This window comes from Teredinibacter haidensis, from assembly GCF_014211975.1.
GTDB lineage: Bacteria > Pseudomonadota > Gammaproteobacteria > Pseudomonadales > Cellvibrionaceae > Teredinibacter > Teredinibacter haidensis.
Map to the genome: position 1 here is coordinate 3,595,412 of NZ_CP060084.1, position 57,671 is coordinate 3,653,082.

56 protein-coding genes (2 of these 56 running past the window's edge) are annotated in these 57,671 nt (G+C 47.6%); 20 read left to right on the forward strand and 36 right to left on the reverse strand.

From position 1 onward, the window contains the following. The 3 genes in view from gspE to gspC are tightly spaced (at most 16 nt apart) and all read right to left on the reverse strand, a layout consistent with a single transcriptional unit that may run on beyond the window. Positions 1-428 carry the 5' portion of a type II secretion system ATPase GspE gene (gene gspE / locus H5715_RS14390; RefSeq protein ID WP_083608148.1) on the reverse strand. Its footprint begins 1,042 nt before the window's first position, so only the first 428 of its 1,470 coding nucleotides appear in the window; it begins with the start codon at positions 426-428; the stop codon falls past the left edge of the window. Positions 429-440: 12 nt separating this feature from the next. After that, complete coding sequence (gspD, locus tag H5715_RS14395; RefSeq protein WP_075186986.1) at positions 441-2,408, reverse strand: type II secretion system secretin GspD; 1,968 nt, start codon at positions 2,406-2,408, stop codon at positions 441-443. Positions 2,409-2,424: 16 nt separating this feature from the next. Continuing rightward, complete coding sequence (gene gspC / locus H5715_RS14400; protein ID WP_246434563.1) at positions 2,425-3,402, reverse strand: type II secretion system protein GspC; 978 nt, start codon at positions 3,400-3,402, stop codon at positions 2,425-2,427. A 484-nt stretch (positions 3,403-3,886) separates the two neighbouring features. Here gspC and H5715_RS14405 point away from each other — a divergent pair, with 484 nt between their 5' ends. Both H5715_RS14405 and gshA read left to right on the forward strand, forming a co-directional pair. Beyond that, the gene (locus tag H5715_RS14405) at positions 3,887-4,201 is read left to right on the forward strand and encodes a hypothetical protein (RefSeq protein WP_075186987.1); all 315 of its coding nucleotides are present in this window, start codon (positions 3,887-3,889) and stop codon (positions 4,199-4,201) included. Further along, positions 4,201-5,808 carry a glutamate--cysteine ligase gene (gene gshA / locus H5715_RS14410; RefSeq protein ID WP_075186988.1) on the forward strand — a complete coding sequence of 536 codons (1,608 nt, stop codon included), beginning with the start codon at positions 4,201-4,203 and terminating at the stop codon, positions 5,806-5,808. Before H5715_RS14405 ends, gshA begins: the two co-directional genes overlap by 1 nt. 14 nt (positions 5,809-5,822) lie before the next feature. Here the strand turns inward: gshA and H5715_RS14415 are convergent, their stop codons facing one another. Then, positions 5,823-6,272, reverse strand: a complete 450-nt coding sequence (locus tag H5715_RS14415; protein ID WP_246434564.1) for a flagellar basal body-associated FliL family protein — start codon at positions 6,270-6,272, stop codon at positions 5,823-5,825. 261 nt (positions 6,273-6,533) lie between these two features. On the opposite strand from H5715_RS14415, the gene H5715_RS14420 reads away from it, so the two are divergent. Both H5715_RS14420 and H5715_RS14425 read left to right on the forward strand, forming a co-directional pair. Next, positions 6,534-6,995: an Rsd/AlgQ family anti-sigma factor gene (locus H5715_RS14420; protein ID WP_075186989.1), complete on the forward strand. Its 462-nt coding sequence runs from the start codon at positions 6,534-6,536 to the stop codon at positions 6,993-6,995. Positions 6,996-7,099: 104 nt separating this feature from the next. After that, positions 7,100-8,098, forward strand: a complete 999-nt coding sequence (locus H5715_RS14425; RefSeq protein WP_075186990.1) for a WD40 repeat domain-containing protein — start codon at positions 7,100-7,102, stop codon at positions 8,096-8,098. 49 nt (positions 8,099-8,147) lie between these two features. Here the strand turns inward: H5715_RS14425 and bamJ are convergent, their stop codons facing one another. Then, entirely contained in the window at positions 8,148-8,939 is a 792-nt protein-coding gene (gene bamJ, locus H5715_RS14430) for a BamJ family beta-barrel-assembly machinery protein (RefSeq protein ID WP_075186991.1), read from the reverse strand. A gap of 491 nt (positions 8,940-9,430) precedes the next feature. Here bamJ and H5715_RS20425 point away from each other — a divergent pair, with 491 nt between their 5' ends. Next, on the forward strand, positions 9,431-10,348 hold the full coding sequence (locus H5715_RS20425; RefSeq protein ID WP_075186992.1) for a hypothetical protein: 918 nt from the start codon (positions 9,431-9,433) through the stop codon (positions 10,346-10,348). Positions 10,349-10,456: 108 nt separating this feature from the next. Here H5715_RS20425 and H5715_RS14440 read toward each other — a convergent pair whose 3' ends face one another. From H5715_RS14440 to ftsY, 7 genes are all read right to left on the reverse strand, one after another. Continuing rightward, positions 10,457-10,981, reverse strand: a complete 525-nt coding sequence (locus H5715_RS14440) for a TIGR02444 family protein (RefSeq protein WP_075186993.1) — start codon at positions 10,979-10,981, stop codon at positions 10,457-10,459. A gap of 143 nt (positions 10,982-11,124) precedes the next feature. Further along, positions 11,125-11,820: a tRNA (guanosine(46)-N7)-methyltransferase TrmB gene (gene trmB / locus H5715_RS14445; protein WP_075186994.1), complete on the reverse strand. Its 696-nt coding sequence runs from the start codon at positions 11,818-11,820 to the stop codon at positions 11,125-11,127. Then, entirely contained in the window at positions 11,820-12,206 is a 387-nt protein-coding gene (locus H5715_RS14450; RefSeq protein ID WP_075186995.1) for a DUF423 domain-containing protein, read from the reverse strand. Before H5715_RS14450 ends, trmB begins: the two co-directional genes overlap by 1 nt. Positions 12,207-12,406: 200 nt before the next feature. Further along, positions 12,407-13,261 carry an RNA polymerase sigma factor RpoH gene (gene rpoH, locus H5715_RS14455; protein WP_075186996.1) on the reverse strand — a complete coding sequence of 285 codons (855 nt, stop codon included), beginning with the start codon at positions 13,259-13,261 and terminating at the stop codon, positions 12,407-12,409. 264 nt (positions 13,262-13,525) lie between these two features. Continuing rightward, complete coding sequence (gene ftsX / locus H5715_RS14460; protein ID WP_075186997.1) at positions 13,526-14,491, reverse strand: permease-like cell division protein FtsX; 966 nt, start codon at positions 14,489-14,491, stop codon at positions 13,526-13,528. Then, entirely contained in the window at positions 14,491-15,174 is a 684-nt protein-coding gene (gene ftsE, locus H5715_RS14465; RefSeq protein ID WP_075186998.1) for a cell division ATP-binding protein FtsE, read from the reverse strand. Before ftsE ends, ftsX begins: the two co-directional genes overlap by 1 nt. Positions 15,175-15,254: 80 nt before the next feature. Continuing rightward, the gene (gene ftsY, locus H5715_RS14470) at positions 15,255-16,274 is read right to left on the reverse strand and encodes a signal recognition particle-docking protein FtsY (RefSeq protein ID WP_075186999.1); all 1,020 of its coding nucleotides are present in this window, start codon (positions 16,272-16,274) and stop codon (positions 15,255-15,257) included. 67 nt (positions 16,275-16,341) lie between these two features. Between ftsY and rsmD the strand changes: the two genes are divergently transcribed. From rsmD to H5715_RS14505, 7 genes are all read left to right on the forward strand, one after another. Next, the gene (rsmD, locus tag H5715_RS14475) at positions 16,342-16,926 is read left to right on the forward strand and encodes a 16S rRNA (guanine(966)-N(2))-methyltransferase RsmD (protein WP_075187000.1); all 585 of its coding nucleotides are present in this window, start codon (positions 16,342-16,344) and stop codon (positions 16,924-16,926) included. A 51-nt stretch (positions 16,927-16,977) separates the two neighbouring features. Further along, positions 16,978-17,466, forward strand: coding sequence for a pantetheine-phosphate adenylyltransferase (gene coaD / locus H5715_RS14480; protein WP_075187001.1), 489 nt, complete (start codon positions 16,978-16,980; stop codon positions 17,464-17,466). Positions 17,467-17,606: 140 nt separating this feature from the next. Continuing rightward, positions 17,607-20,495 carry a class I adenylate cyclase gene (locus tag H5715_RS14485; protein WP_075187002.1) on the forward strand — a complete coding sequence of 963 codons (2,889 nt, stop codon included), beginning with the start codon at positions 17,607-17,609 and terminating at the stop codon, positions 20,493-20,495. 178 nt (positions 20,496-20,673) lie between these two features. Beyond that, a complete protein-coding gene (lptM, locus tag H5715_RS14490; protein WP_221892297.1) occupies positions 20,674-20,841 on the forward strand; it encodes an LPS translocon maturation chaperone LptM in 168 nt (55 codons plus the stop codon). 13 nt (positions 20,842-20,854) lie between these two features. Next, on the forward strand, positions 20,855-22,114 hold the full coding sequence (lysA, locus tag H5715_RS14495) for a diaminopimelate decarboxylase (RefSeq protein WP_075187003.1): 1,260 nt from the start codon (positions 20,855-20,857) through the stop codon (positions 22,112-22,114). Beyond that, on the forward strand, positions 22,114-22,944 hold the full coding sequence (gene dapF / locus H5715_RS14500; protein WP_075187004.1) for a diaminopimelate epimerase: 831 nt from the start codon (positions 22,114-22,116) through the stop codon (positions 22,942-22,944). Before lysA ends, dapF begins: the two co-directional genes overlap by 1 nt. Then, positions 22,941-23,627: a DUF484 family protein gene (locus H5715_RS14505; protein ID WP_075187005.1), complete on the forward strand. Its 687-nt coding sequence runs from the start codon at positions 22,941-22,943 to the stop codon at positions 23,625-23,627. The genes dapF and H5715_RS14505 overlap by 4 nt, the downstream gene beginning before the upstream one ends. Positions 23,628-23,727: 100 nt before the next feature. On the opposite strand, the gene H5715_RS14510 is transcribed toward H5715_RS14505, so the two are convergent. From H5715_RS14510 to H5715_RS14540, 7 genes are all read right to left on the reverse strand, one after another. Beyond that, positions 23,728-23,991, reverse strand: a complete 264-nt coding sequence (locus H5715_RS14510; protein ID WP_246434566.1) for a hypothetical protein — start codon at positions 23,989-23,991, stop codon at positions 23,728-23,730. A gap of 224 nt (positions 23,992-24,215) precedes the next feature. After that, a complete protein-coding gene (locus tag H5715_RS14515; protein WP_075187006.1) occupies positions 24,216-24,554 on the reverse strand; it encodes a P-II family nitrogen regulator in 339 nt (112 codons plus the stop codon). 343 nt (positions 24,555-24,897) lie between these two features. Next, on the reverse strand, positions 24,898-26,136 hold the full coding sequence (locus H5715_RS14520) for an ammonium transporter (RefSeq protein WP_075187008.1): 1,239 nt from the start codon (positions 26,134-26,136) through the stop codon (positions 24,898-24,900). 42 nt (positions 26,137-26,178) lie between these two features. Further along, positions 26,179-26,517 (reverse strand): P-II family nitrogen regulator, encoded by a 339-nt coding sequence (gene glnK, locus H5715_RS14525; RefSeq protein ID WP_075187009.1) that lies wholly within the window; start codon positions 26,515-26,517, stop codon positions 26,179-26,181. 96 nt (positions 26,518-26,613) lie between these two features. Next, positions 26,614-27,318: a TorF family putative porin gene (locus H5715_RS14530; RefSeq protein WP_075187010.1), complete on the reverse strand. Its 705-nt coding sequence runs from the start codon at positions 27,316-27,318 to the stop codon at positions 26,614-26,616. Positions 27,319-27,837: 519 nt separating this feature from the next. Continuing rightward, positions 27,838-29,445 (reverse strand): NAD-dependent malic enzyme, encoded by a 1,608-nt coding sequence (locus H5715_RS14535; protein WP_075187011.1) that lies wholly within the window; start codon positions 29,443-29,445, stop codon positions 27,838-27,840. 344 nt (positions 29,446-29,789) lie between these two features. Next, a complete protein-coding gene (locus tag H5715_RS14540; protein ID WP_075187012.1) occupies positions 29,790-31,076 on the reverse strand; it encodes a conjugal transfer protein TraF in 1,287 nt (428 codons plus the stop codon). A gap of 144 nt (positions 31,077-31,220) precedes the next feature. On the opposite strand from H5715_RS14540, the gene hemW reads away from it, so the two are divergent. The 6 genes from hemW (at position 31,221) to ubiD (ending at position 40,851) form a co-directional block, all read left to right on the forward strand. Next, entirely contained in the window at positions 31,221-32,399 is a 1,179-nt protein-coding gene (gene hemW, locus H5715_RS14545; protein WP_075187013.1) for a radical SAM family heme chaperone HemW, read from the forward strand. A gap of 94 nt (positions 32,400-32,493) precedes the next feature. Further along, positions 32,494-34,833 carry a hybrid sensor histidine kinase/response regulator gene (locus tag H5715_RS14550; RefSeq protein ID WP_075187014.1) on the forward strand — a complete coding sequence of 780 codons (2,340 nt, stop codon included), beginning with the start codon at positions 32,494-32,496 and terminating at the stop codon, positions 34,831-34,833. 99 nt (positions 34,834-34,932) lie between these two features. Further along, on the forward strand, positions 34,933-37,041 hold the full coding sequence (gene ppk1 / locus H5715_RS14555) for a polyphosphate kinase 1 (RefSeq protein WP_075187015.1): 2,109 nt from the start codon (positions 34,933-34,935) through the stop codon (positions 37,039-37,041). Between the two features lie 142 nt (positions 37,042-37,183). Further along, positions 37,184-37,510 carry a thioredoxin TrxA gene (trxA, locus tag H5715_RS14560; RefSeq protein WP_075187016.1) on the forward strand — a complete coding sequence of 109 codons (327 nt, stop codon included), beginning with the start codon at positions 37,184-37,186 and terminating at the stop codon, positions 37,508-37,510. A 423-nt stretch (positions 37,511-37,933) separates the two neighbouring features. Further along, the gene (gene rho, locus H5715_RS14565) at positions 37,934-39,193 is read left to right on the forward strand and encodes a transcription termination factor Rho (protein WP_075187017.1); all 1,260 of its coding nucleotides are present in this window, start codon (positions 37,934-37,936) and stop codon (positions 39,191-39,193) included. A 194-nt stretch (positions 39,194-39,387) separates the two neighbouring features. Then, positions 39,388-40,851: a 4-hydroxy-3-polyprenylbenzoate decarboxylase gene (ubiD, locus tag H5715_RS14570; protein WP_075187019.1), complete on the forward strand. Its 1,464-nt coding sequence runs from the start codon at positions 39,388-39,390 to the stop codon at positions 40,849-40,851. A gap of 93 nt (positions 40,852-40,944) precedes the next feature. On the opposite strand, the gene H5715_RS14575 is transcribed toward ubiD, so the two are convergent. From H5715_RS14575 to H5715_RS14610, 10 genes are all read right to left on the reverse strand, one after another. Beyond that, positions 40,945-41,199, reverse strand: coding sequence for a hypothetical protein (locus tag H5715_RS14575; protein WP_075187020.1), 255 nt, complete (start codon positions 41,197-41,199; stop codon positions 40,945-40,947). 282 nt (positions 41,200-41,481) lie between these two features. Next, entirely contained in the window at positions 41,482-42,273 is a 792-nt protein-coding gene (locus H5715_RS14580) for an FAD-dependent oxidoreductase (protein ID WP_075187021.1), read from the reverse strand. Between the two features lie 743 nt (positions 42,274-43,016). Beyond that, the gene (locus H5715_RS20070; protein WP_221892298.1) at positions 43,017-43,163 is read right to left on the reverse strand and encodes a hypothetical protein; all 147 of its coding nucleotides are present in this window, start codon (positions 43,161-43,163) and stop codon (positions 43,017-43,019) included. Between the two features lie 180 nt (positions 43,164-43,343). Then, positions 43,344-43,670, reverse strand: a complete 327-nt coding sequence (locus tag H5715_RS20075; RefSeq protein WP_221892299.1) for a type 1 glutamine amidotransferase family protein — start codon at positions 43,668-43,670, stop codon at positions 43,344-43,346. A gap of 485 nt (positions 43,671-44,155) precedes the next feature. Then, on the reverse strand, positions 44,156-45,397 hold the full coding sequence (locus H5715_RS14590) for an amidohydrolase family protein (RefSeq protein WP_281388159.1): 1,242 nt from the start codon (positions 45,395-45,397) through the stop codon (positions 44,156-44,158). A gap of 24 nt (positions 45,398-45,421) precedes the next feature. Then, positions 45,422-45,691 (reverse strand): hypothetical protein, encoded by a 270-nt coding sequence (locus H5715_RS20295; protein WP_246434570.1) that lies wholly within the window; start codon positions 45,689-45,691, stop codon positions 45,422-45,424. A gap of 895 nt (positions 45,692-46,586) precedes the next feature. Then, positions 46,587-47,252: a DUF2238 domain-containing protein gene (locus H5715_RS14595; RefSeq protein WP_484600453.1), complete on the reverse strand. Its 666-nt coding sequence runs from the start codon at positions 47,250-47,252 to the stop codon at positions 46,587-46,589. 417 nt (positions 47,253-47,669) lie between these two features. Beyond that, on the reverse strand, positions 47,670-47,828 hold the full coding sequence (locus H5715_RS14600) for a hypothetical protein (RefSeq protein WP_175574310.1): 159 nt from the start codon (positions 47,826-47,828) through the stop codon (positions 47,670-47,672). Between the two features lie 54 nt (positions 47,829-47,882). Further along, positions 47,883-49,670: a glycoside hydrolase family 2 protein gene (locus tag H5715_RS14605; RefSeq protein ID WP_075187024.1), complete on the reverse strand. Its 1,788-nt coding sequence runs from the start codon at positions 49,668-49,670 to the stop codon at positions 47,883-47,885. A gap of 244 nt (positions 49,671-49,914) precedes the next feature. Further along, complete coding sequence (locus tag H5715_RS14610; protein WP_246434573.1) at positions 49,915-50,322, reverse strand: tautomerase family protein; 408 nt, start codon at positions 50,320-50,322, stop codon at positions 49,915-49,917. Between the two features lie 510 nt (positions 50,323-50,832). Here H5715_RS14610 and H5715_RS14615 point away from each other — a divergent pair. Further along, on the forward strand, positions 50,833-52,233 hold the full coding sequence (locus tag H5715_RS14615; RefSeq protein WP_075187026.1) for a DEAD/DEAH box helicase: 1,401 nt from the start codon (positions 50,833-50,835) through the stop codon (positions 52,231-52,233). Between the two features lie 172 nt (positions 52,234-52,405). Here the strand turns inward: H5715_RS14615 and H5715_RS14620 are convergent, their stop codons facing one another. The 3 genes from H5715_RS14620 to H5715_RS14630 form a co-directional block, all read right to left on the reverse strand. Then, a complete protein-coding gene (locus H5715_RS14620; protein ID WP_075187027.1) occupies positions 52,406-52,681 on the reverse strand; it encodes a hypothetical protein in 276 nt (91 codons plus the stop codon). A gap of 566 nt (positions 52,682-53,247) precedes the next feature. Further along, entirely contained in the window at positions 53,248-54,414 is a 1,167-nt protein-coding gene (locus H5715_RS14625; protein ID WP_246434575.1) for a multidrug effflux MFS transporter, read from the reverse strand. 266 nt (positions 54,415-54,680) lie between these two features. Beyond that, positions 54,681-55,073 (reverse strand): siderophore-interacting protein, encoded by a 393-nt coding sequence (locus H5715_RS14630; RefSeq protein ID WP_083608149.1) that lies wholly within the window; start codon positions 55,071-55,073, stop codon positions 54,681-54,683. A 34-nt stretch (positions 55,074-55,107) separates the two neighbouring features. On the opposite strand from H5715_RS14630, the gene H5715_RS14635 reads away from it, so the two are divergent. Then, a complete protein-coding gene (locus H5715_RS14635) occupies positions 55,108-55,542 on the forward strand; it encodes a MarR family winged helix-turn-helix transcriptional regulator (protein ID WP_075187030.1) in 435 nt (144 codons plus the stop codon). Positions 55,543-55,617: 75 nt separating this feature from the next. Here H5715_RS14635 and H5715_RS14640 read toward each other — a convergent pair whose 3' ends face one another. From H5715_RS14640 to H5715_RS14655, 4 genes are all read right to left on the reverse strand, one after another. Further along, positions 55,618-56,244: a hypothetical protein gene (locus tag H5715_RS14640; protein ID WP_075187031.1), complete on the reverse strand. Its 627-nt coding sequence runs from the start codon at positions 56,242-56,244 to the stop codon at positions 55,618-55,620. Between the two features lie 194 nt (positions 56,245-56,438). Continuing rightward, entirely contained in the window at positions 56,439-56,849 is a 411-nt protein-coding gene (locus H5715_RS14645) for a hypothetical protein (RefSeq protein WP_075187032.1), read from the reverse strand. A 127-nt stretch (positions 56,850-56,976) separates the two neighbouring features. Next, positions 56,977-57,459: a DUF2846 domain-containing protein gene (locus tag H5715_RS14650; RefSeq protein WP_075187033.1), complete on the reverse strand. Its 483-nt coding sequence runs from the start codon at positions 57,457-57,459 to the stop codon at positions 56,977-56,979. Between the two features lie 86 nt (positions 57,460-57,545). Further along, on the reverse strand, positions 57,546-57,671 hold the 3' portion of the coding sequence (locus H5715_RS14655; RefSeq protein WP_075187034.1) for a DUF4279 domain-containing protein. Its footprint extends 300 nt past the window's final position; the window shows 126 of its 426 coding nt (coding positions 301-426); its start codon lies off the right edge, out of view; its stop codon occupies positions 57,546-57,548.

The following is a 57,671-nucleotide window of genomic DNA, read 5'->3' on the forward strand; positions in this document are numbered from 1 at the left end:
AAGCGAATGGATACGCGATCTTCGTAGGGTTCGACGTGAATATCCGAGGCTTTCTCCTGTACCGCCTGGGAGAGAACCGCGTTGATCAAACGAATAACTGGGGCGTCACCATCACCGGATAAGAGCTCGCTGTCTTCGGGAATGTCGTCAACCAAGGCGGTAAGATCAAACTCCGCGCCCATATCTTCAACCGCTTGTAGCGCCTCGCCATCGGTACTTTGATACACCCTAGCCAGACGAGCCTTGAACACCTCAATGTCCAACTCTTCCATTTCAAACGGGCGGTTCAGATGGCGACGCACCTCTATTAACGTTTGCGCCGAGATGCCGGGTCGGTGCAGTACCTTACCCTCTTCCAACATCACCCCATAGGTGCTGGCGAACGAAAACGGCAGGCGGTTTTCGACTAAGGCAGTTTCTTCACTCACGACAACAACCTCTTATTCCTCGTCCTGTTGATCTTCGGACTTTCCATTCTGCTGTTCCCATTCGGGCAACATGCGTAGCATTTCTTCGGGAATATCCAGCAACTTCTGATCACGCTGCATCATCTGCAGATCGCGAATATAGCGGTACTTGTCTGCGGTAGCACCTTCAAGCGTCTCATCGTCACGAACAATGGTTGCACGAATAAAGATCATAAGGTTAGATTTAGTAACGTTGGAGGTGTTCGAACGAAACAGACGGCCAAGTACAGGAATACTGCCCAGAACCGGCACGCGGCGCTCCCCCGCTTGAACTTCATCACGGATAAGGCCACCCAACACAATAATCTCGCCATCTTTGGCCATGACCTGGGTTTCAACTTTACGCTGGTTGGTAATCACGTCGGAAGCGCTCACCGCTGCCCCGTTATCCACACTGGAAATTTCCTGCTGGATATCCATGATGACCTTGTCTCCTTCGTTTACATGGGGGGTAACCGTCAGAGAAATACCCACATCTTCACGCTGAATAGTTTGGAACGGGTTGCTGCCACCATTACCCCCGGCGTTAGTGTAGGCACCTGTCACGAAAGGTACATTCTGGCCAACAGAGATCATCGCTTCGTTGTTGTCCATGGTTAACAGGGTTGGGGTGGAGAGAATGTTGGCGTTATTATTGGATTTCAACAGGTTAATGAGAGCAATAAACTCCTCACCGCCGGTATTGCCGACAATACCCAAAGATTCTCCCTGATTCGAACCCAGCGCAGCAGCCAGCGTCGAGGTTGCTTCTTCGGCATTACTGAAAATGGCAGTAGCGACGCCTGCGGCATTGCCAGCACCGGTAGAGGCCCCAATAATCCCTTCAGTCGTATTCTGGAACATCCACTCGATGCCGATGCTCTCTTTTTCACCTAAGGTCATTTCCACAATGATGGCTTCCACCAGCACCTGAGCACGGCGAATATCCAATCGCTCAACAACGGACAACAACGAGTCGAGGATATCGCCTTCTGCGGTGATCAACAGCGCATTGGTCGCTTCATCGGCTTCAACGGTTGCCCCCTGTTTCGATGCCCCCCCCTTTTTGTCTCCGCCAGGACCCATGCGCATCATATTTTGTACAACTTTACTGAGCACCGTGGCAACATCTTTCGCCGTGGCGTATTCCAGATACACCACGCGGACATTACCGGTTTGAATTTGTGGTCGATCCAGGCGTTTAATCAATTTTTTAGCACGCTGGCGTTGTAAGTCTTCACCGCTGATTAAAATCGCATTATTGCGCTTATCTGCCACCATCTGCAGCTGGTTCGAGGGTGGAGCACCTTTACTCCCCGCACGATCAAGTTTGACCAAGGTTGCCACTAGGCTGTCGGCATCCGCATAGCGAAGCTCTATCACTTCGGTCGTGGGTAGAGCAGCTGTATCAATTTTGTCGATAATTTCTTTAATGCGCTCAATATTGGCGGCGGTATCAGAAACCACAATGGCATTACTGGGGTCGTAGGCGGCAAGGTGAGAGTGCTGCGGTACCAGCGGACGAATCACCGGTAACACTTTAGCGGCGGCAATGTTTTTCAGCTGAATGACCTGAGTGACATACCCATCATCGATATCTGTTTTGTCCTTAACCGGCAGAGGTGACGAACGGGCATCTTTCAGCGGCACAACGCGCACCACACTGCCGACTTCTATCAAAGTGAAATCATGAACTTCGAGTACAGAGCGAAACAGCTCCATCAACTGACGCTCGGTAAGCGCCTTTTGCGAAATCACTTTCACTCGCCCCTTGACCCTGGGGTCTATCACCAATGTTTTCCCGGTCACTTCGGCGACAAATTTAATCACCTCATGGATATCGGAATCCTTGAAGTTTACGGTCCAGGTCTGCTCGTTCTGAGTTCCCTGAGCTTGTACACTCACTATGCCTGGAACAGACAATATCGCCACACACAGGACGAAGCCAAAATGCTTTAACACGGTTTACCCACCTGTATTAATTATCAACTCTAATCGTTATTGGTATTTCTTGTTCACCGCGACGCACACTCAAACTAGCTTCGGTTGCGGTTTTAAGATCCTGATAGACATCCCGTAATTGTTTCGGGTCTGTCATTTCTCGGCCGTTCACATTGGTGACGATATCACCAGATTTCAGCCCCACCTGCTCAAACAAACTCTGATCGCGGCCAGGCCGCACTTTATAGCCCACCATTTTCCCGTCTTCGCGGTGCACACTAAAACGCACGACATCGCTAATCGTTTTGGGAATCTGAGCGGCCGCTATGCTCTTTTTAATCGGTTCCACGCGCTTCGTTGCGCGGTCATCGCCACTACTACGCGAGACTTTATGCTGTTTTTTACGCGAACCGGCAGACTTTTTAAAATCCTCTTCCGAATACAACCACAGAGATTCAAACTTGCCGTTGTTATCCAGAATGACTCGCTGCTCCATAACCTTGGCCAGTTTAACTCCACGGTTTTTACTAATTTCTTCACCTATGCGATACAGCGCCTGATCACTGCCAAAGTCAATAATCGCCCGCGCCAGCTGCTGGTTTTCGCTGGAAATTACACCGTGGAGCTGCAAACTCAAACCGGTGGTCTCGGCATCCTCATCCACTGCAATGTCGGCTGATGAACTTTCTATTGGCTGAAGATCCTCTACCGAAACATCCCCAGCATCGCCAAACAACTTGAGCCCTTGCAGCTTAGTTATATCTACCTGAACCCCAGTAGCCGTCGCACCTTTATCACTAGCGGGTTCAGCAAAGCGAGTGGGTTGGGCCATTTCAGGAACGGGGAAAAGCAGCCAGAAAAAACCGGCCAAACTGTGACACAACCATAAAGCAGACAGCACAAGCAAACCATTCCGCCACACATTGAGCGGAAGTGACTTTAAATAGGCCAGGGACATTTGCCAGTAGCGGCTTGCTGTCACAAAAACCGGATTATCAGCTAGCTGAGCTGTCACCAAATTTCTCCAAAAATTTTATTTCACCCGCCCGCTGGACGAGCCATGATTACCTAATCAATTTAAGCGGTAGGAACAACCCTCGATAAGACATTGCGCGGGGCTCATAGTGGTTACCCCCAATTGACGCTTGACTCAGTGGAACAGAGATACACGAACCACAGTCTTCGTTTTGTTGTTATTAACTACCTTCAATCACAGCAGAACTCCAGCAAAAATGCCCGGGATCAGCCGAATAAGTGCCGTAGTTTATACAGGCTGAATGAGGAATGGTATGTCAGGGCTATGGGATTTCTCGTTTTTTTCACAATTGCGGCCCACCTCACCCGGCAATGCGTTCGAATACACTTGTTTTTCCAAATCACGCCACCATTTTTGGCTTGAGCAAACCCAGACAGCTTTGTATGCTTGTCCGCTCGCCTTGATTATCAGGGAATGTCTGTTTAAAAAATCACCTTAATTTGTCGTTTTCGAGCACTGCCGTATGAACCAGATCTACGTTATCCGCAACCAACATCAACAATTTCTTGAGAAATCCGGCGGATGGAGCCAGGGCGAAGATAACCGCAGCGTATATCGAGCGGTACATAGAGACGAGGCTATCAATCAAATCGTCGAGCTAACAGTGAAGAATCCAGACCTGCGCGCCCGCATCTGCAAGTTGGAAGTAAACGAAAAAGGCCTGCTAAAATTACCCTCGCCAACCATTGATGGGCAGACGACCGAAGTGGAATCCAACACCCCCACCGAGCTTCCGCCACAAACCGTCCAACCACCGTCACAACAGGGGCCAGCATAGTGTTCTCCATAGAAGACCTTCCCCATGAGCTATCGGATAGTCGTAACGCATCTTTTTTAACGGGCATTCTTCGCGGAGCCGAGAGGGAGAGCCTACGGGTAACCACAGACGGTAAAATCAGCCTCTCCCCGCACCCGGAAACCCTTGGTTCGGCGCTGACCCATCCCCAAATTACAACGGATTTCAGCGAAGCACTGCTGGAATTTATTACCCCGCCCAGCCATACCATTACGGATTTGCTCGCACAGTTGGATATATTACAACGCTACACTGCCAGCAAATTACCGGCGGATGAGCAGCTCTGGTATCACAGCATGCCCTGTGCCCTCGGGGCCGACCGGGACATTCCGGTCGCTCGCTACGGTAATTCCAACAACGGCCAGATGAAAACCATCTATCGCATAGGCCTTGGACATCGCTATGGGCGGGCAATGCAAACCGTGGCAGGACTGCACTACAACTTTTCAATGCCCAACGCCTTTTGGGCGTTTCTATCGCGCAGAGACAACAGTTTTCTCGATATTCAAGAATACAAGAACCAACGCTACTTTGGGCTAATTCGAAATTTTCGCCGCCACTACTGGCTGCTAATCTACCTCTTTGGCGCCTCCCCAGCCCTATGCAAATCGTTTATTGGCGAGCGTCACCACAACTTGTTGCCGCTGGACGACCTGCAGCACACACTACACCTACCCTACGCCACCTCATTACGGATGGGCGATCTTGGTTACCAGAGCGGCGCACAGGAATCACTCTACGTTTGCTACAACACCAAAAAGAGCTATATCGAATCACTTTGCGCGGCAATAACGCAGCCCCATGCCGCCTATGAAGCGATAGGTGTTAAGAGTAAAGAAGGTTATCACCAACAACTCAATACCGGCCTACTACAAATAGAAAACGAATTTTATAGCTCTATCCGCCCAAAGCGAACCACACACCACGGCGAAACAGCTCTGGCCGGGCTGGACAATCGCGGTGTGGAATATATTGAAGTGCGCTGCCTGGATGTCGACCCATTTAACCCATTGGGAATCGGTGCCGAACAGATTCGTTTTCTCGACACATTCCTTATTTACTGCGCACTTAAAGACAGCCCTCCCACCGACTGCAATGAAGCCACAACCATTTTGCGAAACCAAAAAACAGCTGTCACTCAAGGACGTAAGCCCGGGGTTAGCCTAGAACACCCCCAAAAGGGAGAGATAAGTCTTTCGGCGTGGGGAACCGAGCTACTGAACGCTATGGAGCCGGTGGCAGAACTAATGGACGGAGCACATAAAAATCGCGCGTTTAGCGACAGCCTCAAACGGCAGCGAAAGAAACTCGAGAATCCGGGCCTGACGCCATCAGCTCAACTTTTGGACATTATGAAAGAAAAGAAACTGGATTACGCCGCTTTCGCACTGCAGCAATCCAAGGATCACCAGCAGCAAATGCTGGCGCAACCACTCTCTGAAAATGTGCAACAACGAATGGAAAGCATGGCTCTGGAATCGGAAGCTGAACAGGTAGCACTGGAGTCCAACAGCCAGCTCGATTTCGATGAATTTCTCACTCGCTACTACCGCCAGTACCGACGCTGCTGCGGTAGCTTTATGGAATAGAGCTTAAGAATGGGTTACTTCTGAACAATTAACGTGTTAAAAAAAACATCGACAACACCTTCCTGCCCGTCTTCCTGCATTAAAATTTTACGGATTTCCGCCAGGGCATCCTGGCGCAAGGCCTCCTTTCCTACCTGCGAGTCAAGCGATTCGTTGGTCTGGCTTGCAAACAGCATCACGAGGTTATTGCGAATATAGGGCAGGTGGTGCCTCACTGAGTTGGCCGCATCGGATGAATCCAGGCGCACCGACACTTCTGCTTTGATATATTTCAATTTCCCGGCACCGCCATAATTAACAACAAACGCAGGCTTAAGAGGGAGATAAATCGCGGCCGGTGGTGGCGCGACCTCATCACCCTCCGCCACCGCTGCATCGACCTCTTCATCCTCCGCGAAAACCGGCTGTATCAGCATCGACAACGCCAGTACAACCCCGAATAGAAAACCTGCTAATACACGCATTTCACCGCCACCTGAATTAAATTACCTATCAAAAGCATAGCCCATTCCCACTATTAAGCACCTGCAGCATTGCCTAATTTGAATCGACGGAGACCACCTGGGTTCCAGATCTTAAATCATTGTTTCACGCAAATAAGCATACTTAAAGTTATATGAATCTTTACTACAAATATGCTCTATACCGGTGCTACTATGCTTGCCCTTCACTCACTTATCGCCTATCTTGAAACCTGCTGATTAACCACTTGGATATACTGAAATATGCTCGACAACTGTAAAACAGCGCAAGAGCGCTGGGGTGGCGTAACCGACATCATTGACCGCTGGCTAAACGAACGACAGCAAGTGCTGGTTATCTACTGTCAACTATCCGAAATGGCAGAAGACCCCCTTCACGGTACTGGGGAGCTACTGCGTTCAATGTGTCAACTTATGGTCGACTACGTTTCTGCTGGCCACTTTGAAATTTACGATCAGCTCACTCAAGAAGGGAAAGATTTTGGTGATGAAACCGCACTGAGTCAGGCAAAAAAGCTTTTTGCCACAGTGGACAAAACCACCGAACTCATTCTCGACTTTAACGACAAGTATCAGGAAATTGACGATCTGGAATCACTGCACAGCGACCTATCTCAACTGGGAGAAACGTTCGCTACGCGATTTGAGGCAGAAGACAGAGCCATAAGCGTTTTACATACGGCTCACAACGACAGCGTCAATTAACAACGCAACATTTCCACGAACAAACAACCCCTTTCTTTCGGCACCTGCTATTCTTTTTGTAAGCCTCAAACCAAGAACACACCAACAAAAAGAATAGCGTCACCATGAAGCCCTTAACAAACAAACACCGGCTGATTATCACTTGTGCAACCGCGCTACTACTGCAAGCCTGTGAACAACCACAAGCCCCTGTAGAATCGCTGGAAGTTGCCGCAAAAGGAATGCATGCAGCGGCATTAAACGATAACGGCTCGCTAGCGGTGGTAGGCTCCATTCACCATGGTGGCAGTATGTGGCGCTTAGGCACCAAGGAACGCGTGTTCAATTGGAACCACAGCAGCGAGACGCTCTCTACCCTTGTTGCCGCCGACTTTTCTCGAGATAGCAACTGGGCCTTGACAGCGGAACCCGCCACACTCGTTTTGTGGGACGTACACAGTGGGGAGGGTATTCGCTACTGGACAGCCCCAGGCGAAATTTTAGATGTTGAACTCGGCCCCGGCGCCAACTCTGCGCTCCTGGGCCTCAGCGACCACTCAGCAGTTCTATTCGATATTCGTCGGGGCGGAATTAAACAAACCTTCAAACACAGCAATCGCGTGCGCAGCGTCGATTTAAGCGCTGATGGCAAACTTGCGCTTACCGGTAGCGAAGATTACAGCGCAACGCTTTGGGACACCAGCTCAGGGGCGGCCATTACCCGTATCAAGCACGACAACGAAGTGCAGCTGGTAAAATTGTCGAACGATGGCTCAATCGCATTATCCGTGAGCAAGTATGATAAGGCCTTACTGTGGCAAGCCCGCAGTGGAGAGTTTATTGCTGAAGTTCCATTGCGTGCTCAACACTTAAAGCGCGGCCTAAGCTTTACCACCGCCGCCTTCAGTGAAAATAACGAATACCTGCTAACCGGAAGACCCGATCAAATTGTACAGCTTTGGAAGCTACCTGAAGCGGTAGAAATCGAGCGCTGGAAACTCCCCAAACGCGACAAATGGAAACCAACCGGTGCGGCTGTTGCCGCCGTCGCCTTTAACGAGCAAGAAGGGGAAATTTTCGCGGTCGCCTCAAACGGATTTATTCATCGCCTTAAAAGGCGCTAAAAATAAAAGCGCCCGGACATTAGCCGGGCGCTTTTAACTTCTCTTCTCTTTATTCTGCAGCAGGTTTTTCTTCTGCTGGAGCTTCTACAGCCTTCTTGGTTGGATTGATTTCCAACAGTTCCATTTCAAATACCAGCAACTTATTAGGCTCAATATCAAAACCACCATTTTGACGGTTTGGAATTCCCTGCTCTCCGTATGCCAGGCTACCTGGAATATACAGTGTCCACTTGGATCCCACTGGCATTAACTGCAGCGCTTCAATCCATCCTTTAATCAAACCACCAACACGAAACTCTGAAGGTTCACCACGGGAATAGGAGCTATCGAACTCTTCGCCTTCCAACGTAGTACCTCGGTAGTTAACCAACACTTTATCTTGCGCCTTAGGCTTTGGACCTGCGCCTTCACGCTCAACTTTATACTGCAATCCAGACTCGGTCGTTACAACACCTTCCTTCTGACCATTTTCAGTCAAAAATGCCGTACCGGCTACGGTATTAGTCTCTGCCAATTTAACGGCCTCTTCCTTACGCTTGGCCATAAACGCTTCACGCTTGGCTTTTTGCTCGGTTTGGAAAGTCGTTACGGTTGCGCGCATTTGTTCTTCAGTAAAACGCTCCTCTGCACCGCCTTGTACATCTTTAATTGCCAAAGCAACCAGCTCTGGATGTAAATTAAACTCAACGGTTTTTGCCTGGCTCGCCATACTATGGCCCATGAAGTAACTCATCTTCTCATCCAGGGTTTCTATTTTGGGTTCTACCGCTACGTCTTCTTTGTTACAGCCCGCTACGAATACCGCAGCTGCAGCAATGGCTACTAATGTGATTTTTTTCATTATGATTTCCTGTTATCGCCAGGGACTATTGCAGCCTGTTACCACGCTACACAGCCAGTTATCGCGTATGCCTATAAGTCACACATACCCTAATGGAGAGAAACAATACGAGAATTGGCGATTATTTAACATCACCCAATATGCCAATTTTCCCAATTATTTCCCGGTTGCGCAGGCAGTATACCCAAGCCCGAACTGCGGCTCCAGCAAGCGACTGCGGTTAACGTTCAAATTTGTTCAGTATCGTTGCCACGCATGACACCGATGTGAACCCGTATGCAAAACGTGGGCTATGCTTTCTACTCTCCGCGCGGTACCCTTATTGCGGCTAATATACCTTGTGGTACAAGCCCGTATTCAAAATTTCCAAAGAAAAACCGCACTTCAAATCAAATTGCACTCAAAATGTGTACAATTTGATTGAAAACGCAGTTATTATTTTTCCGCCCTTGTCCTTTCTCTCAAATAAGAACACTTTCAGGTACTAAGCCATGGCCGCAAAAAAGAAACCTCTAAACCCTATTGCCGATCTTGAAACGCAAATTGCTAAGTTATCCTCACAGCTCGATGCTGCGCGTACAACGAAACTGGCTACTGCCGACAAAGCTGTCAAATCAGCTACAGCAAACCTGACGAAAGCCAAAACCAAACTCGGCAGCCTGCAATCTAAAGTGAAAGCAGCCGCAGCGGCTGTCGCAAACAAGAAAACAGCAGCAACAACAGCCCGTTTAGTAAAAGCGAAAGAGGCCCTCAGTGCTCAACGCTCATCGACGGCTGAAGTAAAAGCAGTATTGGATCAAGCGAAAGCAATCCAAAGTGATGCCAAGCAAGCTCTAACTCATGCAACAAACCTAGCAAAAATCGCCGCAAAGGCTGAAAAAGCACTTACAAGTAAACGTAAGCCGATCAAACGTAAGCCCAAGGTAGCCGCGACCAAGCTTGCAGTAAAACCAGCAGAAGCAAAGGCGCCGGCAAAAAAAGTGGTAGCTAAAAAAGCAGCTCCCAAGAAAGCACCCACAACAAAAGTAGCCGCAAAAAAAACACCCGCGAAAAAGGCTATCCATTCAAAACCCGCTACAAAGAAAGCACCGGCTAAACCTGCGGTTGTAAAACCCGCCGTCACACCAGCAGCTGTAGCGACAAAACCCGTAGAGCCTAAGCCTGTACCCAATGTTGAAGAGAAAAAAGCTGAAGCCCCTACACCCGCACCGACCCCCGTTAAGCCAGCGATGGTAGAGGCTGTCAAACCAACAGCGCCTGCAACACCAACAGTTGAAGCCAAGCCGGAAGTAAAAGTAGAGGCCCCCACTGTAGCTGTAGCGGCACCCACGCCCACAACCGAAGAGCCAAAACCAAGCACACCGACCTCTCCAACTTCTGGCAGTCTGTTTGGTGACGACAAAAACTAATCGTCTCTAACTGGCTGCTGTAAAAGATTTGCGCAGTGGCCTTCTAAACCCCATAAAAAAGCCCGTCAGTTCAGAGCGGGCTTTTTTTGTTTTCGACAGAGCAAATCCCTATTCTGCTATTGAGACCCTCCGCGCACTGCGCGTACCGCAGCGAATTAAATTTGAGGTTTTCGACGCATCGGGGATCATCATAAAGCTCAGATAATATTCTAGGCCTAGAGGATCATTTGGGTCTTTCATTAAATACGCAAATCGACGGGTTAAATCCTGCAGACGGGATATCAAAACTTTTTCTATCATCAGCTCCGCATTGACCAACTGCTTGGAAACCACCTTCGCCTGAACGGCAGTGAAAGTACCCGCATTTTTCAAGTGGTTGCGCACTTCCCTCAGCTTGATCAAAGTCTCCTGATTGATTGTGTCAATCGATATCAGTACTTCATCCAGAGCTTCCTTCGACAGACAAATACGCTCCTGTTCCAGCCAGCAGCACCAGAGAATGATATCGACATTTGCATGGTAGTCGTCTTGTAAGCCAAGTACGATTGGCTCGACATCCTTGTGAGCAAATACGCGAACTGAATAGTCCCACAGAGATTCCCTCCAAAGGTTTGTAGAGGGCTGAGTCGACATGATTTCCTCTTTTTTCTCTATCTTGGATAACGAGACTAAGCCAGCGAGCTAAGCGTCGTCCAGCGGTGTGTTGTCAACTTTAGAGCCAGTGATCATTTTAACCCCATCACTAAAATAAATGGCTCTTTTCCCATAGGAAGGCGTTAGCATTCGTTCACTTTGCTAAAAACAATATCCCACACACCGTGACCAAGCCGCTCCCCCCTTGCCTCAAATTTCGTCTTCGGACGGTATGCTGGCCGCTCGGCAAAACAAGACTCACCACTGGTGTTATCGTAACCCGGCGCCGACAAGAGAACGTCCATGGCGTATTCAGCATAATTTTCCCAGTCGGTCGCCATATGAAAGCGCGCATCGGCTTTCAATATTCGGCGAACTTGCTGCAAAAATGCGGGCTGAACAATCCGCCGCTTATTATGCTTTTTCTTATGCCAAGGATCTGGAAAAAATAACTGGAACCGATCTACGCTGCTCTCGGGAATACAATCACTCATAACATCTACCGCATCAGCCATAAATACACGCAAGTTGCTTAAGCCGGAAGCGCCTGCCAAGCTAATCAGGCGACCAACACCGGGAGGATGTACTTCAATACCGATAAAGTCTTTATCTGGGTCGGCCGCCGCCATCTCGTGGAGAGAATCGCCCATACCAAACCCCACCTCTACTACCAGCGGAGCTTCGCGTTCAAAAATTTCGGCAGGACTAATTTCGCCATCAAACAAGCTCAAACCGTATACCGGCCACCACTGATCAAACGCGTTTTTCTGTCCATCAGTCATACGACCACCGCGAATCACATAGCTGCGAATCGTCTTCTTCTTGTACTCAGGTTTCATCAACTCTTAACTCTCAATACCGCAACGCAGAGCGCGCCCCAGCCAAAAATAAACATCAAACCACCCAGCGGCGTAATCGGCCCCAGCCAGCGTGGACCGCCCAGCGCCAAACCATATAGGCTTCCACTGAAAAACAAAATACCCGCTACAAATAGACCGCTGGCAATGGACAACCAATAGCTCGATACTCCTTGCACGAACAACAGCGCCACAACGAGTAGAGCAAAGGTGTGGTAAAAATGATACTGCACACCTGTTTGCCAAGCCGCGAGCATAGTATCAGAAATACTGCCCTTCAGGCCGTGAGCACCGAAGGCTCCAAGAATTACGGCAAGCCCCCCATTTGCGGCGGCGATAATCAGGATTAGTTTTGCGGTTGGACTCATACTTGTCTCTCTATGCTTAAACCTATAACTGTTTTACGCCTAACGTAGCGACTCACTCTAATTCACGAAGATCTCTTAGCCAACCGCTTGCTATTACCGCACCCTTGACTCCGCCGCTAATACCGACCCAATCCCTGAGCATAAAAAAAGCCGCTTATTTGCGGCTTTTTGTTCTCATTTGAGAAATACAAACAGCTTGATCAGGCCTCAATGGAAACACGCATTTTTTTCATTGCATTTTTTTCCAGCTGTCGAATGCGCTCTGCGGATACCCCGTATTTCTCGGCCAGTTCATGCAGTGTCGCCTTGCTTTCACTCAGCCAGCGCTGCTGTAGGATATCGCGGCTGCGATCATCTAGAACGTCCAACGCCTGCTCCAAGCCCGCAACACTGTTTTCAGTCCAGTCGGCCTTTTCCAGTAACATGGAAGGATCGTAGCGACGGTCTTCCAGATAGTTGGCCGGTGCATGGTAAGCTGTTTCGTCGTCTTCATCGGCGCCCGCATCAAAAGCGGCGTCGAAAGCGGACAGACGGGTTTCCATCTCGCGAACGTTTTTTACGTCCACATTCAAATCTTCGGCAACCAGCTTCGCTTCATTGTTGGTCAACCACGCCAAGCGCTTTTTCTGGCCACGCAGGTTGAAAAACAGCTTGCGCTGAGCCTTGGTAGTGGCAACTTTCACAATACGCCAGTTGCGCAGAATAAATTCGTGGATTTCAGCTTTAATCCAGTGAACGGCAAAGCTCACCAAACGCACACCTTTTTCCGGGTTAAAGCGTTTTACCGCTTTCATCAAACCGACGTTGCCTTCCTGGATCAAGTCACCCTGCTGCAAGCCGTAGCCAGCATAGGATTTAGCTATATGAACCACAAAACGCAAATGCGCCAAGACCATACGGCGCGCGGCCTCCAGATCTTCACGGTAGTATAAGTCTTCAGCCAGCTGCTTCTCTTCTTCGGCAGTCAGCACAGAGAAACGGTTCACGGCCTGCATGTAGGCATTCAGGTTTTGACCCGGAGCCAACACTTCAACAGTCTGTAAACTTCTGCCCATTCGGCAATCCTCCAATGTTTTCTTTTAAGCAAACCCAACGTAAAAAAGGTTCAGCAGTTGGGCAATATTAGGTTGTAAATAAAAATTTACAAGGACTTCGACTAAAATTCGCTACTAGAGTTCCCATTTACTATGGCTATCGTCAGGGTAAAGCACCACTTTGGATAGCGAGTCGCCAACAGTATATTGCCTGCCCGGGCCACTAATCGCTATAGTCTGCGATGCCACCAGCAACCTCCGCCAGCCGTCGATCCCGCCATTTACCTAAGGCTCAATTTGAGCCAAATGGCGACCCACCGCCAGCCAGGCACCCAACCAGCCGAGCAAGGTACCTATTCCCAACAATTGTAAACAACCTTTAAACCCCAGAGCCTGTAACTCAAAATCACTTTGGTAAAGCAACGCCAGTTTGACGACCGTACCTTCGATTATCCAGAAGCCCGCGACAACGATGAGAGCGGCCAGCAAGCCACCGATAAAACCGTACCAACCACCGCTATAGATAAAGGGCCTGCGAACAAAGCCATCGCTGCCGCCCACCAGCTTGGATACAACAATCTCATCGCGACGGTTTTCGATCGCCAAACGAATAGTATTTCCCACGGCCAGCAGGACACCAAGCCCCAGCAACCCCGCCAGAGCCGCGACTATTTTCTTGCCCAGCACCATAAGCTCGCGCAGGCGCCGCACCCACTCCATATCCATAGACACTTCATCGACAATGGCTTCGCTGGCGATCTTCTCCCCCAGTGATTGCAGTGCCGCTGCCTCTGTGGCAGCGAAGGTTGGGGTCACGACCAGCGTCGCGGGCAGGGGATTGTCGTCCAGAGCCTCCAACGCTTCACCAAACCCAGACATCCGCTGAAAATCAGCCTTCACCTGCTCCGCAGATAAATACTGAACAGCATTCACCTCAGCCATTCGCTCAAGGCGCTTGATCAACTGCTCGATAGCCGTTTCCCGAGCGCGTAAATTCAAATACACCGAAATTTTTGGGCTGGCATCCCAGTTATCACCTAATTGCTGGATATTGCCCAGGGCAACCAGCAGGGTTGCGGGGAGTGCCAACGCGATGGCGACCACCAAGGCCGTCATCAGTGTTTGTCCTGGAGTACTTAGAAGGCGAGCCAGACTACCTAAGAAGGACGCACGATGATGCCCCCAGTAACTGCGGGCTTTATCCCCCAGGCTAGTTTTGCTTTGGATCGCTCCGTTATCAATTCGGGCCATTAGCGCTCGCCTCGCGGAGCCAGTAGACCGTCGTGAATCAGCTGCCCTTTGTCGAGCGTTAGTACCCGGTAATTCAGCCGCTCGATAAGCGCGATATCGTGACTGGCGATCATAACCGTTACACCAAAGTGATTAAACTGGCGGAACAAGTTCATAATTTCGGCGGAGAGTTCGGGATCCAGGTTACCGGTAGGCTCGTCGGCCAAGAGCAACGAAGGCTTATTGACGACTGCGCGCGCGATACCCACTCGCTGCTGCTCCCCCCCGGAAAGGGTAATGGGATTGAGTTTTTCTTTATCCAGCAGGCCTACCTTATCGAGCGCGGCACGAACCCTGCGGCCCACCTCTCTGGATTGATGGCCGGCGATATGCAGCGGCAGAGCCACGTTTTCAAATACATTGCGATCGAATAATAACTGATGATTTTGAAAAACCACCCCCACCTGACGGCGGTGGGAGGGAATCTGACCACGGCGCATTCGGTTGAGGTTGCGACCGGCGATAATCACCTGGCCGGTGGTAGCGCGCTCCATCAGCATAATCAGTTTCATCAAGGTACTTTTACCCGCACCCGAATGACCGGTAAGAAATACCATTTCCCCTTCATCAATATCGAAGGAGAGGTTGGCGAGGGCCTGATAACCGCTTTCGTAGCGTTTGCTGACGTTGCTGAAATTGATCACGTTGCTATGTTTTTTATGTATTCGTGATAATAAAGGTCTTTGCTGGGGTTCGCTTCGCGCTCCCCAAACAACAGACTAACCTATGCTTTTTCCCCAAACAGGGCTTCAATAAAACTCTTCGCATCAAATGGCTGCAAGTCATCGATACCCTCCCCAACGCCAATAAAGCGCACCGGTATCTGATGTTTTTTACTGAGGGCAAAAATAATACCGCCCTTAGCGGTACCGTCGAGCTTGGTCAGGGCAATACCGGTCACGCCGGATACCTCTCGAAACTGGTCGGTCTGACTGACGGCGTTCTGGCCGGTTCCGGCATCCAGCACCAACAATACTTCGTGCGGGGCCGTGGCGTCCAGTTTGCCCATCACACGCTTCACCTTGGACAGCTCGTCCATCAGGTTGCTCTTGTTGTGCAAGCGTCCGGCGGTATCGGCAATAACCACATCAACATCCCGCGATTGCGCCGATTGCACCGCATCGAAAATAACCGAGGCGCTGTCGGCACCTGTATGCTGCGCCACCACAGGCACTTGATTGCGCTCGCCCCATACCTGCAACTGCTCAACCGCTGCGGCGCGGAATGTATCCCCTGCCGCCAGCATGACAGACTGGCCTTCCCCCTGCAGACGTTTGGCAAGCTTGCCGATAGTCGTGGTTTTACCCACACCATTCACACCCACAACCAGAATCACATAAGGTTTTTTTTGCTTGTCGATAACCAACGGCGCTTCAACCTGCTGCAAAAGCTCGTTTAGAGAACTTTTCAACACATCAAACAGCGCTTCCGAATCGGCCAGCTGCTTGCGCGCCACGCGATTGGTAAGGTCGTCAATAATATCAGTTGTCGCTTCCACACCCACATCGGCCATCAGCAAGAGGGTTTCAATCTCTTCCAGCAGCTCATCGTCAATAGTTTTCTTGCCCATCAACAAGTGGGCCAGACCATCGGAAAATTGGCTGCTGGTACGCGATAGACCGCGTTTTATGCGCGCGAACAAACCAAGCTTTTCCTGTGGCTGCTCAACCGCAGAGGTAGTTTCGGTAGTGGACGGAGAAGTATCGCCGGTATCAGAGTTGCTTTTTTTACGCTTAAAAAACATTATTGCCTGTTTATTGGATTGCTAGATTTCACTGACGAACATCCTACCATTATTGGAGCCGATTCTTTTGCCCCCCAAAAAGAAAAATGCACAAAAAGAACTAAATTCCACCATCCGGATTATCGCCGGCCAGTGGCGTGGTCGAAAACTGACCGTGACCAATGCTGAGGGCCTGCGCCCCACCGGTGACCGTGTTCGCGAAACGCTGTTTAACTGGCTCATGCCGCACACCGCTGGCAGCCGCTGCCTAGATCTTTATGCCGGCACTGGCGCACTGGGGCTTGAAGCGCTATCCCGGGGGGCCTCATTTGTACAATTTGCCGAATACAACAGCGCTGCTGCCCAACAATTAAACCGTAACCTGCAAACATTACAGTGTAGCGATGCTCAGGTGTATACGGGAGATGCCCAAAAACTACTGGAAAGTGGTGGCGAGCCCTACGATATTATTTTTATCGACCCCCCTTTTTCCCAGAACCTGTGGCTGCACTCTCTGGAACTGCTGGTACAGAAGGGCTTTCTCCACCGTGATACCCTGGTATACATCGAACACCCCAAGTCCCAAACCCTGGCTTTCGCGCCTCAGTGGCAATGTCATCGGGAAAAAACCGCAGGTGATGTATGCTACGCCCTGCATCAATTTCTTTGTTAACGAACTTCAGGCTAGAATATGCGCCCAAATCCGACTCAATCGAGTAATGTTATGAAGCGAGTTGTCTACCCCGGCACCTTCGACCCCATCACCAATGGTCATATCGATCTGTTGCACCGGGCCGCCAAGCTATTTGACTCCGTGGTCATTGCCGTGGCCTCAAGCCCCCGCAAACAGCCACTGTTCACACTTGAAGAACGCGTCTCCATGGCGGCGGAAGTCCTGCAGGATCTGGATAATATCGAAATCTGTGGTTTTGATTGCCTGCTGAAAGATCTGGTTGAAGAGAAAAAGGCTTACGGCGTTGTTCGTGGTCTTCGTGCGGTCTCAGATTTTGAATACGAATTCCAGCTCGCAAATATGAACCGAGCCCTGGCGCCCTCCATGGAAAGCCTGTTTTTAACCCCGGCGGAGCACCTCTCCTATATCTCCTCTTCTCTGGTAAAGGAAATCGCCTCGCTCGGTGGCGACGTCAGCAAGTTTGTCCCCTCTCTGGTTAAAGATGCCCTGCAGGAAAAGTACTGCACTCAGGGCAAGTAAACGTTTTTCGCGCCAACCCAAATAAATCTGTCTAAGTCGCCCCTACTATTGGGGCGCTACTCTTCGCTACCCACTGCTAAACTTAAATCACACTCTTATTGTGACAGCCATCGCTGTCCATTGACCTTTAGCGACCAACAGTGAAACTCCGAGCAATAGCCCCCGGCGAAATCGAACAGGGATTAGACCGTCAAAACCTCAACCGCATTAATCAGCGGTTTAGTGCCATTAATACCGACAGACTGCAACGTCTGCGCGGCGCTCTGGGTGATCGCCAACGACCCGTGGTGGACGCCCTGCCGCTCCTGTTTCACACCAATCATCCGATGATGCCCGGTTTTGTCGCGCGCGAAACCCCCTCACGACTATGCCGCTTTAAGCTCAGCAAGGCGGACATCAGCCTTGGTAGAAGTATCGCCCGCAGCTTTACACCCAATGTGGATATTACCCACGAGGAAGAAATCTACGGCATTTACATTATGGGTAGCGTAGGGACCATCGCTCAAAGCGAAAAAAGTGACTTGGATATCTGGCTGTGTGTAAAGCCCGGCCTGAGTAAAAAAGCCCTAGAACTCCTCGATTTGAAGTGCAAACGCATATCCGATTGGGCAATGAAATTTCGACTGGAAGCCCATTTCTTTTTAATGGATCACCAAGCCTTTAAACAGGGCCATATCTCCACCCTGGACGAAGAATCCAGCGGTAGCGCCCAGCGCCTGCTGTTGCTCGATGAGTTTTATCGCACCGCGATCCATATTGCCGGGCGCAAACCGCTGTGGTGGTTTGTTCCCGAAACCCAAGAAAACGAATACCACAGCTACACCGCAACCTTGATTACGAAACGCTTTATCAGCCAGGAAAGCGTTCTGGATTTTGGTGGTATCGCGACGATCCCCGACGGCGAATTTGTCGGTGCCGGTATCTGGCAGCTCTACAAAGCCATCGAATCACCCTATAAATCGGTTCTCAAACTGTTGCTACTGGAAGCCTATATCGCACAGCACCCTCGTATTCAGCCCCTCGCGCTGGATTTCAAAAACAGTGTTTACACAGGCGAACTCAATATCGATTTTCTCGACAGTTACGTGATGATCTACCGACATATCGAACGTTACCTGAGAGCAAATAATCAAACCAAACGTTTAGAGCTGGCGAGGCGCTGCTTCTACTTTAAAGTCAACAAGCCCCTCTCGAAACCACCGCGCTCGCGCGAAAAATCCTGGCAGCGACGGATGCTCGAACAACTCACTCAAGAATGGGGCTGGAGCAAACGCCAAATAGAAGTACTCGACCAACGAGCCAAATGGAAAGCCCCGGAAGTGGCTGAAGAGCGCGCGCTTTTGGTCAACGAGCTAAACCACAGCTATCACGTTATTCAGGCGTTCGGCAGCGAAACAGGTGCAGTACGCGCGATCTCAACAGAAGAGATAACGATTCTCGGGCGCAAGCTACAGGCAGCTTTTGAGCGTAAACCGGGAAAAATTGAGTGGATCAACCCCGGCATATCCGAAGACCTCAGTGAAACCATTATTGCCCTCACAGAACATTTTGATGAGGAAGCCAAACTCCAGGCGTGGACCGCCTATGCTCGCAAAACCGGCCCATCCAACGGTGGCGAAAGCGGCGCAATAAAATCCGCCCTCAGCTTGGTCGAGCTTGTTATGTGGTGCTACTTCAACGGCGTCATTCTACCTTCCACCTCTTTCGATATTCAGCGCGCGCCCTCCATAAACGAATTCAGTTTGCGCAAGTTAATCAACCAACTGGAACACTGGCTACCACTGCCTCTTGCGCCCCAGGGCCACGACAGTTTTAAGCACGTTGCCAGCCCCACGAGCGTCCTTCTGTTGCTAAATGTAGGCAAATCACCCACGCCCCATTTAGATGAAATGGGCATTCAACGGCTAAGCAATCAAACCGACGCTCTGCGCTACAGTGGCTTTGAAGAAAACCTAGTGGCCTCCGTTGACATGGTGACGCGCAATAGCTGGAATGAAATCGACACCCGCCGCTTTGACTCCCAACGCGCACTGCTGGATTGCCTACAGGATTTCCTGCAACTGTGTCTGCCCAGCACACACCATAAACCACCTCAACTCTCGGTGGCCTGTGTCAGCAGCATCCATGCTGCCACCATTACCCGCCGTGTCGAACGCTGGTTTACAGAAATATTGCGCTGCTACTACTCCGGTCGTTACCCTTCAACCACCCGATATCTGTTTGAAATGGCAGGAACTTACTTCAGCCTGCAATTTAAAGGGCCTCGCTTACTGGTACGCGAGCACGCCAACGAAAATATGCTGGTTGATTATCTGGCTGAGGAACAGCTCTCCATCAGCCCGATTATGATCGACAGCCGCGCATTGCTTAATCACCCCTTGCGTGCCATTGCCGATACCATTTCCGGCAGCTCCGGTGGCCGCAGCTGGTCCGGCGCCATCTACGTATTTTTTCGGCGCTTTGATATTGGAATGGAAACCTATGTGGTCGATGAAATGGGCGTTGTCCTGCATCGCCTCTACCGCGGCAGCGGCCAGCACGCCCCTCTAAAACCCCTGCACCATTTCCTTCGAGCCATTATTAATCGACAGACCCGTATCAATCAGGAATTGCTATACGATTTCGGTATCTTCCCTATGCATTTTTACGAACTAAGCAAAGTGGGCAACCAGTTTCAAACACAGCCCAAGCGCGTTTCCCAGGAGATGTCAGCAAAGGCCAAGTTCGATGTAAAAGCCGTGGCTCAACCCGGTAGTGATAGCACGATGGAGTTCAACTTCTACTGTGAAGACCAGGAATTTCTCGGCCGCAAATTTGGCGACCAGCTCTACTTGGTTGTCGCCCAGCACATAGTGAAACTTCGTTCAACCCAGGGTCATTACCCGGTCTACCTCACAGATCTCGACCTCAGCCTGTGTGCTAAACAGCTCTCCGAAAACGCTAAGCTCTCCAGCAGTCACTACCTGAAAATTAAAGGTCAGCTCGAATTCAAGCTGAATCAGGCGATTGGTATCCTACAGAAAGCCTAGACCCCAATTCCGCCAGGCCTCTTTGCGCCACCCTGGTTTTTCGCCGCCCCTTGAGCCTTACAAGTCCCCGCAAGGGTTATGCAAGGCTGTGCGAAAGGTTATACTCCGGCCTTTTATATTTGGGATTGGCGGCAAGGGTTCCTGAACCATCGCCCGCCAACGAGTAAAAGGTTTGGTTATGGCGTATATGTTCAGCCGGATTATTTCCCGCAAGTCTGCCTTTAAACTGACGTTGCTCAGCATGCTGCTGTTAAGTGCGACTGGCTGTGGTCAGAAGGGGCCCCTAAAATTGCCCGCACCCGACAGCGAGCCCGCTCAAGAATCCGCTCAAGCCCTATTGAATTAGAGATAGCCACTATATGCCACACTTTGAATACCGCAACGGCAGCCTACACGCCGAAGGTTGTGCGCTGTCCGCACTTGCCGACCACTACGGTACGCCCTGCTATATATATAGCCGCGCCGCCCTTAGCTCCCACTACCTTTCCTATGCCGAAGCACTGGGCGATCACCCAGGCACCATTTGCTACGCCGTAAAAGCCAACTCCAACATCGCCGTATTACAGGTGCTAGCCGAACTCGGTGCGGGTTTTGATATCGTGTCTGAAGGTGAACTGCGCAGGGTATTGGCCGCCGGCGGCAAGCCGGAAAAAGTCATATTTTCCGGTGTAGGTAAAAAGCCCAATGAAATAGTCTTCGCGCTGGAAACCGGCATTGCCTGTTTTAACGTGGAATCGGAAGCAGAGCTTGAGACCTTATCAGAAATCGCCTCCCAGCGGGGCCAGACAGCCAATATTTCGCTGCGAGTAAATCCCGATGTAGACGCGAATACCCACCCCTATATTTCCACCGGACTAAAAGAAAACAAGTTTGGTATTGATATCAATGTCGCCACCAACGTGTATCGGCGGGCCGCCGAATTGCCTGGACTGAATGTCGTCGGTATCGACTGCCATATCGGCTCCCAGTTAACCGAGCTATCCCCCTTCCTGGACGCGCTGGATCGCTTACTACTGCTAGTCGACGACCTCGCTGAAAAGGGGATCAGTATTCACCACCTCGATTTGGGCGGCGGCCTGGGCGTAACCTACAGCGACGAACATCCCCCCTCGCCCCAGGACTATCTGGCCGAGGTAAAAAAACGCCTGGGTGATCGACAGCTAGAAATCGTGCTCGAGCCCGGTCGCTCCATTGCCGCCAACGCCGGTATTTTGCTGACCGAAGTACTCTACCTTAAGCCTACAGACCACCACAACTTCGCCATTATCGACGCCGCAATGAATGACAATATTCGTCCGGCGCTCTACCAGGCCTGGCAAAAAGTATTACCGGCCATCGAAAGGACCGAAGCCGAAGTGCTGGAGTGGGATCTGGTCGGGCCGGTATGCGAAACCGGCGACTTCCTCGCCAAAAATCGCGAGCTAGCACTACAGGCAGGCGACCGTCTGGCTTTGATGTCTAGCGGTGCCTACGGCTTTGTGATGAGTTCCAACTACAACACCCGAGGCCGAGCAGCCGAAGTGATGGTAGACGGCGACAAGCATAACCTTATTCGCGCTCGCGAAAACTTCGACGATATGGTTCGTGGCGAACACCTGCTGCCGGAAGGCCAGAACTAATGCGCCTACGCTTTACCAAAATGCAGGGCATCGGCAACGACTTTGTTATGGTCGATGCCATTAGCCAAAAAGTGACCATTACGCCCGAGCGGGCGCGCAAACTCGCAGACCGCCACTTTGGCGTAGGCTGTGATCAGGTATTGGTTGTCGAGGCACCCACCAATCCCAATACCGATTTCCGCTACCGCATCTTTAATAACGACGGCAGCGAAGTCGAAAACTGCGGCAATGGTGCCCGCTGTTTTGCCGTATTTGTTCACCAGCGCCAGCTGACCGGCAAAAAACTTATCTCGGTGGAAACCGCCAGCGGCATTATCCAACTGCAAGTGCTGGACGACAATCAAGTCAGGGTCAATATGGGTGTACCCATACTGGAGCCCACAAAGATCCCGTTTAAAGCAGACAACCAGCAAAGCAGTTATCCTCTTTCGGTAAACGGTCAAGTATTCGACATTGGAGCAGTCTCCATGGGCAACCCTCATGCAGTCACTCTCGTTGACGACGTTAAATCATTCGCTGTAGAACAATTCGGTCCTTTGATCGAAAGCCACCCGCAATTCCCGAACAAGGTAAATGCGGGCTTTATGCAAGTCATTGATCGCAACACGGTCAATTTACGTGTTTACGAACGCGGCTCGGGCGAAACTCTAGCCTGCGGAACGGGCGCCTGCGCGGCGATAGTCAGTGGTGTTTTGCGCGGTCTGCTCGACAACATCGTATCCGTTAATCTGCCCGGAGGCTCTTTGGCCATCCAATGGGAGGGCGACGGAAAGCCTGTTATGATGACAGGCCCGGCAACCTCTGTTTTCCATGGGCAAGTAAAAATATGAGTGAATCTTCCATTACTCAAAGCAAGGAAAAAATTAAAGAAGAGCAAGTGGTGCAGTACTTAAAAAGCCACCCAAATTTTTTTAGTCACCATCTGGATCTCCTCGCCGACATAGAGCTACCCCACCACAGTGGCAACGCCATCTCCCTGGTGGAGCGACAGGTCGCCGTATTGCGCGAACGCAATATGGATATGCGCCACCGCCTGAGTGACCTGCTGGACAATGCCCGCGAAAATGATCGCCTGTTCGATAAGACCAAACGTCTGGTCCTGTCATTGCTGGAATGCAACGACCTCGGCGACCTAGTCGACGCCCTCTACTATAGCTTCGACAAAGAATTTAATATTCACTACACCCGCCTGATTCTATTTGGCAACAACAGCACCCCCGTCAGCGAAGCCCGCATCGCGTCTGTTCACGATGCGCGCGACTACATCGGCAAGCGTATGAAGCTACCGAACGCGGTCAGCGGCGGTATCGATATCAAAGAGTGCCAGTTTTTATTTGACGGCGACGCCCCAAATATTGGTAGCGCAGCTATGGCTGTCCTGCAACACGGCAGTCCGCTGGGAGTACTCGCCATCGGCAACCAGGATCCCGCCTATTATCGCTCAAGTATGGGTACTCTGTTTTTGGGCTATATTGCTGAAGTGTTGAACCGGCTGCTGCCTAAGTATTTGTAAAGAAACTGGCAAGAGCATTCGCTTACGCAAACTTCCGGAGCGGCCTTTCGGCTTTCTAGGATCTTATAAGTAAGGAAAACCCTCCCCCAGCAGCGGCTTTTTAAATAGGCTGCCCCCCATAATTAGAGCCAGGCTTTTTCGGCGGATCAGCAACGACATTGGGCGGTATTTGATCGATCTTTCCGCCGTGAGCCAAAAACGCATCGATTTCTGACTGTAAACGCTGACGCTCCAACTCCTTTGACAACATTGACTCATTGACTATTGTCGCGCCTGAAGAATCAGCGTCACTTGATTCTAAAATATCTTCTTCAACCACTTTTGCGTCCTCATATAAAACAACGTCTACTACCCCTGTAGCCATAAAAAGCACAGGAACAACTTTTCAAACTCCGGTAATTTATAGTTCAGAGTGCTGACATTGTCATTCACTGAAAAACGCTTTCTTAGTTTTTTTTGTTCTATAATTTGCTGCAAAATTTACAAAATAGTTATTTTGTTAACGCGATAAGCAAAAAGCAGTTTCTGGATAAAGGGAGATTGCGCCACAGAGAGGGGGTGGCGCGAAAAGTATAAACCTAAAAGAAATCAAATAGCGTCTGGACCGGTCTCACCCGTGCGGATACGCACAACATCTTCGCATGGTGTAATAAAGATTTTGCCGTCGCCAATTTTGCCCGTTTGAGCCGCCTTGGTGATGGTTTCAACGGCCTGATCGACCATATCATCGCCCAGTACCAGCTCTAACTTCACTTTTGGCAAGAAATCAATAACGTACTCTGCACCACGGTACAGCTCCGTATGACCCTTTTGTCGACCAAAGCCCTTCACCTCGGTTACGGTCATACCTTGAACACCAATTTCAGATAGTGCGTTGCGGACATCGTCCAACTTAAAAGGCTTAATAACAGCAGTAATCAGTTTCATAAGAAATCCTTAAATGCACCTTGTTCTAGGTTTTATTGTCGTTTACGGCTCGGAAACACCCCCGAAGCCGACTTGAAAGTGTTGGAAGACGCAATTTACACCGATCAGAAGGGAAAAAGCAAACTACCCTCTATGGTGGCGGTTGCTTGCAACGCTTGTGGCACTCACTGCCGGAGAGGCCTTCGACCTGCAGGAATACACAGTATCGCCAGGAAGACTTCGTGAAAATTTTGACTTAACTTATAGCTCTTATTCCGTACTTCAAAAACCCGAAAAGCACGCACGCTACGCAAAAAAAAGCGAAGGCCAGAGCCTCCGCTTTCTTACACTCTAAAACGCGGTGTTACTTACTACCGGAAATAAATTCTGGGTAGGCTTCCATACCACATTCGGATAAATCTACTCCGTCAAACTCTTCCTCTTCCGTAACACGGATACCCATAATCAGTTTGATTACGAACCAAGTGATAGCACTCACTACGAACACCCAAACAAAGATGGTGAGCGCACCGATCAGCTGGCCGCTAAAAGAGGAACCATCATTGGTAATAGGAACCAACATCAGACCCAGGAAACCGACAACACCATGCACGGAAATGGCACCAACGGGATCATCAACCTTCAGCTTATCCAGAGCGATAATGGCGAATACAACCAAGATACCGCCGATACCACCAAACAAAGTCGCTTGTAGCGCGGTCGGCGTAGAAGGCTCAGCAGTGATTGCCACAAGCCCAGCCAGAGCACCGTTCAACGCCATAGTCAGATCAGCTTTGCCAAACAGGATGCGGGCAACAATCAGTGCAGCAACCAAGCCACCGGCAGCAGCAGCGTTGGTGTTCATAAAGACAATCGCTACTGAGTTAGCACTTTCTACGCTGGCAGTTGCTAGTACAGAACCGCCGTTGAAACCGAACCAGCCCATCCACAGGATAAACATACCCAGGGTCGCCAGCGGCAGGTTAGCGCCAGGAATCGCATTCACTTCACCATTCGGGCCGTATTTACCTTTACGAGCACCCAGTAACAGTACGCCAGCCAGAGCAGCACCAGCACCAGCCATATGAACAATACCGGAACCAGCGAAATCAGAGAAGCCCAGGTCGCCCAAAGTGTACATACCGAAAACCGGCGCACCACCCCAAGTCCACGAACCTTCCATTGGGTAGATAACACCAGTCATCACAACGGCGAAAACCAAGAATGCCCAAAGCTTCATACGCTCGGCAACAGCACCCGATACGATTGACATGGCGGTCGCCACGAAAACAACCTGGAAGAAGAAGTCGGCAGAAGGCGCATAAGCAGCAGGCTCATCGGCACCTGCAACACCATCGGCAACAATACCGCTGAGAAAGAATGTTTTGTCGTACATAATCGCGTAACCACAGACGAAATACATAATGCAAGCAATCGCGTACAGGGCAACATTTTTGGTTAAAATTTCAGTGGTGTTTTTAGAGCGGACAAGGCCCGACTCAAGCATGGCAAAACCAGCTGCCATCCACATAACCAGTGCGCCTGATACCAAGAAATAAAAGGTATCCAAGGCGTACTGCAATTCAAAAATAGAGTTTTCCATAGCAGTTCTCCGGAATTTTAGGATTCTACTTATTAGTTAAAGTTACAGCGCTTCTTCACCAGATTCGCCGGTGCGAATACGGACAACTTGGTGTAATTCGGAAACAAATATTTTTCCGTCACCAATCTTTCCGCTGTGGGCTGCTTTACTAATTGATTCCAAAACAGAATCCAGCTGATCGTCAGCAACCGCGACTTCCAATTTCGTTTTTGGCAGAAAATCAACCACGTACTCTGCTCCACGATACAGCTCCGTATGGCCCTTCTGGCGGCCAAATCCTTTGACCTCGGTAACAGTAATTCCCTGTACACCAATTTCAGACAACGCCTCACGTACAGCGTCCAGCTTGAAAGGCTTAATGACGGCAGTTATTAATTTCATTGGACTGCTCCTTAATGGTTAATGCAGCTCGAGCTGCGTAATTTGTTTAACTGTGCCGATGGTTAAAGACTTAACCATCGGCTTTTGGCCAACGTCTTATTCGATTGGCATACTGTAAGAAACAACGAAAGTCGGCTCTGGCTCATCGTAACCGGAATCGGAACCAATAATGGTGCTTAAAGTAAATGACAGATTGTCGTTGTAAGCGTAACCAAGATCAAAGTGAGTCGCGTCACCCGTTACGGAGAGAGGTTCTCCATCTTCGCCAAATACCGGCACGTCCTCAAAATGCTGGCCAAGAGTTGCAGAGAAAGCGCCAAAGCCTACACTCAAAGCCGCGTAACTATAGTCTTCACCGAAAGCGTACCCGCCGGTATCGCCTGCAATATTGTCGTGGTAAACAAAGCTAACGGGACCATAGCCGAGGGAGATAATGGCTTCCATAAAATCGCCCAAGCCTTCGGTTTCTTTATAATTTCCTGTTGGGTAGATGTAGTTGATAATCGAAACACCGTAAGAAAAATCGCCTACTTCAGCGCCGTAACCAACATATAAGTCGTACTCATTTCCCGCAGTCGCGTCACCGGAAGATCCCCAAATGCCCGCATAAAAACCACTATTTGAGTAGTCCAAAGAACCAGAAACAGCTGGAGTGCCAGAACCCAATTCAAAACCACGCCATAAGTAGCTACTGGCAACGCCAACAGAAGCAGACACTTCAGCATTGGCAACAGGTGCCATAGTGGAAGCAGCAAGTGAAACTGCAACAGCAACCGCTAAGATTTTTTTAGAAGTTTTCATGTGTTTCCTCCAAATCGTTATAAATAATTTTGTTAGCTTGGTCATACCAATACGAACGAGCTTGCCTTGTTTTAGCACTAACTAAGCCAACTTTTAAAACCCCTTAAAAAACAGTGTGTTAGTTATAATTGAACATTTACGAGATGCATAAAACGACGCCAAAAGCACCAGATACGTGCACACTCCAATGTAGTGCACGGTAAGCACGCACACAAATAAAGCACAGGTTAAGCAAAGGGTTATTGCAATAATATTTTGTAATTAGAAACAATAAAGAAAGGAATAACGCGCGAGATAAAAATTAATGGGGCGACAGAAACAGTCAAAGCGCGGGCTCCATTGACGTTTGATTAATTTAGAAAACGCATGGCCAAACAACCGTCACTAAAGATCCACACAAATACCGTTTAGAAAAATTAGGCGACCACATAAGGGGGAGAGCAGCCCAAGCACCTTGTATTGGGCTGCGTAAGCAATGACACCGCACGATTAACTAAGAGCTATGTCATACAACAACTATTAATAGTCTGGACAGTACTGACTGCTTCTGACTCTCTGCGCAAAATCGTCAGGTAAAGGTTCACTCAGCAAACCATGTCGTTCGGCGCTTTGGGCGACGATAACCGCAATACGCGCTGAGACCTCACGAATATTCCGCAACGGAGGGTAGAGGCAGCCACTATTGATTTGCGCCTCCTCGACCGAACCCGCCAACTCTTCCGCAGCGCGGATCAGCATATCGTCGTTAATCCGTTTAGCGCCAGACAAGAGCGTGCCCAAACCCAAGCCCGGGAAAATATAAGCGTTGTTACCCTGTCCGGGAATTTTTGTTTCACCATTGATTTCTACGGGAGCAAACGGACTGCCGCTGGCAAAGATCGCCTTACCACCACTCCAGCGATAGGCCTGCTCGGCGGTACACTCGGCATTAGCTGTGGGATTTGAAAGCGCAAAAATAATGGGGTGCGGATTGTTTTCACACATAAGCTTAATAACCTGCTCGGTGATTAATCCGGGTCGCCCAGTTGCTCCAATAATGCCGTGGGGCTTAAAGGTCTTAATCGCCTCTTCAAGCGGCATTGGGGGCAAATCCTGTGCGAAGGGCTTACTGTGGTCGGTTAAGATTTCCCGACTTTTAACAATTAGACCTTTGCTGTCCATAAAGGCCAGCTGTTGAGTCGCCAACGCTTGATCCTTCCCTCCCGCCACCATGGCCTTGACGACCAGATCGCCAATACCCGTGGCTGCAGAACCGGCACCTAAAAACAAAAACCGCATATCGCTAAGCTGGGTATGGGTTATACGCGTCGCGGCAATTAACCCTGCCAGGGCAACCGATGCTGTGCCTTGAATATCGTCATTAAAACACAGGGTTTGATCGCGATACTTTTCCAGTAAAGCGACAGCGTTAGGTGTTGAGAAATCTTCAAATTGTAGTAGCGCGCAGGGAAAACGTGTTTTTACCGCACTCACCAATTCATCGACAAATGCCTGATAGGCCTCCCCTCGAATACGTGGTTGCCGCAAGCCCAAATAAAATGGGTCGTCTCTAAGCGCTTCGTTGTCGGTCCCCAAATCCAGCATCACCGGCAGGCAGACCGCCGGATCCACGCCCGCGCAGGCACAATAGAGTGCAAGTTTGCCAATGGGAATTCCCATTCCATTGCAGCCGAGATCCCCCAAGCCCAGAATTCGCTCACCGTCGGTAACCACGATAAGCTGAATATTTTTCTCCGGCCAATTGCCCAATACTTTCTCTATTTTGCCGCGATCCTTATAGGATACATAGCAGCCATTGGACTCGCGGAAATTAACCGCGAACTCCTGGCAGGCCTGACCTACGGTTGGCGTGTAAACTAGGGGCATAACTTCTTCGATATGATCAATCAATATTTTGTAGTAAATCCGCTCATTGCGCTTTTGCTGTGCCGACAAAAAAATATATTTATCAATATCGCACGGCTTACTACGCAAACTGTTCAGCGAGCGCTCTATCTGTTGCTCCTGCGTACTGACAACAGGCGGCAATAAGCCCGTGAGCCCGTATTGCTCTCGTTCTTCCAAAGTAAAAGCAGATCCTTTATTAGTGCGTGGATCGCTTAGCAGCTCAACTCCCATTTTTCCCATTGTATTACCTCATCGGTAGACGGTATCCGCAGCCACAAACGTGGACGACGAACATGCAAAATTTACTCGAACGATTTTTACACGAATACCCAATCATACCGCAACCGATAAAAGCAGCCATTTATTGTTCTTTCACAAGTTGGGGAAGATTAACCGAGAGAAAAGTGTAAATCCGAGAAACCGAATCCATAACAGACGCTACCCATTCAGAAGTTATGGCACAGCAATGAATAAAACTACGTGAAAATATCTTCATATTCCGACAGTGTTATTTACAAACTCAAAAAGTTTTTATTTTAAATAACACCGTTGCCAAATAGAAAAATGGCGAGCGATAGCCCCGGCTAAAATGCCCATCCAAATTGCATTGCCGCACCGGTAGTATCGGCACTCCGAGAATACGATAGCTCGAATACCGCGCGTTTAAACTGATATGCAATGCCGCCTGCAATAACGTCATCCCTCAAACCCGTAATATCCTGCCGATACCCCAAACGCAGCTCCGTGGAATTAAATATTGAAACTGCAGCCCCCAGGCTGGCTTCCTGAGTTGCCGCCTCTGCCGCGATGGGTTTATTTTCAATCACATCAACATCCAGCCCCAGCGTAAACCTGTCATTCACGTAGGCCAAACCAAGACGCGGTTTGGCCTTTAACTGCAGAGTTAATTCATCTTCCGTTTTAAATTTTTTCGGCAGTAAATCTTTAACGGCAAAGGCGACCCGATAATGATCGAACATTTCCAGCACAACGCCCATATCCGCATTTAAATTAACATAGGTTCGCTGACTGCCAATAAAATCCAATTCGTCGGCATCAAAATCGGTTGTTTCTCGAAACACATCCACGCGCATGACCTTGGGTGTAATACCCAGGGCAAGCGACTGACCAAACACGTCAAACTGCTTAGCCATGGCAACGGCCCACTCGGTAATCACAATACCACTTAAATCAGCAGTTGAATTAAATTGCTCGGTCGGGTCGATAAGATTACCGTTACTATCAATTAGTTCTGCTGGAATTTCAGTAATGTCACCACCGGTGGCAACGACTTCCAAAGCCGTGATATAGCTATCCAGCAACACCTGATCCTCCTCTGGAATATGGGAACTTCCCGCCCCAATCGCTCGCACACCAAAATAGAAAGCGCCGCCCTCCAGCATACTCGGCTCACTGACAGAAAAACCCAGAAAGGCCTCACCAGATACATCTTGGTTGGCAAGGTCGTCCAACAGCGACTGCAATTCGCGCGCGTCGGCCGCTACCTGACCTGCCGTTTCGGGGCTTAGCTGAACATTAAAAGCATCTACCGACTGGCCCAGCCGTGTGTCCAAATCATCTGACACCGCATCGGCAATATCTTCCGATACATTATCGGCTTGAACCACGAAGTTAGGGAGCACAAATCGACCATCCTGACTGTCATCCTCACTTTCACTGTGCAACGCCAATAATGCCGGATTGTAGTATTGCGCCTGGTGCCAGGTGGCCGAAGCCACGGCGGCGCCCCCCATAGCCAAGCCACGGGAATCGTATATGCCATAATTAATCGCCTGCGCTGACAGCGGCAGCAGACCAAAAGAGAGAAGAAAAATGGAAGACGTTATGAGCCTATGGTGAACTAGCGTCACAGCGGTTGCCCTTTGTTGGGTTGGATAAGAACCATTAAGTGTAATAGCTTCCAGTAAACAGCGGTTGTTTGAATTTGTAATGCTATAGACCCGAACGCTTCGGCTCAGTAAAGTAACTGCCCACGCCGCCTATTGCCATCGACTATGCCCGATTTTCAGCCCTTCGACCCCCTGCCGCCCCTTTCGCTCTATGTCCATATTCCCTGGTGCGTACGCAAGTGTCCCTACTGTGACTTCAACTCTCATCAGGCCGAGGCTGATCTGCCCGTCGACGAATACCTCAACGCTATCGCATTGGATTTGGCCCAGGATGCATCGCTGGCCCAGGGCAGGAAGATACAAACCGTCTTTTTTGGCGGCGGTACACCAAGCCTGCTGCCCGCTTCTGCCATCGCTCGCATACTGGAAACGGCAGAACATTCTATTGGCCTGAGCCGACAATGCGAGATCACTCTCGAAGCTAACCCCGGCACGGCGGAATACGACAACTTCAGCGGCTATATCAACGCTGGCGTTAACCGCCTATCTATGGGCGTACAAAGTTTCGATGCCGACAAACTTCAGCGCCTGGGGCGTATTCACTCACCGGATGACGTACACCGAGCCTTTAAGCTGGCGCGCGACGCCGGTTTCGACAATATCAATCTCGACCTAATGTTCGCCCTGCCAGAACAAACACCCGAGCAGGCCATGGACGATTTACGTCAGGCCATTGCCTTGGAGCCCGAGCATCTGTCGTGGTATCAGCTCACCATCGAACCGAATACCGAATTTTATAGCCGTCCCCCGCAGCAACCGGAAGACGACAGTATTTGGCAGACCCAACAGCAGGGGCAGTCGCTGTTGGCCGAGGCGGGCTTCCAACAATATGAAATATCGGCCTATGCTCGCCAAGGGCAGAGGGCAGCCCATAACCTGAACTACTGGCAGTTTGGTGACTACCTCGCAACCGGCGCCGGAGCGCATGGAAAAATAACCTTAAAACAGCCGCGGCAGATTCTGCGCTATCGAAAAACCCGGCTCCCCAGGCATTATATGGCTGCGGCCACTATAACCGACGATAACACCAACCCATTCAATGCCGACCTCCACATCGTTACCAACGAGGCTCTGCCCTTTGAATTTATGATGAACGCCCTACGACTGGTTGAAGGTGTACCAAGTGACTTATACGCGGCGCGTACCGGAATGGCGCTTTCGAGCATCGAGCCTACGCTTTCCCAACAACACAAACGGGGGTTACTCTCGTCATACAACAATAGACTGCAGGCCAGCCCTCAGGGGCTGCTGTACCTTAACAATTTACTGGAGTCGTTCCTGTAGAGGCCTCCTTTTATAGACTGCTACACTAAGGGGAGCCGCTAAAGGCGCTTTAAATCCATAAAGCATTCGGCCATTTACTCGCAAGAATCACTTTATGCAAAAACCAACCAGACCCACCAAACAAAGTATCGCCCAGCGCTTAACCCTAGCGGTTCTGCTAATAGGTGCCGTTCTTATATCGCTTGGTCTGGCCGAAAGAATGATCCTGGATCACCAGTACACCAACCAACTCAAAAACGAACTTGAGCAAAGCGCGCAGTCTATTACCCCCTGGCTTTCCCGCGCGCTTGCTAGTGGCGATGTCGAACAGGCCAAGCAGGTTCTGGAAGACCAGCAAAAACGCTCCCCCCATCTGGGACTCGCCCTGTCCCAGCAAGCGGGGGCGAATACGAAAACTTATTTCAACGCGCCCGCTACAGAAGAAAAGTGGGCTGCGCATAAACTTAGCCAGAGCTACATTATCGCTACGGAGCAGGGCAGCTATAACCTCACCCTGTCCGGCTCAGATAACTTTCTCAACCGTCAATTTTTAACAATCCTGCTCTCCAATTTTGTTCTCGAAAGCCTTCTAATACTGATAATGGCTTTTTCAACGCTTCATCTGGTTCAACACCTGATTATTCGCCATCTACACCGAATTGCGAACCATGCCAGCTCTGTGTCGCTAACCAACATCGGCGACCCTATCCACTTGGACAGACCGGTACGCGACAATGTTAAAGATGAGCTGGATGAACTGCTCGAATCTCTCGAAACCATGCGCGCAACCCTACATGAAGACGTAGAACAACGTCATGCAATAGAACATGCTCTACTCTCAGAAAAGGAAGAAAAGCTTGAAACCCGAAAACTAATTCAACAATTCGAAGCTGCCAATCAGGCAAAAAGCCATTTTATTGCCACCATGAGCCACGAGATTCGGACCCCGATGAATGGCGTTATCGGCATGATAGAAATGCTTAGGGACACCCCCTTAAACGACGCACAAAAACATTATCTGGATGTTATTTTCCGCTCAGGGGAATCCCTGCTTTCGATCATTAACGATATTCTCGACTACTCCAAAATCGAAGCAGGCAAAATGCATATTGAAAAGGTCGAATTCGATCTTAACGAGCTGATTAACGATTGCCTGCAACTCTTTAGTGCGACAACACATAAACGCGATATCGAGCTTGTGTGCGATGTACATCCATCAACCCCTATCTATTTGAGCGGCGACCCAACGCGCCTGCGCCAGATTCTAGTCAACCTGATCGGCAACGCATTTAAATTTACGTCCGCTGGTTATGTATTCCTGCAAGTCGAACCCGAAGAGCACACCGTCAGTGAATCTCCCAAGTTAAAATTTTCCATCAGCGATAGCGGTATTGGTATAGAGGAAAAAAAGCAGAAGCACCTTTTCAATGCATTTAGCCAGGCAGATGCCACAACCACCCGTCGCTTTGGAGGTACCGGTCTCGGTCTCGCTATCTGCAAACAACTTGTGGGATTAATGAACGGCCAAATTGGCGTGGTCAGCAAACCAACGGAAGGTTCCACGTTCTGGTTTACCAGCCAATTCTATATACCCGAAGATTCATCCAACCGTCAGGCGCCCAGCTCCAGTCTGGCTCTGTCCGGCAAGCGCATCCTGGCCATTCACAGCTCGCCGATACTGAATCGCGCCTTTAGAAAACACTGTCTCTCGTGGAATGTTGTCTGCGATTCGTTGGACAATGTCGATGCTGCCCTCACACGATTAAAAACATTGCCGCCCGAACGAAAATACGATTTTCTTTTTGTCGACCAATCTGTTGATGGCAAAGACGGGTTCACCGTGGCTAAAAACATTCGCGAGATGAAAACCTACGCCGAAACTCCCATTATTCTGCTAACCCGTGAGCGTACGACCAAATTTTCAATGGAGCAATTAACGCCCATTACATCGGTTCTGCCCCGTCCACTCACTGTGCAAGCGATACAAAATACGCTGCTCGCGCAAGCCACCGGCGTCATGCTAGATGAACTCATTACAATGGAAAGCAAAAGCGTTTGCCCACAACGTGGACTCAACGTTCTGGTAGCAGAGGACAATGTCGTTAACCGCATGGTTATCGAAGGTTTGCTCAGTAAAATTGATATCAAACCCATATTCGCCGAAAACGGCAAAGAAGCCGTCGAGGCCTATATGGATTCTGACCCGCTTTTCGACCTTATTTTTATGGACTGTGAAATGCCCGAGATGGATGGTTTCGAGGCTACTGAAAAAATTCGCGAACAGGAATACAATAAAGCCTATACACCCATTCCCATTATCGCGCTCACCGCCCATGTTGAAGCCGAGCACCGGCAACATGTATTTAACGTGGGAATGAATTACTACCTGGCTAAACCCGTAACAATGGAAAAACTTCGCGAATCCCTCGTTTCAGTAGGATTGTTGCAGGATTAACCACAGGCGACTGATCGCTTTCAAGAAAAGCGTCATCGCACCGAAACTTTTTTCACATATTCTATATACTGGTTTTAACGATTATCAGGACAGCCCCGAATGCCCGAAGTAAACACGCCCCCCAGCAACACAGATACTTCCGATCCCGTTTCGCTCGACAGCAACATCTACTACAACAATCGGGAGTTGAGCCACCTAGCCTTTAACCAGCGAGTGCTTGCACAAGCTCTGGACGAAAGCCATCCACTACTGGAAAGGTTGAAATTTTTACTCATTTTCAGCTCAAACCTCGACGAGTTCTTCGAGATTCGTGTAGCAGGTTTAATGCAGAGCATTAAATTCGAAAGGGAAACCACCGGGCCAGACGGTATGCATCCCAGCAAAGTGCTGCGAAAAATTAGTGAAATCTGCCACAAGACCGTCGAACAACAATATCAGACTCTCAACGATATTCTTATTCCGGCAATGAAAGCAGAAGGTATTCGGTTTATTCGCCGCAAAAACTGGACACCCGAGCAAACCGCGTGGGTAGAGCAGTTTGTAGAGCGCGAAGTACTCCCTATCATCAGCCCCATCGGTATCGACCCGGCCCACCCCTTCCCTCGCTTGGTCAATAAAAGCCTCAACTTTATTGTTAAGCTCGAGGGCAAAGATGCCTTTGGTCGTGATTTAAACTACGCCATCCTGCCAGCGCCCCGCACCTTGCCGCGGGTGATTAAGCTGCCAGATGGCCTCGGCGAGCCCGGTCACAATTTTATATTTCTGTCCTCCATGATCCACGCCAATACAGAAAAGATGTTCCCCGGTATGACGGCCCAGGGTTGTTATCAATTCCGCATAACGCGCAACGCCGATCTCGATGTCGACATGGAAGGTATTGCCGATCTCGCCCGCGCACTGCGAGGTGAACTGCACTCCCGCCGCTTTGGCACGGCGGTTCGCCTGGAAGTAGCCGATAACTGCCCCGAAGAACTCACCCAGTTTCTACTAAAAGAAGTCGGCCTGACCGAGAAAGAGCTTTATCGCGTACACGGGCCAGTAAACCTCAAGCGACTGATGCAAGTGCCTGCGCAAGTCGGTCGGCCAGATTTACTCTACCCTCCGTTTACCCCCACCATGCCCAAGGGCCTGGCTCGCAAGGACAATATTTTTGACGCCGTGTCGCGCAAAGACTATCTGCTCCTTCACCCCTTTGAATCTTTCGCTCCAGTACTGCAGCTATTGCGACAGTCCGCCAAAGATCCGAACGTTGTCGCCATCAAACAAACGCTCTACCGTTCGGGCGGCATCAAATCATCCATTGTCGACGCACTGATTGACGCGGCACGCAACGGCAAAGAAGTCACGGCCATTGTCGAACTTCGCGCCCGTTTCGATGAAGAGGAAAACCTGGAGCTGGCCAGCCGACTTCAGGAAGCCGGTGCCGTAGTCGTCTACGGTGTAGTAGGCTACAAAACCCACTCAAAAATGATTCTCGTGGTACGACGGGAAGACGGCGTACTAAAGCGCTACGTTCATTTGGGTACCGGGAATTACCACAGCGGCAACGCCCGACTGTATACCGACTATTCGCTGCTTACCGCCGACCCAGTACTCTGCGAAGATGTTCACCGTGTCTTCCAACAGCTCACAGGCATGGGCAAAACAGCGCGCATGGACAAGCTGATACATGCGCCTTTCACCCTAAAACGCCAACTGATTCGTATGATCGACAACGAAGCAAAGGCCCACAAAGAAGGCAAACCCGCACACATCATCATGAAGTGTAACGGGCTGACTGAGCCCAAAGTCATTCAGGCGCTATACAAAGCATCCCAGGCTGGCGTGCCCATCGATTTAATTATCCGCGGTATGTGCTGCCTGCGTCCGGGTGTTCCCGGTGTATCCGAGACCATTCGCGTACGCTCTATTGTCGGTCGCTTTCTGGAACATACCCGCACCTACTACTTTGCCAATGCCGAACCCACCGTGTTCTGTGCCAGCGCCGACCTAATGGAGCGAAACCTCAACCACCGGGTGGAAACCTGCTTCCCGGTACAGCAACCCGAACTGGCCGAGCGTATTCGCAAAGACCTGGAACTGTACCTGAGCGACAATCTTCGCAGCTGGCAGCTAGACACTAAAGGCAGCTACAGCGCCAACAGCCCCAAAGCTGAAGAACCCCAGATAGGCGCACAGGAAGAGCTGTTAAAACTCCTGTCGAATTAGTGATTTAGCGCCACTATCACATCGATAGACACTAAATCGCACGAAACAAAGAGGCGTTAAAGGTATTTGGCCTTGTATCGGAATCGGGCTATCCTTATCATTACGGCCTCTTCCCGAAACCCCCCATTTGGAGAATCTACATATGAGTGACGCGATCGTTCACACTAGCGATGCAAACTTCGAACAGGACGTGCTGTCCGCAGAAGGTCCGGTTCTGGTCGACTTTTGGGCTGCCTGGTGTGGCCCCTGTAAAATGATCGCACCTGTTCTGGATGAACTTTCTCAGGAGTACGGTGATAAAATCAAGATCTGTAAGATGGATGTTGATGCCAACAAGGCAACACCGGCTAAATTTAATATTCGTGGTATACCCACCCTGATCATTTTCAAGAATGGTAGCGCGGAAGGCACCAAAGTCGGTGCTCTATCGAAAGCTCAGCTGAAAGAATTTATCGACAGCAACCTGTAATACAGAAACCTTGGACACAGTTGCACCCACAACTGTGTCCAAGTCAAATTGTTTACGATTTGTTCTTTGCACTCCTGAAAATTTGTAGCTATACTGCATTTGTCTTGCAATTAAGCATTTCCGCTCATCTCCCCTGCAGTCAATCATACCCCGACTTACAGCAACCCGATGACCGGATCAAGGCAATACCAGCTGCCCAATCGGATCCCTTTTACCCATACTCGTGCTTGCGACAGCAATACCCGGCCCAACCCACGGCCACACTGACTTCGAAGCACTTATTATTTCCGACGTTTAGTTCGCGCAGCATCATAACGACATAAACATTGAACCGCCGTTGATTAACACATTACAGATTCACAAACTTATTATTAATAAAATCGTCTGGCCCAGGCCAACATCCTCCCTACCGTATTAAATCTTATGAACCTTACCGACCTCAAGAAAAAACCCATAGAAGAACTTATCGATCTCGCCAAAGAGATGGGCATGGAAAGTCTTGCCCGCTCTCGCAAGCAAGATGTGATATTCAATATACTCAAACGCCATGCCCGCAGCGGCGAAGACATATACGGTGACGGTGTACTAGAAATACTCCAAGACGGTTTTGGCTTTTTGCGCTCAGCCGGTGCAAGCTATCTGGCTGGCCCGGACGATATTTACGTATCCCCCAGCCAAATTCGACGCTTCAACCTTCGTACGGGCGATACCATTTCCGGAAAGATTCGCCCCCCCAAAGAAGGCGAACGTTATTTTGCTCTATTAAAAGTTAACCAGATTAACTTCGACAAACCGGAAAATTCGCGCAACAAAATTCTGTTCGAAAACCTTACTCCACTGTTTCCTACCAAGCGCCTGATGTTGGAAACTGGAAATGGCTCCTCGGAAGACTTAACCGGCCGTATCATCGATTTAATCTCACCAATCGGTAAAGGTCAGCGTGGCTTGATTGTAGCGCCACCCAAAGCCGGTAAAACCATTATGATGCAGCATATTGCGCAGGCCATTACTCGCAATAATCCCGAGTGCCACTTAATTGTTCTGCTAATCGACGAACGTCCAGAAGAAGTCACCGAAATGCAACGCTCAGTGCGCGGCGAAGTGGTTGCCTCCACCTTCGATGAACCGCCCTCGCGTCACGTACAAGTCGCGGAAATGGTTATTGAGCGAGCCAAGCGTTTGGTTGAACACAAAAAAGATGTGGTTATCCTGCTCGATTCCATTACCCGATTAGCCCGCGCCTACAACACCGTTATTCCTTCCTCCGGTAAAGTGCTGACCGGCGGTGTGGACGCCCACGCCCTGGAACGCCCCAAGCGTTTCTTCGGAGCCGCACGAAATATTGAGGAAGGCGGCAGCCTATCTATCGTCGCAACCGCTCTAATCGATACCGGTTCGAAAATGGACGAGGTTATCTACGAAGAATTTAAAGGCACAGGCAACCTGGAATTGCACCTCGATCGAAAAATTGCTGAAAAGCGCATTTATCCTGCCATTAACATTCGCCGCTCCGGAACCCGCCGCGAAGATCTGTTAATGAAGGAAGATGAACTTTCTCGCGTATGGATTCTGCGCAAGCTGCTTCACGATATGGAAGATACTTCTGCAACTGAATTTTTAATTGATCGACTGAAAGGCTTTAAATCCAACGATCAGTTCTTCCTTTCTATGAAGTCAAAATAACGATAGCAGCGCTTCGCTTCCGGAGCGCCCGCTACGCGCAACCAAAATACGGAACGCCGCCAAAAGCGGCTTCTGTAAATAAAAAACACACCTACGACAACTATTCAATTCCTGAAGGGAGCTTGCGACCGCTCCGTATTCCAGCAGGCCACAAGGCCGCTCAAGAAGCGAAGCGCTCCGCACAACGTGCATTTATGTTCAAAGATCTTCGCGATTTTATTCAACTACTCGAAAAAAAAGGGCAACTCAAACGCATTACCCACCCGGTAAGCTGCAACCTTGAGATTACCGAAATTTGCGACCGCACACTGCGTGCTGGCGGTCCTGCGTTATTATTTGAAAATGTTGAAGGCCACGATATTCCCCTGCTAGGAAACCTGTTCGGTACGCCCGAGCGCGTCGCCCTAGGAATGGGGCAGGAAAGTGTTGATGCACTGCGCGAAGTAGGGGAGCTACTGGCATTCTTAAAAGAGCCGGAACCTCCCAAAGGCATGAAAGACGCCTGGGATAAACTACCCATATTTAAACAGGTTTTAAATATGGCGCCCAAAGAAGTCAGCAAAGCGCCCTGCCAGCAAATCATACTGGAAGGCGACCAAGTCGATTTAAATAAGCTCCCCATTCAAATCTGCTGGCCTGGCGATGTCGGCCCTCTGGTCACTTGGCCACTGGTTATCACCAAAGGGCCACACAAAGAACGCCAAAATTTGGGTATTTACCGCATGCAGTTAATCGGTAAAAACAAATTGATTATGCGCTGGCTCAGCCACCGTGGCGGCGCTCTCGACTTTAAAGAATGGCAGGCACAACATCCCGGCGAGAACTTCCCTGTCTCTATAGCACTGGGCGCCGACCCGGCAACCATTTTGGGCGCAGTAACTCCCGTTCCCGACACCTTAAGCGAATACGGTTTTGCCGGATTATTGCGTGGCAGCAAAACCGAGGTGGTAAAAAGCAAAGGCAACAATTTGCAAGTACCCGCTTCCGCAGAGTTTATTTTGGAAGGCTTTATTGCTCCAGGAGAAATGGCCGACGAAGGGCCCTTTGGCGACCACACAGGCTATTACAATGAAGTAGATAGCTTTCCCGTTTTTACGGTAGAGCGGATCACCCACCGTAAAAACCCGATTTACCACAGCACCTACACCGGGCGCCCGCCCGATGAACCTGCCGTTTTAGGCCTGGCCCTAAACGAAGTATTTATACCGTTACTGAAAAAACAATTTCCAGAAATTGTCGATTTTTATCTGCCACCGGAGGGCTGCAGCTATCGCATAGCCGTAGTCACCATGAAAAAACAATACCCCGGCCACGCCAAACGCATCATGCTCGGCGTATGGTCGTACCTGCGACAGTTTATGTACACCAAGTTTGTGATTGTTACCGACGATGATATTAACGCCCGCAACTGGGAAGATGTGATCTGGGCCATCACCACACGTGTTGACCCAACACGTGATACCACACTGGTAGACAACACCCCTATCGACTACCTTGATTTCGCCTCACCGGTTTCCGGCCTGGGTTCAAAAATGGGTATCGATGCCACCAATAAGTGGAAGGGAGAAACGGACAGAGAGTGGGGAAAACCCATTGAGATGGATATTGCCGTAAAAGAAAAAATCGATGAGCTCTGGGACAAGCTGGACATTAACTGAAGCAAACGGATATACGTTGACGCCCTGTTTTTACCAGTTCCCACGGTCGGCTGTGGGAACTCATACATCGCGCCGCCCTACCACGAATTTAATTCAATCAATAATGAGTGAGCTTTCTGCTAGCTTTGTTTTTATATCGCTCAGGTTCCCAACATATTCCCAATACATCTCTCTTCCGTGGGAAGATGATACAAGAATGTACTGTTCGCTTATCGAGCGGATACGCTCAATAGCAACCAACTTTCTTATATATTGCTCTTCTCGGATCTCTTCCTCTAAAGGGCGATTATCCTCATCGTAGCCATGAACAATTAACGCGTTTCTTACATCCAATTCAATATATTTCATTTTTAAACTCCAATTCCTTTAGCGCCGTTTATTTATCTTGCTAGAAACACCTCAATAATACTCACGAGCAGCCACGTTTCACCAGCCTCCTCCCAACGCCAGAGCGTAGGAACAAGTCAGACCCCAAGTTAACCTTGCTACCGGCACTTTGGTTGCCATCCCAACGATAAAGGCGAATAATGTATACAAGTGCACACTACAGCCAAATATGCTAACCGTGCCCCATAAGATTCGCCGCCACAGCGAGCACGCAAGTAAAAAGCAGCAATAAGAATAAATCCACTATGGGCCAAAACCGCCAGACCCCAAACCAAGTGCGCCGAACAACGCAAACTCCCTACCCGACCAGGGCTGTTGTAGTCCGTATTTCTGATAATTATCGACAAACAGGTAAACCAAACCCTCGTAAAAACTGATATTGCTAAACCCAATCTCCGCATTGCCAGGGTTTACCAATGCTTGCCAGGCGCTCAAAGCTTTTTGAAAACTCGTCTCAGTGCCTTCCTTTAAGCAATCAATAAGAGGAGCGAGCGTTTCAACAAAGGCATCCCAACTTTTGCTCACTGTGAAAAATATTTCAGGTGGAGGCTGATTCGCTAGCCAAGTATAGACTTCGCCATCAAAGACAATACGGGTGGAAACCTTACCCGGATCGGGGAAGTCGCCGCTTTCCATGGAAAACAAACTGGCGTAGTAGCCAAATAATTTTTCCGAAGGTGGCACTCGCATAGCACCCATTTCAAAAATTGCAGAGTCTCCCGCAACAGGATGACCAGAATAAATTCTACCTCCGTAACGAGATTTATCCGCTTCAAATATTTCTACGTCGATTCCCACTTGCAACAACTGAAACGCTGCAACCAGCCCTGCCGGACCGCTGCCGACAATCGCTACACGCTTATTAGTGTTTACAACGGGATCTGAAATTTTACCGTTATACTTTCTAAGGTAGCCTTCGTGATCATACAAGATATCTATAAAAGAAGCCTGATATACACCTGCACCTTTACTTGCGTGATATTCTGGTTTTGAAAAAAACTCACAGCCGCCTATCTCCCCAGGAGTTACATTCAATTAACGTTTTCGGTAGGGTTGGCGCTCGTGTTAACTGTCGCCAAACTCGATCTTTACAGCCTTAAATTAAGCACAGGAATACACTACTGAAGTCTAGAACTAAATCTGAAGTAATTCAAAATATTATTTTTATTGATTGAACTCGTACGCCCGAGTTTTTCCGTTTACGTGAAACCAGCCTTATCTTTTACCAATTACATCCGCCGGATGCCCGCTAAAGATCAGAACGATCCCTTTTTCAGGAAAATATATTTTCTACAAGCGCTCTCAAACGCGCGCTATGCTGAGCTAGTGAGCCTCGTAGAAATCCAAGACATGCACCTAAACAGGTGTCAACGCTACAACCATATAGATCGACACATATTTGTCTTTTATTTTTCGATTGCAACATTAGCAATAATTATTTACTCATCCGCCCACACAGCTGGCACTTAGATTAGAATCCGATTCATTATCCATCATAAAATATAACCAAATAAAATCGACTAATTCCCGAGCTCCCAACAATTGAAAAGTTGTAAATTATGACATCAACTTTAAAAGTCGTATTTCATATTTTTCACAATCAAAACGTCCTATATATTGTTTCAACAGCTCAGTCAACCGACACGTTAGCGCTCGGCGGAATCTCTTCGTTAAGTTTATTATTCCCTTCTATCAAAAGAACAACTTCCTTAGCCACTAAGGCAGATGAAGGCAAGAACACTGTAGATACAATACGCCCATCAACGACTACGTCGTGCTTATCCGCTATTTTTTTTGTTAACCGTTAACGCACCATTTTCACTAAGTTTCTCTTCAACTAAAAACGGGAGTAATTTTCCTCTTTTGGCCCATGATTTTTCCTTTTCCGTTGAGCTTGGAAAGCCTGCAATACGCTTACCTTCCACCAAAAACCTTCAATTACTCAGCTTGGCATTAGCAAACGCTCCTGCGCAGTGCCCACAACTTCCGATCACGCCACCGTTCTCATAAATCTCGTCCATAAAAGCTAACAGCTTCTTGTTCGAGGCGACATCAAAAAGAGTTCCATAACCGCCTCCTATATAGACCGCCGCATAATCTGCGGCCTAAATCTGATAAGGTCTCAACGAACCATTCGCCCGCTCCAGAAAGCCTTCATAGTTTATTGTATAACTACTATTTCCAAGCGCATCCACCATAAATGGTACCGAGCCACCACGGGGAGATGCAAAATCAACTTCATATCCGTGCGAGTAAAAGACATGATATGGCGGCGCATACTCCCAGAGATTGTTTCTTGCGTCGTGTTTTTCTTGATCAGACATATCATTAAGATTGGATGCAATAAACAGAATTTTCTTTGCCTCGATCGGGTATACAGCTGATGCTAAAAATACCGCCAAAGCACTAAGAAATATAATTACATTTTTCATATCAGTAAACTCTCCGACTCCATATCAAAGAAACATTTTTCGCCCTTATCTAGCAGGAAAAATAGCGAAATTTAGTTCAAAGCGTGCTTACTGACTAAGGAACTACTCTATTCCCTCTAACTCTTTATTTCTCTCTGAAGCCGCATCTTGAATAAACTTATTCATATCCGTTTCAAATTTTTTACGTCCTTTGGTGCAACGGGTACTCTCGGAAGAGTAATACCTTGCTTATCCATAGCGGTATCTTTATCGTTTGAAGAAGACCCTGGAGAAAGTTGCTTACTAATAAGTAAAGCAATTATCACTAAGCCAACCAATAGAGATATTAGTCTCATGATGCCTATCCTTAGTGATGTCTAACGCCTTTGTCAGTAGCGTCATAGTTAGAGCGGATCGTCGTAAAATACCGGGTGCCTTACACAACATGGGGCGCAGATCGAAGTGCCTACGGGACAAACTTGAAATCGGGCTACAAATACCAACATTTAGTAAGCAACAGGATTTTTTAGTAATTGCCACAACATTTTGCAGGCAATACTCCAGCTTTTCGCTCGATATTCTACTATACGCTCGATATTATCAAGGCGGTTTCGGTCATAAAGGTTACCGTTAAGTATTACCGTCTCTATTTCCAACGAATTTCTTATATTATCTAATGGATTTTTGTTCAGAAGAATCAAATCGGCGTTCATTCCTTCACCAATATGGCCATATTTATCTTGCAGGCCAAAATACTCTGCGGGTAATACAGTCGCCGCGCGAAGTGCTTCCAGGGGTGTTAGCCCTGCCATCGTCAATTGTTCCAACTCATCATGAACAGTTATACCCGCGACAATATAATCCGTACCAACCAACACCTTAACACCAGCACGATGGGCTTCACCTGTGAGTTCAAGGCCTTTATGGTAGAAATCTCGATAGGCTTGTCGTGCTTGCGCAGATGGTTCTTCATCAATAACTTTATTCACATCCTCTAACCACTGCCACTTCATTAGGGGATGTAAATAACGAAGCATCGGGTCGCTGCGGATTAGAGGCTCTTCACCATAAGCGTCAACTCTGCGTGTCAGGTGAGTTGGTACATACCATGTGCCACCGGCCTTCATTGCATCGAAAATTGCTGCTGCCATTTCAGGATCGTGCTCATCCAACATCCGCCGCCGATCTTCTTTCCAGGAACCTATTTCGACCGATTCACGTAAATTTTTGCTGCCAGAAAATGATTCATGCAATATAAAGCGTGCATGCTCAATACTCTTCTGAGACTGCGCGGCTTCAATTGCACTTACAGCATGGGGGCGATGACCTACTACATCTAGGCCCAGTATCTTTGCTTCGTCGACTAGCGCAAAATACGAGTCTCTTGGTATATAATTGTATACCTTTAGTGCATCAACCCTGCCGGAATAGTAACGAGCAAACTGCCTCGCCTGTGCGGGATTTTTTGTACCAAAAAAATCAGGTAGATCTTGAATATAATCGTGAATTCCGGGGCCGTTAAGTTGCCAGCTAGCAGTGCCCTGAATACGTGGCCCAACGAGCTGACCGTCAATTACAGCTTTGGTCCAACGCTTGAAATCCTCGGGGCACGACGCGAAAGGATCTCCCTGCTTCGGACAACTGGTCATATCCCTTACATTAGTAACGCCATATGCAACGTATAGCGGTAAATCTAGAAGCGCAGTAATTTTATATACGTGTGTATGCATGTCCCATAGCGATGGCATTACGTATTGATTGCGCCCATCAATTTAAATGGCGTTTTCAGACACATCAATTTTATTTGATAAACCGACAAATTTTATTTTTTTATTTTCAATAAAAACCGTTTGATTCTCTAACACTTCGCCTGAATAGAGGTCAATAACCGACGTATTTTTTATGGCTATAGGCGAACTAGTTCTAACGGGTACAACTTTATCTAGCGGCCACCAAACCCCGACAAAGAAAAGGGCCACTAAAAACAGTAACGAGGCGCCAATACCTATTATTGTTTTTTTCAATACCTGAAAAAACATCATTCGATTCCTTCATTTTTTATTAACGCCTATGTAATGTACCGAGTTACGCGATATGTAACGGCACAATATTGACATTTTTGTTCTGTACTATTTTATTTTACCCATGTTAATAATCTCCAACTCGGCCATAGCATTAAACGTATCCTGGTATTTTTTTATTTCTTGGGCGTTGTTCCGGCCGAGGTGTACGCCACTAGCTCCATATCACCCCATCACATTACGGTATACATAACGTGAAACTCTTACCGTTTTCACCTTCGTCGATTTTATCTACACAGATGCGATACATATGCCGATATGGCCGACTATTTCGGCCTCACAATTTCACACTATTGTCCCATAAACTGAAATTTGGTCGATAAATTTATTTTCCAACTCTTCGAGTGATACTGTATATCCGCTCATCAATTTAATGGCGTATCCAGTATACGTAAGCTCCATTTCTATTGGTTGAATTTTCTTTTGAAAGAATCCGGCGTAATGAGTTTTTTGCGCTATTCGCCTCAGTAAAATACTATTTTTTGGCTTAAGGAATCGCTCGCCATTAATTTAAGCTCCTGCCATTCAAACGCTTTTTCTGGCTCACCATCTGCATAAAATGCTAGTGGGGGTAAAACAATAAGAATAAAAAATTATATTAGTTTCAAGGTTAGACTCCGCATAGCACCACAATCAGCCGACGCGTAAGCACCCTGCACCCACGCCACGTTTACTGGCACTTTGCGTCTAATGTTTGATGACTCTTGGGTGGCCTATGGTTAAACCCAAATTGTATCCGTATTTACTTGTAGAACTCAAAATAAAAATAGGCGAGGCAGACACGAAAGGTGTGTTTGTTTAGCCCGTAAATCAGCGAAGTAATGCGTGTAGCGTATCCACTGAAACGAAGCGGAGCTTACTGGGCCCGCGCCGAACTTTTCATTACATTTTCGATTTGCCTATTATGCAAGCCGGACAATAAAAGCAGCGAACAAAATCCCCCTAATAGGGCGAGCGCCATATCAGATTGCGTATCCCATACATAACCCTGAGTACCGAGGAATGCCTCTGCTTTCTCCCCTGTGGCCAAAGCTACCCACCATTCAACTAGCTCATAGAATGCACTGAAGGCCAAACATATAGAAATAATTATAAATGCCTGCCAAATATGGCCATTGACAACATGCTTTCGAATGAGTACTTCCCTTGCCAGTAGCGCAGGAACAAACCCTTGGAAGAAGTGGCCTACCTTGTCGTAGTTATTTCTTTCCGAACCAAATAGGCCATCGAACAAAGGAACTTCAGCGTAGGTGTAGTGGCCACCCACCATTAACACGATACAGTGCAACAAAATAAAACCATAAAGTACTGGCGTTAGCCTAAAGGTATTGTAAGTCACGGCCAGCAGCACGGCACCAATCACTGCGGGAGCAATTTCTAGTAACCAAGTGAACTGGTCCTTAGGATCGATACCCGACCAAACTAAAATGGCAGAGAATGCTATTATCCAGATGTATTTAATTTCTCGATACTCCTGAAATTTGACGTTAATATAACGGGCCGAAGCAGGTTTGCCCCAAATAGCAACTATTATGCTGTGCTCCTAACCGACTATTCTTCATTGCCATCAAGAATGGAAATGTAATGAAGCTGTTCTTGTGCATTCCATATTCCCGACTTATTCCGATACCCCATTTTAATTGATACACCTTTACTGCAGCACGCCTATATAACTATTTTACACCCAAATCTATATTGTCTTCACTCAAGACTAATTCACTATCTGACAACGTTATCATATATTTTAAAATCCGGTTATTCTCCGAAACCTCCATTTCGGAACGTTCCACAACGCCTTCAATTCCTATTATGCCGTTATAAAAACTCTTAGAGCTGAACAGGGAGTAAGACAAAGAACCTGCTATTCCAGCCACCACGACGTTAGTTAGACGCTTTTTTTGTTCCGAAAATAAATTTCGGAACCTACACTTGCTAGAATTTAGGCGCCCCACAATTTTCGAGACGTTTGGTGCGCGCTCTGGAAACCGTTTACCGGAACGCACTCCAACTTGCTCGCATCTTTCACGAGCGCTTCTGCCATATATTCGTACATATTCATCAAATAGGTGCGAACACCATTAGCTCTGTCGGAAAACACCTAGAGGCAGCCTATTGCCATACTGTTCCTATACTTATTTTTAAAGTGATGGTTTTAGTTCTCGCTGAAATATTTATTCATAATATGCCAGGCCTTTTTTCTTTCACCCTTTTCAGACAACAGCCCTTTACGGTTCCAACCCTTTTGATATATGGGGTGCATTCTACCCAACGAGCGATAATCCACTAGAAGCCAAGGGGAAACTCCGACCAGATTCGGCACACTAGCAAACATCTTGACTTGATCCCTATAAATTTTCTCTTGATATTCTTCACTCCAATATGCCGCTTCATCCTTAGGCCCGAAATTACTTCCAAACAACGCTTCGCCACCAAATTCAGAGATAAAGACAGGCTTGTCATTAAAGACAAGCTTCCACTCTGTGTCTTCAGGCTTTCCTTGCCAAGGAACATACCATCCTAAATATTCATTAATGGATATAATATCAAAGTGACTATAAACAGAATCCCAAACATTGACCGTATTATTCTCATAGCCCTGATTGTTTATCACCGATGTAATTAGTCTAGTATCATCTATACGCCTAGTTTTTTTGGCTATATCGGCAAGCATCTCATTTCGTTTTGGCGTGAAATCATAGGTTTCATTTGACAAACTCCAGATAATTACGCCGGCACGATTTCTATCCCTACGAATCATCTCCCGAAGCATTACATCCATTTTGTTCTTCATGCTAGGTGATGAAAACTCAATGTGCTGATAAACAGGTAATTCCTCCCACACCATTAAGCCCATCTCTTCTGCAAGCTTTACCATATATTCGTTATGTGGATAATGAGCTAGCCGAACAATATTGCAGCCTAATTCTTTTGCCCAGGATAGCAGTAGTATCGCATCTTCTTCCGAAAATGCTTTCTCGGATTTCAAAGGATTTTCTTCGTGAATATTAATTCCCTTTAGAAAAATTGATTCACCATTAAGCAATATCTTCGTACCGCTCACTTCGATGCTTCTGAATCCAATTTTATCGGAAACAGTATCAGTTTTGCTTTTAATGATAACCTCATATAGTCGCGGGTTATCGGGTGACCATAAGTCGATTTGGCTTTTGAAGCTAACTTTAGCGATACCATCACGATTGCTTTTTGTCTTATAGTTGATATTTAAATCTGGAATTATAATGTCTATTTCTTGAGATCTCAGGGATCCATTTACTTTAACCCAACCCGTTACGTCCTCTAAGGAATGGCTCTTCAGTTGAATCAAATAGTCTTCGATAAAGGAGGCGTTTGTTTTAATAAGGTGAACATCGCGAGTGATGCCACCATAATTAAACCAATCATAACCCAATCCAGGCAGACCATCTTTTAATCGCTGATTATTTGCTTTAACAATAATTGTGTTTTTTCCGTTACGAACAACATCTGTTATCTCAAATTGAAACGGCGTAAAGCCGCCTTCATGGCTACCGATTAGATCGCCATTCAAATATACCGTAGCTTGATAATTTACAGCACCAAAATGTAAAAATAGTCTTTTGGCTTTCTCAGGTTTAGCATCAAAAACTTTTTTATACCAAACAGTTCCTTCTAGATACGTGAGCTCGGGGTATTGCGTATTAAAACTCCCGGGCACAGATAGCAAAGGCCCACCCTCAAATGAATATTCAAAAAAGTCGGTCTTTTTCTCTGGTTTTCTTTCCTCCCATACTTGGCGCCAATCGCCAATACCCGTAGGGTCTACTATAGCGTTCCACTGACCATTTAGACTTACAGCATCTCGTCCATATACATTGGTCATCGCTAATTGCGCGTGGGCATGCGATAGAAATATAACATTAATAATGAAAAACATTACGATTAACTGCTTGAAACGATTCATCTATACCTCTTTAACCATTACGTGTTCTTATGGCGCGTAGTAAACGCCGCCGCTTTAATTTCGTTCTCATTCTATCTAGTGGCTGGTGATCGCTATACCTAAGTACGATATCTGCTAATAGGCGTTATGAAGCACAAACCCTTATCGATCTCTTTTTAATCTAACGCTTCTGTAAACAACGTACAGATTTACCAACCCTGCGGAGCCCCATCTAGCTGTCGCTATAAAAACGCTTTAGTATTTTCTATACCTTTATTTTATACTTGAGATCATTAGCTTCATCGCCGGTCATACCCCGAAACCCCCACTGATGGGGAGCTTGCTCCTTGATAATAATTTCAATATCGACTGGCGCAATCGAAAGTTGACGCTCAATGTCTTTAAAAAGTGATTTAATCAGATTCTTCTGAGTTTCAACTTTACGACCAGACATCATATTTATTTCAATAACGGTGTACGCATCACTACGCCCCCCCGGATAATAGAAATCCTCCTTATCCATTGGTATAAACCGGTGTGCTCGCTTATCTTCGGGCATACCCAATACAGACTGCATAGAACTATGAATAACATCAGAAAGCTTTGACTTGATAGGATTAAGCTTTTCTTTGATTCCAAAAATCACGATCATATTCATTCCCTGATTACGCATAGTGCTTTACCAAGCGGACAGCGATGCGGCGATTGCTCGTATAATTATAAGCGAGGTACACAAGCAAGCCATGCTTTATGAACCAAATTGCGTTATCTTTTATGTGCTTTTTACCCTTGCCATTGTATGCTCACTGTACATGGATCAAATCCCATATTTGGCTCAACAGATTAATGATAATAGATTTCATACAAATCTCCCATATCAGCTTTCTTTGCTATTCGCACCCAAGCTTCCATGACATAGATAAAATTACCAGACAGCATTTCCGCCACAAGTATAGCTACAGTGTGTGCCTGGACCCCAACCTATTGCCTGCACCTCAAGAGCCGGCTATTGCGGCTTTCTGTAAAGACCATCAAGTATTTCGTCTATTCCACCCCAATGATGCACTTGAATGACGCTACATCGCTGTATTCTACGGCGATTCACTCCAACCCTGCTATAGTAGGCGTACCCCGCCGCTTATTTGGCGGTTTTTTTGTTTTCGAACTTATTTTAAGGTGTTATATGTCGTTTTCAAAGCTTGGTTTAAGTTCGTCATTGTTGCAAGCCATTGCCGACCAAGGTTATGTAACGCCTACCCCCATTCAAGAACGTGCCATCCCCGTTATTCTGGCGGGCAAAGATTTGATTGCTACCGCCCAAACAGGCACCGGTAAAACCGCCGGTTTTGTACTGCCCATCATTGATCGCATCGCAGGCCGTAAGCTGCGAGGTAAGCGTATTCGAGCGTTGGTTTTGGTACCTACCCGCGAGCTTGCCGTACAGGTTGCCGATGATGTTGAGCGCTATGCTCGCCATTCGGACATCAGCTGCTTAGCCATGTATGGCGGCAGTGATATGGCAAGCCAGAAGCAACAATTGATCGATGGCGTGGATATTGTCGTGGCAACGCCGGGCAGGTTGCTTGATATGGCGCATCAGCGCGCGCTACATTTCGATGAGCTTGAGTATGTGGTATTGGATGAAGCCGATCGTATGCTCGACATGGGTTTTATCGCTGACATCAATAAAATTATCGAGCGCTTGCCAGCAGAACGTCAAAACTTACTGTTTTCAGCAACCATGTCGGCATCGGTTAAGCAACTTATCAAAACAACGATTTTTCACGCAATCGAAATATCCTTAGCGGGCGACGACGTTAATAAGCCCGACATTTCACAGTGGCTGGTAACGGTCGATAAAGATAAAAAGTCGGCGCTGTTAAGCCACCTAATCCAATCGCATCAATGGCAGCAGGCGCTTATTTTTATTCGCACCAAACATGGTGCCGTTAAATTGGTGGAGCAGCTGGCAAAACGCGGCATAACCGCAGACTATATTCACGGCGATCGCAGCCAATCGGTTCGCAGTGAAATTCTGGCCGATTTCAAATCGGGAAAATGTGGTTTGCTAGTCGCAACAGGTGTGGCAGCTCGCGGGCTGGATATCGACGCTCTAGATCGTGTTGTCAATTACGATTTACCCAACGAAGTTGACGAATACATTCACCGTATTGGCCGCACCGGTCGTGCGGGCGCAAAAGGCGAAGCGGTTTCACTGGTATCAAAAGATGACTTTAATGCACTTTGCGCTATTGAAAGTCGTTTGGACCATATTATTGAACGCCGAGATTTAGAAGAGTTCGCACCCAGAAAAATGGTGCCCATTTCTATTTTGAATTACGTTCCAAAAAACAAGCGCCCGGATACTGAATCGACAATAGATGAGACCCGACAAAGAAAAAAAAATACGCCGTCAAAATCTAAGAACAAAAATAGCACGAGCGACGGCAACAAAGTCTCAAGTAAAAAAAATTCGTATGACGCGGAAAAAAAACCAAAAGTCTCTAATAAAGAAGCCAGTGCAGACGGATTTCCTTGGGGCAATAAAAAGGTTAAAAAGCACATTACTATCAAACCGCGCTAATTACGGTGAGATTAACTCAGTAAGTGATAGCGGTACGATAGAAGAACCAACGACCCTGACCCTTTATATTTAAAGGTTCCATATGCTGAAAATCCGGACCATACATTATGTGTGGACACATCCCGGAATATGTAGTTGTGTTACACACGAAGGATGCCCACTACCACATAGATCACCCTTTTTTTATACGTACTACTTTCATCATTTCAAAAGTCATGCCGGCTACAATTTCCTGCTCTGAGTAATAAGTCATATTCACTCTGGCACCTTTTAAACTCTGGTAATTGTCCTTACGCTTGAATCTAAAAGGTACATCACAACCCTCCACCATTACCGTATGCAAAACCCACTCTCCCTGCTCTCGTTGAATATGTGATATAACCTTCAACAATTCGGAGTGGACTAAATTTCTATTTTTTCCTACTAATTTTTTGGGATCTGATTGCATATTCAATATTGAATAATCTTTAACTTAACCAATAGTTGCTAATTGAGCGCGGAGTCTTTGGATAATATTGAAATTAGACTCTAAAAGCTATCAGTTGACGCTATATAACCCAAATTAACAGCCTTGCGGAAAGCCAATAACACCTCAAACACCCACTTTAGCAAGTCAGTATACTTTGATATTTTTTAGCGATTTACTGGGTTTTGACCAAATATCAGCAACCCAAACTTTCGGCGACACTTTTGTGGTGATTGTGTATTTCCCAGTTCTATCGAAGCAGCTTCATTATATAGCTATTCCGCTATAATCTGGTAAGAAAGTAGATGAGAGGCTCGCTATTGGTGGGCGAAACGCTGGGTCATGAAGATTACCAGAGGATTTTAGTGCCGTACTCAGCACTAAAGGAGCGTCCTTTTCATTGCATGACAACCGCTCGAATTGGTCTTGTCAGAAAATTCATCGAGTACAGTCACAGCTAAAAACAAGCAAGAAAACAGCGTTAATCAACAGAATTTTTTAGTGCGTCTACTTTTTGGTACCCAAATTGTATTGTTTATTGCGTTCCCCTAGTGACGTTTAGTCCAAATCAAAATAACACAGACTAAAGAACAAAAAGCCATTGCCATAACAATGGAACCAATAGTTTCCGGTAACAATGTCGATGCGGCTGAGATCAGCCCAGCTACTGAAAACTGCGTTGCCCCCATCAAAGCAGCCGCGGTTCCACCATTTTTACTAAAATGGTCCATGTAACAAGCTTGAATATTTGGTGAAATCGCCCCCATTACCCCTATGGTTAATACCATCGCGGCTACAAATAACCTGAGTTGTGGCTGGAATATGCTAACCAGCAATAATATTAGTGCCGCTATAAGTTGCAGAGTTAAACTCAACTTCAAAATGAGCTCAGGTGGAAAATGGTTAAGTAGCCGACGGTTAGCGATATTCATCAACATCATCAGCGCCACATTAGCGGAAAAAAGAATTGAAAAAAGTTGGGGTCCAACACCAAAATGTTGCTGATAAATAAATGAAGAGTGAGTGATAAATAACATCAACACCGAAAACGCGAGAGCGCCGACAAATAACAGACGCATTGCGGATTTATTCGACATCACTTCTTTATAGCGCTGCAACGCACTGACTTTCCCCAATTGAGGGGTCGTTTGGTAATGCTTGAAAACCAGTAGTTTTAATAAAACAATCACCAGTAATGAGTAACCACCCAGAAAGATAAATATTGTAGGCCAGCCAATAAAGCTAACTATTAATGCACCAATATTGGGCGCAAGTGCTGGTGCTAACACCATCAACAAACCAATTAAGCTAAAAAATTTGGCGGCTTCTTTTCCTGACAAGCGATCACGCACCAAGGCAGGCACTGTCACTATCGCCCATCCGCCGCCGAAGGCCTGCAGTATTCTCAGCAGCAAAAATTCAATCAAAGTGTCTGCACCTGCCAACAGAAAGCTGGCGATGGAAAATATACTCATGCCGAGCAACATGATTCGACTACGGCCGAAATGGTCGGATAGGGGACCACCGCAAAGTTGTCCAAATGCCAAAAAGAAGATGTAAATAGATATGGTTAGTGACACTTGATGAACGGAAACACGGAGGCTTTCAGCTATAACAGGAAAGGCCGGTAGGTAGGTATCCAAGGCTAGTGGGCCTAAAGCCATTGTCATGGCCAATATTGTTGCAATTTTTACATGGCTGTTATTAGGTTTCAAAATCTACTCGTGGTGTAATTAAGTAAAGTAAAATCACTATCATAGTGGGTTTCGTTTTTCATCAGAATTGAATCGGTCAGCATCCATACATTTTCCAATAAGCAGCGTCACAGGTGCTCATAACGACTGCACGTTAGTTTTCTCAGTAGCATGCTTTTTACCGCTATGAATTAACTGGTTTCTAACCCAATAAATATCTGACTGTTGTAGGCATTTCCGTGAAAAAACTCGCCACGCAGCCGCAATATCGGCGGGGCCTGCATCTTCTATTCACCAACCAACAAATAACTGTCAGCACTAAAATCAGTTAATTTGCGCGCACCAGAACCAGCTATATCTAACGCGTGCGGAGCCCGATTGGCCGCTGGCGCTTCATGGCGATTTACCACAGAATCGATAGCCAATTTTTGGCGAGTCGGCTCAAACGCGCGAAGGGCATAAGAGCGGTTCAAGGCAGTTTTAGCACTGTTGATATCTAAATTCGGTAGGGCACTTCTTGGTTCAGGCAATACGACGTTGACATGGACACCATCATGACCGGATGGAAAATCGCCTAGTTCTGAACCAGTTAATACAAAGCGCTTATTCATCAAGCCGCATAACGACTTGTGATTGGCAAATATAGTTGATAAAGTCAATAATACCCACATGGTTGACATTGTCAACCATGTGGCGGCTATTTAGGAGACATAAATGACATTACGAGAATATATTCTCAGCCTTTCGCAGTTTTACCGTGTCGAAATCAGAGCGGCGGTCAACGCTAGCGAGCTGGGTTTAAATGGTATGCATGTACGTTGTTTACATGTGATTGCCAATACCCAGGAGTGTACGGCCAATTGTATCGTAAAAAATATGGGGCGAGACAAGGCTCAAATAGCTCGATTAGTGAAAGAAATGATAGGCAAAGGTTGGCTTGAGAAGCAAGCCTGTAGCCAAGACAAGCGCAGCCAGATTTTGACCCTGTCGGAAAGTGGCAGCCAGCTGCAAGACAAAATAAACCTGCTTGAACACGAGCTAGAACGCACTATATTGGCGGGATTATCTCCGCAAGACGAAGCTGATTTTCAGCGTATCGCGCAGCGGATGCTGGCCAACTTATCTCATAAAAATGTGCACAATGACTAGCCCTTACCATTCGCGTTTTGCTGGCTACTAATTGTGGGCAACACGGAATTGAGGTTCACCTAAAAATGTAAAATGCTAATCACACCAAAAGCAGTGATTCACCAATAATTTCCATTCTTCTTTTTCTTCTTCTTGGTAGATCATTGCTCCAATCTCACCATACATTAATTTGTAAGAAACCCAAACTTCATTCCTGCCATTTTCATCAATATCAGTTATAGCGTGGATAAACACACCCGATTCCTTAGCAATATTCTCAAGCGATAGAGACAGTTGATTCTTGTTTATAAAATGACGCCCCCACTCATTTCTTGAAAAGAAACTATAGAAGCTCATATTTTTAGATTGATTATTACTTGAATTAACAGCAGCGCTATCAATACTTTTATAAAAAAATGTATCCGGTTTTTCCTCGCTAGATATTTTTCCTAGCGTTCCTACCTTATCTTCTCCTAAAACATCCTGATAATTTTCAGAGCCCGATATCTCAAGAGTATTAACGGAATCCCTTATAAACAATGGCTCGATACCTTTTGGAATGCTTGAATGCGAGCCAGCTAAAACTTTGAACTGATTATTTTCAACCGACAAGACTGGATGAAAATTACCATCGCGTACGTATCCATAGACTGGCACGGACTTTTTTTCCGTAATGCTATAGCTTGCAAATAGTATTAGGAATATTGCGAAGATATATTTCATTTGGAACCCTAACGCCCTGCAGCAGCGGCCGTAGTGGAGGTGGATTTTATATGTTAGCGTAAGCGTTAAGACATATAAAAAACACCGGAACGTAGGTCCTGCTGACTGAGTTTGTTATACATTTAATTCGTTACTGTATTAAAAACTGAGAGATCAATAATTGTGCCTTTCTCAACCGATACTTCTAATATAGTTTAATCATAGAAAGCCTGATTATTTATTGGTCTCTGATAGAGCCAAACGATCTCATTTTTCCCTTCAATCAGCTCTACTCCCAGCAAGGAAGATGCATTAGCTGCATTTAGACCAATACGTAATCCCATGGAGTTACTTGTACTTACTTTACTCGATGCGCGCCTGCAATTTAACTCCGGTGATATGGAATAGAAAGAATACCCTTCTCCGACAACATTTTCAGAAAAAACCACAAAAACGCTACCTACGTTGTAACAATATTTCTTGCTTCTATGATGCCCAGTTATCGGCTCCCCTTCATAAACCTTCGATTCTGGTAAAAGTAAAAGATTCACTGGTGGAGGGGATTTTATCTCGGCACCAACCGCCATACCCGACAAAATCAAAATTGAAAAAATAATGTGCTTCATACTTGTTTCCTTATAACGCCGAGCTCACCGGCGCATATTGCGGAGAGCGTTTTTATGTAAAATAGAGCACCGCGACATACATAAAAACGAGCGTAGCAATATGCGTCCGAGTGCAGCGATTTGGTTACTACCAGTCTCTTAATATCGATAGCTTTTTAAGCGCTTCTTCCTCGGGGACTAAGACCCAACCAACAGTGTAACCACCAAATATATTTACATAACTCATTTGTAGAGCGTTATATTTATCCTCTTGAGTCTCAACCTTTCTAGACTCAAGGTAATACACGCTCCCGCCATTGAAACTGGACGTGAACTTTCTCATTTCTACACCTAGATCAATCATGGCATCTGGACGAAATGAAAAGGAGTGTTCACCTGGACTTAGCACAACTTTGACATATCCAGGATTCCCTATACAACCACGTTCCTCCTCATTAACAGTTACAATTATACACGCAGTAGACCCAAACTCCTTTTCGGGAACGTAGAAATATACAACTGACTCTGAGGCACCTGGATCCTCGTGAATTTTGAATAATTCACCTTTAGGTGTCACTGATGCGCAACCAACAAATAAGATAATGATTGGCAAAATAAATATTCTTTTCAATTTCTACTCCTAGGTTAAATTAAATGTAACGCCGCCATAATTTGCCGCCTGAAGCGCAGCGTAAGGCGGTCAAATTGATGGCTTTGTTACACATTTTCATCTTCGTCATCAGGGCCATAAATATCCAAATCTAAAAGTATTTTTCGCTCACCCAATTTAAGCAATGATTCTGGACTTAAACTAATACCTTCCATATCTCTCTCCATGAAAAT

What these genes read in the sequence shown, in the direction of transcription:
- H5715_RS14620 (WP_075187027.1), bottom strand. Translation starts at nt 52,681, where the DNA reads ATGCAATCAGATCCCAAAAAATTAGTAGGAAAAAATAGAAATTTAGTC.
- trxA (WP_075187016.1), top strand. Translation starts at nt 37,184, where the DNA reads ATGAGTGACGCGATCGTTCACACTAGCGATGCAAACTTCGAACAGGAC.
- coaD (WP_075187001.1), top strand. Translation starts at nt 16,978, where the DNA reads ATGAAGCGAGTTGTCTACCCCGGCACCTTCGACCCCATCACCAATGGT.
- H5715_RS14590 (WP_281388159.1), bottom strand. Translation starts at nt 45,397, where the DNA reads ATGCCATCGCTATGGGACATGCATACACACGTATATAAAATTACTGCG.
- ubiD (WP_075187019.1), top strand. Translation starts at nt 39,388, where the DNA reads ATGTTCAAAGATCTTCGCGATTTTATTCAACTACTCGAAAAAAAAGGG.
- lysA (WP_075187003.1), top strand. Translation starts at nt 20,855, where the DNA reads ATGCCACACTTTGAATACCGCAACGGCAGCCTACACGCCGAAGGTTGT.
- trmB (WP_075186994.1), bottom strand. Translation starts at nt 11,820, where the DNA reads ATGAAACCTGAGTACAAGAAGAAGACGATTCGCAGCTATGTGATTCGC.
- H5715_RS14415 (WP_246434564.1), bottom strand. Translation starts at nt 6,272, where the DNA reads ATGCGTGTATTAGCAGGTTTTCTATTCGGGGTTGTACTGGCGTTGTCG.
- H5715_RS14535 (WP_075187011.1), bottom strand. Translation starts at nt 29,445, where the DNA reads ATGGGAAAAATGGGAGTTGAGCTGCTAAGCGATCCACGCACTAATAAA.
- ftsX (WP_075186997.1), bottom strand. Translation starts at nt 14,491, where the DNA reads ATGGCCCGAATTGATAACGGAGCGATCCAAAGCAAAACTAGCCTGGGG.
- H5715_RS14510 (WP_246434566.1), bottom strand. Translation starts at nt 23,991, where the DNA reads ATGGCTACAGGGGTAGTAGACGTTGTTTTATATGAGGACGCAAAAGTG.
- H5715_RS14530 (WP_075187010.1), bottom strand. Translation starts at nt 27,318, where the DNA reads ATGAAAACTTCTAAAAAAATCTTAGCGGTTGCTGTTGCAGTTTCACTT.
- H5715_RS14645 (WP_075187032.1), bottom strand. Translation starts at nt 56,849, where the DNA reads ATGAAGCACATTATTTTTTCAATTTTGATTTTGTCGGGTATGGCGGTT.
- H5715_RS14515 (WP_075187006.1), bottom strand. Translation starts at nt 24,554, where the DNA reads ATGAAACTGATTACTGCTGTTATTAAGCCTTTTAAGTTGGACGATGTC.
- H5715_RS14425 (WP_075186990.1), top strand. Translation starts at nt 7,100, where the DNA reads ATGAAGCCCTTAACAAACAAACACCGGCTGATTATCACTTGTGCAACC.
- rpoH (WP_075186996.1), bottom strand. Translation starts at nt 13,261, where the DNA reads ATGGGCAGAAGTTTACAGACTGTTGAAGTGTTGGCTCCGGGTCAAAAC.
- H5715_RS14615 (WP_075187026.1), top strand. Translation starts at nt 50,833, where the DNA reads ATGTCGTTTTCAAAGCTTGGTTTAAGTTCGTCATTGTTGCAAGCCATT.
- H5715_RS14450 (WP_075186995.1), bottom strand. Translation starts at nt 12,206, where the DNA reads ATGAGTCCAACCGCAAAACTAATCCTGATTATCGCCGCCGCAAATGGG.
- H5715_RS14605 (WP_075187024.1), bottom strand. Translation starts at nt 49,670, where the DNA reads ATGAATCGTTTCAAGCAGTTAATCGTAATGTTTTTCATTATTAATGTT.
- bamJ (WP_075186991.1), bottom strand. Translation starts at nt 8,939, where the DNA reads ATGAAAAAAATCACATTAGTAGCCATTGCTGCAGCTGCGGTATTCGTA.
- H5715_RS14610 (WP_246434573.1), bottom strand. Translation starts at nt 50,322, where the DNA reads ATGCGTAATCAGGGAATGAATATGATCGTGATTTTTGGAATCAAAGAA.
- H5715_RS14550 (WP_075187014.1), top strand. Translation starts at nt 32,494, where the DNA reads ATGCAAAAACCAACCAGACCCACCAAACAAAGTATCGCCCAGCGCTTA.
- lptM (WP_221892297.1), top strand. Translation starts at nt 20,674, where the DNA reads ATGGCGTATATGTTCAGCCGGATTATTTCCCGCAAGTCTGCCTTTAAA.
- H5715_RS14575 (WP_075187020.1), bottom strand. Translation starts at nt 41,199, where the DNA reads ATGAAATATATTGAATTGGATGTAAGAAACGCGTTAATTGTTCATGGC.
- H5715_RS14420 (WP_075186989.1), top strand. Translation starts at nt 6,534, where the DNA reads ATGCTCGACAACTGTAAAACAGCGCAAGAGCGCTGGGGTGGCGTAACC.
- hemW (WP_075187013.1), top strand. Translation starts at nt 31,221, where the DNA reads ATGCCCGATTTTCAGCCCTTCGACCCCCTGCCGCCCCTTTCGCTCTAT.
- glnK (WP_075187009.1), bottom strand. Translation starts at nt 26,517, where the DNA reads ATGAAATTAATAACTGCCGTCATTAAGCCTTTCAAGCTGGACGCTGTA.
- ppk1 (WP_075187015.1), top strand. Translation starts at nt 34,933, where the DNA reads ATGCCCGAAGTAAACACGCCCCCCAGCAACACAGATACTTCCGATCCC.
- H5715_RS14635 (WP_075187030.1), top strand. Translation starts at nt 55,108, where the DNA reads ATGACATTACGAGAATATATTCTCAGCCTTTCGCAGTTTTACCGTGTC.
- H5715_RS14630 (WP_083608149.1), bottom strand. Translation starts at nt 55,073, where the DNA reads ATGTCAACCATGTGGGTATTATTGACTTTATCAACTATATTTGCCAAT.
- H5715_RS14405 (WP_075186987.1), top strand. Translation starts at nt 3,887, where the DNA reads ATGAACCAGATCTACGTTATCCGCAACCAACATCAACAATTTCTTGAG.
- H5715_RS20295 (WP_246434570.1), bottom strand. Translation starts at nt 45,691, where the DNA reads ATGATGTTTTTTCAGGTATTGAAAAAAACAATAATAGGTATTGGCGCC.
- ftsY (WP_075186999.1), bottom strand. Translation starts at nt 16,274, where the DNA reads ATGTTTTTTAAGCGTAAAAAAAGCAACTCTGATACCGGCGATACTTCT.
- H5715_RS14640 (WP_075187031.1), bottom strand. Translation starts at nt 56,244, where the DNA reads ATGAAATATATCTTCGCAATATTCCTAATACTATTTGCAAGCTATAGC.
- H5715_RS20425 (WP_075186992.1), top strand. Translation starts at nt 9,431, where the DNA reads ATGGCCGCAAAAAAGAAACCTCTAAACCCTATTGCCGATCTTGAAACG.
- H5715_RS14520 (WP_075187008.1), bottom strand. Translation starts at nt 26,136, where the DNA reads ATGGAAAACTCTATTTTTGAATTGCAGTACGCCTTGGATACCTTTTAT.
- dapF (WP_075187004.1), top strand. Translation starts at nt 22,114, where the DNA reads ATGCGCCTACGCTTTACCAAAATGCAGGGCATCGGCAACGACTTTGTT.
- H5715_RS14505 (WP_075187005.1), top strand. Translation starts at nt 22,941, where the DNA reads ATGAGTGAATCTTCCATTACTCAAAGCAAGGAAAAAATTAAAGAAGAG.
- H5715_RS14440 (WP_075186993.1), bottom strand. Translation starts at nt 10,981, where the DNA reads ATGTCGACTCAGCCCTCTACAAACCTTTGGAGGGAATCTCTGTGGGAC.
- rho (WP_075187017.1), top strand. Translation starts at nt 37,934, where the DNA reads ATGAACCTTACCGACCTCAAGAAAAAACCCATAGAAGAACTTATCGAT.
- H5715_RS20075 (WP_221892299.1), bottom strand. Translation starts at nt 43,670, where the DNA reads ATGAAAAATGTAATTATATTTCTTAGTGCTTTGGCGGTATTTTTAGCA.